Here is a 57,671-nt window from a genome sequence, read left to right on the forward strand (position 1 = left end):
TGCTCGCGACGCGGGATGCTCCCGCGCGCCGTAGTTCGTCGGGCGTCATCGCCAGCACGCGGCGCACGACCTGCGCGACACGCTCCAGCTGCCCGGGCTTGCGCTCCCGCGCGGTGAGCGCGGCCGCGAACGCCGCCACCGTCGGGTGCTGGAACAGCAGCCGCACCGGCGCCTCGACCTGCAGCGTCGAGCGCACGCGCGACACGATCTGCGTGGCCACCAGCGAGTAGCCGCCGAGCGCGAAGAAGTCGTCCTCGGCCCCCACGCGCTCCACGCCCAACACCTCGCCCCACAGCGCCGCCACGACGGCCTCCGTCGCGGTGCGCGGCTCCACGTACGCGCGCGCGCCGCCGACTCCGTGCTCGTGCGCGGCCGCCGCCGGCGCCGGCAGCGCGGCGCGCAGCGCGTCCACCGTGGCGCCGGGCGCGGACACCATCGCCAGCAGCGCGTGCCGCAGCCCCTCCGCCATCTCGCGCGCCGACGCGTCGTCGAAGTAGCGCGCGTCGTACGTCACCCGCAGGTCGAGCGCGTCGCTCCCCGCCACGATCACCGACAGCGGGTACGCCGTGCGCGTCGGCACGTGCACGAGCTCCGTGCGCACCGCGTCGCCGAGCCACGAGCGCGTCAGCTCCTCCGCGTCGTCGTGCTGGAACACGAGCAGCGTCTCGAACAGGCGCGCGCGCCACGGCACGCCGCTCCACTCCTGCACGCGCTCCAGCGGCGTGTGCGCGAAGCTCTGCATCTCGGCGAGCCCCTCGTGCACCGTGGCGAGCCACGCGCCTAACGATTCGCCCGGCGCGACGCGTGCCCGCAGCGGCAGGTTGTTGATCGTCAGCCCCACGAGCCGCTCCACGTCCGGCACGCCCGCGTCGCGCCCGGCCACCGTCACGCCGAACGACACGTCGTCGTGGCCGCTGCGACGCGCGAGCCACAGCGCCCACGCCGCCGCCACGAGCGTGTTCGCCGCCACGCGGCTCGCGCGCGCCAGCGCGTGCACCTCACGCGTCTCCTCGGCCGTGAGCGTCGCGCTCACCTCGGCCGGCTCGGACGCGTCGACGTCGCCGCGCAACGGCAGCAGCGGCAGCCGCGGCGGCGGGGCGAACCCGTCGAAGTGCCGCGCCCAGAAGCGCCGTGCCTCGTCGAGCGGACGCTCCTGCTGCCACGCCACGAAGTCCGCGTAGCGCGCCGCGCGATCGAGCGCCGGCCGCTCGCCGCGCACGAGTGCCGGGTACGCGCGCGAGATCTCCAGCAGCACGAGCGGCCACGACCAGCGGTCGAGCAGCAGGTGATGGTTGCTCCACACCAGCTCGTACTCGTCGTCCGCGAGTCGCACGAGCATCAGCCGCATGAGCGGCGCCCGGTCCAGCGCGAATCCCGCCGCGCGATCGGCCTCCAGCAGCTCGTGCAGCCGTCGCGTCTGCTCCTGCTCCGTCAGGCCGCGCAGGTCGTGCTCGGCCCACGGCAGCTCGGCGCGGCGCCGGACCACCTGCACCGGCTCCGACACGCCGTCCACCGCGAACGCGGTGCGGAAGATCGCGTGCCGCGCCGTGACGAGATCCCACGCCGCGTGCAGCGCCGTCGCGTCGAGCGGCCCGCGCAGCCGGTAGCGCCACTGCTCGAACCCCGGATCGCCGGCCGAGTGCGCGTAGCCGAGGAACAGCCGCTGCATCGGCACGAGCGGGTAGACGTCCTCCACGTCGCGCGCGCCGGCTGCGCCGTTCGTCAGGCGATCCACCGCCGCCTGGTCCAGCCGCGCGAGCGGGAAGTCCGACGGCGTGTAGCCGCCGACGCCGGGCGCCGTGCAGTGCGCGACGAGCGCGCGCAGCGCGGCGACGTACGCGTCGGCCATGCCGGCGATCGTCTCGCGGCGGTGCGTGCGCTCGCTGTAGCTCCAGCGGATCTCGAGCCGCCCGTCGATCACGAGCGCGTTGATCTCCAGCAGATGGCGGCGCACCGTGCGCGGCCCGTACCACGACCCCGTGCTCTCCGGCGCGTGCGCGAACAGCGTCGACCCGGCGACCACCTGGTCGAACTGCCCCATGTAGTTGAACACCACGTCCGGCGTCGTCTGCGCGCGCAGCGTCTCCGCGCCGTCGCCGAGGTAGCGCAGCACGCCGTAGCCCACGCCGCGGCCGGGCACCGCGCGCAGTCGCTCCTTCGTCTCGCGCAGCCGCGCGCCGAGGTCCGCCGCGCCCAACGGCAGCCGCACCGGGAAGATGGTCGTGAACCAGCCGAGCGTGCGCGACAGGTCCGCCCCGTCCACCAGCGCCTCGCGGCCGTGCCCCTCCAGGTTGACGACGATGTCGCCGCCGCTCGGCCCGACCCAGCCGCCGAACGACTCGGCGAGCGCGGCGAGCAGCGCATCGTTGATCTGCGTGTTGTACGCGGCGGGCACCGCCTGCAGCAGCGCGCGCGTCTCGTCCTCGCCGAGCCGCACCACCACCGTGTCGGTGTACGCCGCGAAGTCCTCGCCCGACGCGGCGAGATCGCGCGGCAGCCGCACCGACGCCGGCGAGCCGACCGCCTCCCAGTACGCCAGCTCGTTCCGAAGCGTGTCGCGCACCGACGCGTCGTTCAGCCGCGTCGCCCACGCGCCGAACGGCGTCGTGCGTGCCGGCAGCGCGATCGGCGACCCGGCCGCGCGCTGCGTGTACGCCGTCTCGAGATCCTCGCGCAGCACGCGCCACGACACGCCGTCGATCGCCAGGTGGTGCACCGCGACGAGCAGTCGCGCCGGTCGGTCCGCTCCGAGGCGGAACAGCGCCGCGCGCAGCAGCGGGCCGCGCGCGAGGTCGAGCGTCCCCTGCACGCGCACGCTCGCCTCGGTGATCGCCGCGTGCTGGGACGTCTCGGGCAGGTGCCCCAGCTCCACCACCTCGATGTGCGCCGCGGGCGCGTCCGCCGCGCACCGCGCGCGCCACCCGTTCGGCGTCCGCTCGAAGCGCAGGCGCAGGCTGTCGTGGTGCCGCGTCACCGCGTCCACCGCGTCGGCGAGGACGGCGTCATCGAGCTCCGCCGGCGCGGTGAACAGGAAGGCCTGGTTCCAGTGGTGGAGCTGCTCGCGCTGCCCCTCGAAGAACCAGTGCTGCACCGGCGTGAGCGGGACCTCGCCCACGATCTCGGCGTGCGCCACCGCGTTCGCCGTCGTCGTCTGCGCGACGTGCGCCAGCGACGCGACGGTCGGATGACGGAGCACCTGCGTCAGCGAGAGCTTGAGCCCTGCGAGCGCCGCGCGTGCGACGATCTGCACGCTCAGCAGCGAGTCGCCGCCGAGCTCGAAGAAGTTGTCGTCGACGCCGACGCGCTCCACGCGCAGCACCTGCGCCCAGATCTCCGCCAGCGTACGCTCGGCGTCGGTGCGCGGCGCGACGTAGCGGCCGGACAGCGCGGCGCGCCCCACGCCCTCCGCGTCGGGAAGCGCGCGCCGATCGACCTTGCCGTTGCTCGACAGCGGCAGCGCGGGCAGCCACGCGAACACCGCGGGCACCATGTACTCCGGCAGCGTCGCGAGCAGGTGCTCTCGCAGCGCGCCCGCGGACAGCGGCTCGCGGGCCGCGACGAGGAACGCCACGAGGCGCTGCTCGTTGCCGGCGCCGCGCGCGACGACCACCGCGTCGCGTACGCCCGCATGCGCGAGCAGCGTCGCCTCGATCTCGCCGAGCTCGATGCGGAAGCCGCGAATCTTGACCTGGAAGTCGAGCCGCCCGAGGTACTCCACCGTGCCGTCGGGCCGCCACCGCGCGAGGTCGCCGGTGCGATAGAGCCGGGACTCGGGACTCGGGACTCGGGACTCGGGCGCTTCTCCCCCCCGCGTCCCGCGTCCCGAGTCCCGCGTCCCGAACGGGTCCGGAACGAAGCGCTCGGCGGTGAGATCAGGCCGATTGTGATAGCCCATCCCCACCTGCACGCCGCCGAGGTACAGCTCCCCGGCGACGCCGATCGGCACCGGCCGCCGCTCGGCGTCGAGCACGTAGACGCGCGTGTTCGCGACGGGCCGGCCGATCGGCACGACCGCGGGCGGCTCGGGGCTCGGGGGGCACGGCCAGTACGTCACGTCCACCGCGCACTCCGTCGGCCCGTACAGGTTGTGCAGCCGGCTCCCCGGCAGCGCCCGATAGAACCCCGCCACCAGGTCCGGCCCCAGCGCCTCCCCGCTCGCCATCACGTCCCGCAGCGAGGCACACCCCGCCGCCGTCGGCTCCGCGAGGAACGCGCGCAGCATCGAGGGCACGAAGTGGCACACCGTCACCCCGTGCCGCTGGATCGTCGCCGCCAGGTACGCCGCGTCGCGATGCCCCCCGGGCCGCGCCAGCACGAGCTTCGCCCCGCTCATCAGCGGCCAGAAGAACTCCCACACGCTCACGTCGAAGCTGAACGGCGTCTTCTGCAGCACCACGTCGCCCGCGCCCAACGCGTACTCCGCCTGCATCCACCGCAGCCGGTTCACGATCCCGCGCTGCGCATTGAGCGCCCCCTTCGGCCGCCCCGTCGACCCCGACGTGTAGATCATGTACGCCACATCGTCCGCCGCCGGCCGCGGCAGCGGCACAACGTCATCCGCGTGATCCGCCACATCCGCGCGATCCGCGTCCTCCGCCGCGCCGTCGAGCAGCACGAGGGTCGCCTGGTGCGCCGGCAGCGTCCGCGCGAGGGCCGCCGTCGTCAGCAGCACCGGCGCCCCGGAGTCGGCGAGCATGTACGCCACGCGCTCCGCCGGATACTCCGGATCGACGGGCACGTACGCCCCCCCCGCCTTCCCCACCGCCACGAGCGCGACCACCAGCTCGACCGAGCGCTCCGCGCACACCGCGACGAGCGCCCCCGCACCCACGCCTAACGCGCGAAGCCGCCGCGCCAGCGCCGCCGCGCGCGCATCGAGCTGCGCGTACGTCAGCGAGGCACGCTCGTCCACCACCGCGACCGCGTCCGGCGTCCGCGCCGCCTGCTCGGCCAGCAGCGACACCAGCGTCGCGTCCTCGCTGCCTAACGACCGCGCCGTGTCGTTCCACTCCTCGACCACCAGCCGCCGCTCCGATTCCGGCAGCGGCGAGAGGTCGCCGAGCAGCGCGCGCGGGTTCGCCGCCATCGCTTCGAGCAGCGTCGCGAGGTGATCGAGCAGCCGCGCCGCCGTCGCGTCGTCCACCACGTCGCGCGCGTTCTCGATCTCCAGTCGCAGCTCCGTGCCGCCGTACAGCAGCCCGGTGAGCGCGAAGTTCGTCCCGCCGAACAGCTCGAAGTCGCGCTCCGCCATCCCCCCGCCGAGCGTTCGCATCGTCGGGCCGAGCGGCAGGTTCTCGAACACTACCTGCGTGTCGAACAGCGGCGTGTCCGTGGGCACCTCGCTCCACCGGTGCACGAGTCGCAGCGGTGTGTGCTCCACCGCGAACATCGACCGCCACGTCTCGCGCAGCTCCGCGAGCCAGTCCACGAGCGACACGTCGGGACGCACGCGCGCCCGCACGGGGAGCGTGTTGATGAACAGCCCCACGATGTCGTCCGCGCCGTCGATCGTCCCCTTCCGGCACGCGCGCGTCGCGCCGAACACGACGTCCGGCTCGCCGGCGTGATACGCGAGCATGAGCGCCCACGCGCCCTGCACGACGGTGTTCATCGTCAGGCCGTGCTCGCGCGCCATCCGCTCCAGCGCCGCCGTCGGCGCCGCGTCGAGCATGCGCTGATGCAGCCCGCGGCCGCCCGCCTGCTCGTTAGGCGCGCGGAATCCCGCCGGGATCGGCGTCGGCCGCCGCAGTCCCGCCATCCGCTCGCGCCAGTACGGCTCCGCCGCGTCGAAGTCCTTCGCGCCGTACCACGCTACGAAGTCGCGGTACGCGCGCCGCTCCGGCAGCCGCGCTGCCGCCGGCGTCGCCGCCTCGTACACCGCGAACAGCTCGCGCAGCACGATCGCGAACGACCGGCCGTCCATGAGGATGTGGTGGAACGTCCACATCATCCGCCAGTCGTCGTCGGCCAGGCGCACGAGCACCACGCGCTGCAGCGGCGGCTCGCGCAGGTCGAACCCCACGCGGCGGTCCTCCGCCAGGTACGCGCGGATCCGCTCCGGCACCGCCGCCGCCGGCACGTCGCTCCAGTCCAGCTCCGTCACCGGCGGCGGCGCCTCGGCGTGCACCTCCTGCACCGGCTCCACGACCCCTTCCCAGCGGAACGCGGTGCGCAGCGCGTCGTGGCGCGCCGTCACCGTCGCCCACGCCGCGCGCATCCGCGCCGGGTCGATCGCCTCGGGCAGCGTCGCCACCATCTGCACCACGTCCACGCCCGTCCCGCGCGGCGTGCGCAGGTGATTCACGAGCATGGCCGCCTGCAGCGAGGCGAGCGGGTACGACGCGGTGGGGAGACTGCGCATGCGGCGGGAGGATGCGAGGGAGGAGCGGTGACGTGGGCCCGGAGACGCGCCGGCTACGCGCGCACCGGACGGGGGCGCGCCACCACGTGCCGCCCCGCGACGACGAGCTGGCGCAGGCTCCCGACGCGCAGGAACTCGCGGGGCGCCGAGCGAAACGCCACGCCGAGCGCGTCCAGCGCTTCCTTGGCGTAGCCGGCGATCGCCAGCTCCACCGCCGAGCCCCGCGCGAACGACGCCCGCCACCCGCGCTGTCGCTCCAGATGCTGGAGCAGCAGCTCCCGCTCCCGGAACGGCGCCGGCGCCGGCCGCGTCGCCGCGAGCCGCTGCTCGCGCCGGCCGTAGATCGCCAGATACCGCTCCGCCAGCACCGACGCGGAGAACGTGGCGCGCGTCACGTCGGAGACCGCCTGCGGATCGTGCGGCGCCTGCATCCACCCGTGGAGCAGGTCGGCCACCGTGTCGTCGCTCGCGTCGGCGGCGAACAGCCGCCCGGTCACGCCGTCCACGACCGCCTCGCGCAGTCCCATCACGTCGGGCGCGGCCACGCGCGCGCCGCACGCCGCCGCCTCGGGTGCCACGTTCCCGAACCCCTCGGAGCGCGACGTCATGAGCACCACGCCCCCCGACGTCGCCACCGCGCGATAGAAGTCCGGCATCTCGGCGTGCGGCACCGGGCCCCACCGCTCCACGGGAAGCTGCTCCACCGGCTGGCCGGCGAACGTCTCCCACGTGCGCGCGTGCGGGTCGGCGATCCACACGCGCGCGCCGCGCTCCACGAGCCGGCGCGCCACGCGCGTGAACCGCGGGAAGTCCTTCTCCGCGGACGTCGTGCGTCCCGCGAACGCCACGATCGGCGCACCGTTGCCGGCACCCGACGACGCATCCGCCGTCGCCGAGGCGTTAGGCGGGGTGAAGCGGTCGACGTCGATCGCGTTGCGCACGACCTCGATCTCGAGATCCGTGTACGGCTGGTTCACCTCCGCCATCCCCTGCGAGATGGCGGTGTACGCGAAGCAGGTCGTGCGGTCCCACACGTCGGCGAGCGCGCCGCGCGCCGTCACCACCACGCGCGCGCCGTAGCGCGTCGCGAGCCGCGCGACCACCGGGGCCGCGGGGTCCGTCGCCGTCATGTGCACGACGTCGAACTCGCCGCGCTCGAGCCGCCGCACGAGCTGCGACAGCGGCCCGAGCGTCGCGCGCCCGGTGTCGAGGAACTCCTGCAGCCGCGGCGACGACTGGCAGAACCAGTACTCGCACTGCACGCCCCGCCGCTCGAGCTCACGCCCGAGCAGCTGCATGGAGCTGGAGACACCACCGGTGTCGCACAGCATCCGGAAATGGAGGACGCGCATCGCGGCTACCGACCGGGGCTCACGCGGGCAGGTCGGCGGCCTTGATCATCTGCCCCATCGCCACGACGATCTGGCGCGGCCCCTCGAACGAGTCGCGCGCGTGCGTCGTGAGGATGTTGTCGAGCATCGCCATGTCGCCCTTCTGCCACTGGAAGCGCACCGCGATCCGCTCGAACGCCTGGCCGATCGCGTCCATCTCCTCGTCGGAGATCGCCGTGCCGTCGCCGTAGTACACGTTGCGCGGCAGGTCCTCCTCGTCGAACAGCGCGCGCAGCCCTTCGCGCGTCTCCTCGTCCACGCAGTAGATGTGGTGCAGCTGCACCTGGTTGAAGAAGACCTCCTCCTTCGTGTCCGGGTGCTTCACGACGCCCTTCGTGCGGTTGATGACGCGCAGGCCGCCGTCCGCCTTCCATTCGAAGTCGCTCCCCGCCTCGCGGAGCTGCTGCTCCACCTTCGCCTTGTCCGTCGTGTGGAAGAACTCCTCCCACGTCGGGTCGACGCCCTTCGAGAAGTTGCGCACGTACATCAGCCCCTTCGTGCGGAACTTGTCCACGATCTCCGCGGGCACCTCGTGCATCGCCTCGCGCGTGTCGAAGATCGGCGAGCAGCCGCCCTGCTTCGCCGGCGTCACGCAGAAGAAGCTGATCTTCTTGTTGAAGACCGGCAGGTGCGAGCTCTCGTTGTGGTACAGGATCATCTGGTCCGGCGGATACGGCGTCGACTCGTAGATCTTCTCGCCCGCCGCGTTGCGCGGCAGGTCGCCGTAGTCGCCGAACAGCTCCCCGTAGATCGACTTCGCCGCGCGCTCGAAGTCCGCCGGCGACGGCATGTGGAAGCCGCGGAACAGGATCGCGCCGTGCACGAGCAGCATCTGCTCGACCCACGCGCGGTGCTCCAGGTTCCAGTCCGCGAGCACGATCCCGTCGACCGTGGGCTCGAGCACGAGGGGCAGCTTCCGCGTCGCAGAGAGCTGGTAGGCGCGCACCCCGGCCGGGGCGGGGATGCTGCTCGTCGACGAGAGAGCGCTGCTTGCGTCGACCGGAACCGTCGTCATGGTGGTTGCTCCCTGAGTGGGCTGAAGCGGGGAAGACATCGAGAAACTGTGGCGTCGCCACCACATCCGGCATGTGCACCGGAGACGCGAGCGTGCGGGAGGAACGGCCTGCGTACGTGCGGTCGTCGGCGACGTCGTGACGCGCGCGTGAAGACGCGCGGCGCATGAAGGTCGCAACCCGGGTCGCGGGGCACCGGGCCGCCAGACGCGAGACTCAATCTGGCGCTCTTGCCTCAAACGGCATTACGACAGAACTTGACCCTCGCGAACGACGGGCACGGCGGCACGTTTCGCGGGTCAATAATTGGTCATCCGCGTGAGTGGGACAAGTCGCAATCCGGTCCCTCTCGAATGTGCTTCCCCCCCTTTTGGTGCAGCAGCGGACACACCGACGCCGGTGCCGTTGCGCTCCCCTCCCGCCCGGCGTCCAGTGCGCGACCACCGCGCGCACCGCCCCACGCACCGCCCCACGCGCTCACCGCTCCCGAAGCAGATGAACGTCCTGTTCGCCGTTCCGTGGGACAACATCGGCGGCGTGTCACACGTCGTGAACCGCGTCGCGCATCACGTGCGCGCGCAGGGCGGCGGCGTGTACTTCCTGCTTCCCGGATCGCACGACCGTCCCGAGTCGGGTGTTAGTCGTGAGGGCTTCCCCGCATTCTGGCTGCGCATGCGACTGCCGTGGGTCCCCGGCGCGTCGCTCCGCAACTGGCTCGCGTTCTTTCTCACGCTGCCCGTCACGCTGTTCTGGCTGACGCGGCTCATCCGTCGCCACTCGATCGACGTCGTCAACATCCACTATCCTGGCGGGCACTTCGTCTACTTCGCGATCCTGCGCCGCTTCGGCGTCGTCCGCCTCGTCACGTCCATCCACGGCGCGGACCTGCTCCCGAACGGGAGCCGCCGCCTGTCGCATCAGCGCGAGGTCCTGAACCTGCTCGCGACCTCGGACGTCATCGTCGCCCCGTCCGACTCGTACACGCACGCCGTCCACGAGGCGTGGCCGGAGCTCACCGGTCCCACGCGCACCATCCCGAACGGCGTCGACCCCGACGAGTTGGGCTACAACCCCGACGCGCCCGACGAGACCGCGCATCCGCCGATCGTCTTCTCGATCCTCCAGATGGTGCACTACAAGGGGGTCGACGTCCTGATCCGCGCGTTCGCCGGTCTCTCGGCGCGCTACCCGAAGGTCAAGCTCCGCCTCGCGAGCGACGGTCCGCAGCGCGCCGACTTCGAGGCGCTGGCCGAGTCGCTCGGCGTCGGCCATCGCGTCGAGTTCCTCGGCTTCCTCGCGCGCGAGGACGTCAGCCGCGAGCTGCGGCGCTGCAGCATCTTCGTGCTGCCGTCGCGCACGAACTCCGAGAGCTTCGGCATCGCCGCCGCCGAGGCCATGGCGGTCGATCGCGCGGTCGTCGCGTCGCGCGTCGGTGGGCTCCCCGAGCTCGTCGAGGACGGCGTGACCGGACTGCTCGTGCCCCCCGGCGACGTGGACGCGCTCGAGCAGGCGCTCCGTCGTCTGCTCGACGACGAGGAGTTCGGCCAGCGGCTCGGCCAGGCGGCCGGCAAGCGCGTGCGGCAGCAGTATCTGTGGGACCGGACCGGCGCGCTCTATCGCGATCTGTTCCAGGAGCTGCTCCCGGTGCCCGAGGCCTCCGAGCCCGACACGCGCGGCTTCGCCGTCCCCGAGCACGCGACGACGTATCGGCCGCCGGCCGCCGCCGATCGCGCGGAGCGGCCGGCCGACACCTACACTGCAGCTCCACTCACGAAGGCCGGTACGTCTCAGGAGGGTTGGTGACGGTAGTCGATGCACGCTCGGACGCCGACGTAGCCGCAGGGCCCGTGTTCGATTCCCAGCCTGGCGCGTCTCGAGCCCGCGCCGTGGCTCCCATCGAGGATGCGTCGGCCGCTCCGGCGCCGGAGCCCCGCGCGCCGACCGCCCTCGAGGACCTTCGGGTCATCGTGTCGGAGCTCGCCGAGAGCGGCGACCTGCTGAAGCAGCTCGTCCTCCGCGACATCCGCATCCGGTACAAGCAGGCGGTCCTCGGCTTCGCGTGGGCGGTGCTCATGCCCGCCGTGATCGTGCTCGCGGGGCTCGCCATCCGGTACGCCATCGCGAACGCGGGCGGTCTGAAGCTCGGCATGCACCACATCGCCGGCATGGCGTTGAAGTCGGTGCCGTGGGCGTTCTTCGCCGGGTGCATCAGCATGTCCACGCCGTGCCTCACGGCGAACGGGTCGCTCGTCACGAAGGTCTACTTCCCGCGCGAGGTGCTGCCGCTGTCGGCCGTCCTCGCGCAGACGTTCGACTCGGCGATCGGCCTGGTGCTCATCACCGCCGTGATCCCGGTGTTCCACCTCGGCGTCTCGGCGCAGCTGCTCTGGGTGCCGCTGCTGCTCCTCTGTCTGTGGATGCTCGCCGCGGCGTCGGCGCTCGTGCTGAGCTGCGCGAACCTGTTCTTCCGCGACGTGAAGTACGTCGTGCAGGTGTTCCTGACGTTCGGCATCTTCGTCACGCCGGTCTTCATGGACGCGGCGATGTACGGTCCGAAGGGATCCAGGATCGTGATGCTGAACCCCGTGGCGCCGGTGCTCGAGGGGCTGCGGCTCGTCGTCGTCGAGCACCACGACCTGCTGCAGCCGTACGTCACCCCGCGCGGCGGGTTCGTGGTGTGGCACCCGTGGTATCTGGCGTACGCGCTCGGCGTGGCCACCGTCGGCCTGGTGCTGGGCGCCCTCGTCTTTCATCGGGCCGAGCGGCGCTTCGCCGAAATCATCTGAACACCCGGCGGCAGCGTCGTCATGCGCAGTGAACCACGGATCGTCTTCGACCGCGTCTGGAAGAAGTTCCACCGCGGCGAGATTCACGACAGCCTTCGCGACCTCATCCCGGCCGTCACGCGCCGGATGCTCGGCCGCGGCACCCCCCGGGACGCGCTCGACAAGGACGACTTCTGGGCGGTGCGCGACGTCTCGTTCGAGGTCAAGCCGGGCCAGACGCTCGGCATCATCGGCGGGAACGGGTCGGGGAAGTCGACCTCGCTGCGGCTGCTGACCAAAATCCTGACGCCGTCGCTCGGGGTCGCGCAGGTGCACGGCCGCGTCGGCGCGCTCATCGAGGTCTCGGCCGGCTTCCACGGCGACCTCACGGGGCGGGAGAACGTGTTCCTCCAGGGCGCCATCATGGGGATGCGCACCCGCGACGTGGCGCGGAAGTTCGACGACATCGTCGCGTTCTCGGGGATCGAGGAGTTCATCGACACCCCGGTGAAGCGCTACTCCAGCGGGATGAACGCGCGGCTCGGCTTCTCCGTCGCGGCGCACCTCGAGCCGGAGGTGCTCATCATCGACGAGGTGCTCGCCGTCGGCGACCGCACGTTCCAGCAGCGGGCGTTCGGCCGCATCTCGGAGCTGGCGACGAGCGGGCTGCCGGTGGTGCTCGTGACGCACCAGCTGGAGCGGGTGCTGGAGCTGTGCACCGACGCGATCGTGCTGAGCCAGGGGCGGGTCGCGTTCCGCGGCCAGCCGTCGGACGCGGTGACGGCGTACATCCAGCACAACCTCCACCACGGGGGCGGAGCGCCCGCGGAACAGGACGGCGCGTTCATCGTGACGCACGATCGGGTGCAGCTGGTCGACGACCGCCCCGTGCGCTCCGGCGAGACGTTCACTGTGCAGGTGGACGGGCGATTGTCGTCGCGCGCCCCGGATGCGCTCGAGCCGCTCCAGTTCTTCGTGCGAGACCTCGCCACGGGGCGCGGGGTGTTCGCCTCCGGCGGCCGGCGACAGGGGCTCGTGATCCAGGAGGCGGGGCCGTTCCGGGTGGAGGTGACCCTGCAGGCCAACATCCCCCCGGGGCGCTACCTGCTCGAGTTCGGGGCGTTCGACTTCGCGACGAACGAGATCGCCGCGCAGCGCACCGTGGTGATGTTCACCGTGGTCGACGACGGCCAGTGGCGGGGCACGGCCCAGATGAACCCGGTGCTGCGGTTCCTAACGGCGGACTGACGGTCGAGCGTCCGGCGAGCGCCATGAGCCGCGAGGGTCCACGACCTTCGCGGCTCTCGCTTTACCGAGTAATGCGGGTGAAGCGTCCGATGCGCCCCTTCGGCGTCCGCAAGCCATTGCCTGCCAAGCGGTTGCCGGCTGGCGGGCGCGTCCGGTGGGGGCGGCGGGCGGCGCGCATCGTGAGCGACGCATGCGTGTTCAGGGGCAGAACACGCACACGGCGTTCAGCGACTGAACACGCGGTTGTTCAGCCACTGAACACGCACTCGCGCCATTCGGTGCCCGTTGGAGAACCGGATCCCCGCCGCTAAGTTCCACCCCCGCCGGATCGCGCGCCCGGTGATTGGCCTCCCTTCCCTCCCGCTGACACCCTCGGCGCGCCGCTTTCCATGCTGCTCCGATGAGCGACCTTCGCATCCTCGCGATCGCCGCGGGCCGAGGTGGGACGGGGAAGTCGACCCTCACCTTCGGCATCGCCCACACCCTCCACGAGCTGAAGGGCATGAGCGACGTCGCCATGCTCGACCTCGACCCGCAGGCCGGGCTCACTACTCGCGCCGGCAAGACCCCGGTCGCCGACCCGATCCACGAGCCGCCGGTCGACGTCTTCGGCATCTCCCTCTACCGCGCCGGCCGGGGGCTCGCCCACGCCACCGACGCCGAGCTGGCCGCGCACATCGACCGCGCCGTGCTGGAGGGCAGCCCCGACCGCGTCGTGATCGCGGACCTGCCCCCCGCCCTTCACGATCGGGTGCACCGCCTCGTCTTCGACCGCGACGACAGCTTCGTGCTGGGCGCGATCCGCTGCGAGCCGGACTCGTTCCACTCCATGAACGAGCTCGTGGCCCAGGTCGGACGCGCTGGGCGCCCGTACGTGCTCGTGCCGACGTTCCACGCGAAGAAGAACGCTCAGAACGCCACCCTCCTCGCGCTCCAGTCGCAGCACCACGGGCACGTGACCGAGACGGTGATCCCGCAGGACAACAAGGCGGTCGACTGCGTCCTCACCCGCCAGCCCGTCACGCGCTTCGCGCGCAAGTCCAAGATCGCCCTCGCCATCAGCGCACTGCTGGACGAGGTGCTCGCCACCGAGACCGTCTAGCCCCGTCGAGCGATGGGCTTCAAGCCGAAGAAGGGCGACGCGCCGCCGACCGGCCGTGTCCGGCCCAGCAGCAACTTCGAGCGGACCATGGCGCTGGCCAGCCAGATCGCCGCCGAGTCCGTCCCCGACGAGCACACCGTGTCCGCGAACGAGCAGGCGCCGGCGGTCGTGTCGCGCGGGGTGCTCGAGAGCGAACGGGACTCGGGACTGGGGACTCGGGACTCGGGGGGGACGAGTCCCGAGTCCGCCCCGAGTCCCGAGTCCCGAGTCCCGAGTCCCGACTCGCCAGTCCCGGATCCCGAGTCCGCAGTCCCGACGAGCGCGTCGCCGCGTCTCGCCTCCATGCCGATCGCCGAAGTGCGGCCGTCGCCGTTCCAGCCGAAGGGACGGCCGTCGCAGGGTGCCGTGAACGCGGTCGCGCGCGCCATCGAGCGGACGGGGAGCATCGACGCGCTCGTCGGGGCCGAGGGACACACGACGTTCCAGGCCCTGTCCGCCGAGGCGAAGCGGCTGGCCGAGCTCGCGTACAGCGTGTCGCGCGACGGCGTGCGCGACCCGATCGAGGTGCGAGTCGCCGAGGACGGCGCGGTGGAGGCGCTGTCCGGACACCGGCGCATGGCCGCCGCGCTGCTCGTCGGGCACACCGAGATCCCCGTGCTGCAGCGGGGACCGATGTCGGCCGTTCAGGCGGCCGCGACGGTGCTGAGCGGCAACCTCCACCGCGAGGACTTCACGCCGTGGCAGGAGGCCGTGCTCGTCACCGAGGTCGTCGCCCAGCGCCGCGCCGATGGGCTGCCGGCCGACGTTCGCACGATCGGCGCGATCATGGGCTACAGCCACGGGCGGGTGAGCACGCTGCAGACGATCCGCAGGGTGCTCTCCGACGAGTTCCTCACGCGGCTCGGCGACCGCGTGACAGTCGAGGAGGCGCTGGCCCGGTTCGGGAACTACTCGCGCCTGGAGGAGGTCGCTCGGCTCCCCGACGACACGCGCCGCGAGGTGATACTGCGCCGACTGCTCGGTATGGTCGAGCCGTCCTCGGCGGCGGCAGCGGAGCCCGAGACCCCGGCGGCATTCGAGCACCGGCCGAAGCGCCGCGGCGGCTTCACGATCGAGGTGCACCGGGCGATCGAGGAGCTGGCGCCGAGCGACGCCATGGCGCTGCGGGAGCTGCTGGCGACGCAGGTGGCGCGGCTCGACGCGAGGCTCGGGAGCGCCGGCCGCGGGTGAGCGACCGGCCCGCTCAGTCGAACGAGAGGTGCGGCACCCCGTCGGGGCCGAGCTCGACGTGGGGCGCGAGTCCGGCGCCCAGGGTGACGGTGACGCCGTTGAGCGTCATGCGGAGCGCCACCCGCCGATCGCCAGCCGGGGCGGGGGAGGGGGAGGGGGGAGGCGAGGAAACGGGCGGACCCACGATGGTCGGACCCGCGGTCGCAGGCAGCTCCGGCACCGGAATCGCGACAGTACCGAAGCAGTACTCGCTCGGCATGCCAGCAGTCTCGCGCACGGTGAGCACGTCGGCGTCGGTCAGCCGGCGCAGGGCGGATCGGACCTGCTTCGCGGCGTAGCCGGTGCGCTCCACGAGCTCGCGCAGCGTCACCGGCGCCGGCTGGTCGGGCGGAACGACGAGCTCGGCGAGCGCGCGCGCCACCAGTAGCGGCGCCGGCTCCCAGCGAACGGCGCGGCCGAGCGCACCCCACGCGATCTCCAGCCCCGCGCGATGGGGCACGAACGCCCGCTCCAGCAGGGTGATCGTCGCGCGGTCGGCATCGCACGCGAGCAGGGCGGCGCGCTCGAGGAGCGACAGAGCGGCGTCCTGCCGGCGCCGCTCCGGGTCTCCCTTCAGCCCCGGCAGCTCGGCACGCGGGATCGACACGGTCCACGGCCGCGCGACGCCGATGGCGCCCCGGTCGTGCAGCGCTGCCTGCAGCGCCACGAGCCACGCCCGGGTCCAGCGCACCAGCTCCGCGGGGTCGAGCGGAAGATCGGCGATCTGCACGTCGCCGGCGATGGCGGCGAGCCGCTCGGCGGCCCCGAGGTCGTCGACGAGGACCGGCTCGTGTCGGAGGGCACGCAGCAGCGTGCTGGGAGGGGCACCGCCGTTCATGGGCGGGACCTCCACCGTTCACATCCCCGCGACGGGGAGACGCTCGCGCGTCGAGGCGCGCCGGGACCTCCAACGTTCACGAGGAGAACCTATCTCGCACGGGTCGGGCCGCAAGCACGGGAGCCCCTTCCGGGTTCGAGCGGTGCGCAGCAGCGCGGCAGCACGGTGACAGCATCGTCCTAAAGCATTGCGGCTCCCGAACATCGGACTTTTGACGGGATCGGGGGAGGGGTTCCAGCACCCCTCGCCTCGATTCGGGGAACCCGTTCCATGATCGACCGGGAGGGGTGTGAACGTTGGAGCCCCCTCGCGACTTCGAGAACGTTGGATGTCCCCGCCATGGTCGACGGAACCCGTTACTCGCGCGGCGTCTCGTGCGCAAGCGTGAACGTCGGAGGCCCCCGCGGTCCCGGGACACGATACCTAAGTGTATTCCAGGCAACCCGTTAGGCTTCGCCTCACGGCCTTGGCGGCACGCTCCCTTGGTTGGGTGATGGGTTTGGTCGACTGCGTCGAAGACATCACCATCCAACCTGTTCGCTGAACGGTCGCGGAACCGGCCGTGGTCGAGCCCGCGACGCCCGGCGCCCCCTCGCGGGACCCCTCCCGCGACCCGCTTGCTCACCCCTGTAGCGGCGCCTACGTTCGGACCCCATGACCTCCGCGCCGGCCCTGCCGCTTCGAGCCGATTCGCGGCTGCTGCTCTCCCACGCCGGGGCGCCGTCGCTGCCGAGCCCCGTGGCGCTGCAGCTCCTCGACATCCCGTTCGTGCTGCCGCTGAAGCAGCTCCCCGAGCGGGTCGATGGGCAGCTTCCACGGTGGGCGTACGAGGTCACGTACAGTCTCGTCGGCGCCGACCGCACGCGCTACGAGGTGCGCGTGACCGGCGACCCGACGCTCGGCCTTCCGTTCGGGCAGGATGCCGACGTGCTGCTCGCGCTGTTCAAGATCCTGGAGCAGGAGCCCGGGCAGCACGACCTCGCGGCGGGGGTGTTCCGCAACCCGAGCTATCAGATGATCTGCCGCGCGCTCGGCAAGACGCCGACCGGGCGGCGGGTGCGCGAGATCCGCGACGCGCTCATGCGCCTGTCCGGGGTGCGGATCTACAGCCGAGTGCTGGTGGACAAGCTCGTGCGGGCGGCGAAGGTGCTGGCGGCCGACGGCACCGCGCCCGAGGTGCCGACCGCTGGTACGGTACGCCGCGACGTGACGCACGAGATGCGGTGGCTGCTCGAGTACCGCGCGCAGGAGCGGTTCGAGCGGGGCATCCGGCGGGTGCGGGCGACGATCGACGGACCGGGGAGCGTGGCCGTCGAGGACGAGCTGCGCGGCGACGCGATCGAGGAGCTCGGGCAGAGCCAGATGTGGATCCGCCACCTCGCGCTGAACCCGTTCTGGGTGGCGCAGGCGGTGAGCGGATGGGCCGGCTGGATCGACGTGGAGCGTCACGCCCGCCTGAAGAGCCCGACGGCTCGGCGACTCTATCAAATCTGTGCAGCGACAGCAGCGCGCCAGGTGGCCGCGCCGTGGCTGTTCGCGGAGGACGCACTGAGCGCGGCGTGTCTGCTCACGACCAGCGCCACGAAGAAGCCGACGAAAGTACGCCAGCAGCTCGAGAGCGCGGCCGACGAGCTACGCGAGGCCGGGGTGCTCGCCGGGGCGGAGTGGCTCGGCACGAAGCGGGGGCCGAAGACGTTCGAGGTGCACCCGGCGCCGCTGCTCCAGTTCGCCGACCTGCTGCGAGGCATCGGGCTGACCGACCCGCCGGACTTCCGCGTGCAGTACGCGGTGCTGCGACACTTTGGCGTCACCCCGGCGAAGGCGCGGGCACTGCTCGGCGAGTATCCGGGGCAGGTGGGGGAGGTGCTGCTGCGCGCCTGCCACCTCGAAGCCACCGACCCGAAGGCGATCGAGAAGTCCTGGGCCGGGTGGATCGTGCACCACGTGCAGGCGGGGACGTCGTTCCGCGGCGAGGTGGAGTTCCAGCGGTGGCGCTCGACGGCGCTCGCCGCGATCGACCCGACGGGGCGCCCGGCGCAGGTGGGCGGGCCGACGACGCGCCGACTGACCGGCGAGACCGCCCAGACGCGGCCGCAGCCCGCGGCGCTCCTCCCCGAGCCGCCGATGCCGCGGATCCCCGCGCCGTACGCGCTGCCGGAGGCCGACCCGGACGCGGCGCGGTGGTGGGAGTCCGCGCTCGCCGTCGTGCTGCCGGCCGTCGGGCCGCTGGACCGCTACGGGTTGGAGGTGGCCGTCCCGGTGGCGTGGACGGAGCCGGTGGATCCGACCGCCGACGCGGAGCTGGCGGTGTGGGTGCACCCCGACGACGTGGTCACGGCGAACACCGTGGCCCGCACCGTGACGCGGCTAGAGGCCGCGTTGTCGACCGCGGCGGGGCGGGCGGTGCGCCTGAGTGTGGAGCGACACTCGCGGCGGGCCGCGGTCGACTGACGGCGCTTCCCGGGGCCTACCTCAGGTACTGCTGCACGAAGCCGAGGACGTCCTTCCGGTCGAGGCGGAAGACACCGCCCGTGCCCCCGCAGGAGCCGTTCAGGCCGAACGACGTCACGCCGGCGACGACGTTGGAGGTGCCGAGGAAGTTCGGGCCGCCGGAGTCGCCGAAGCAGGTGCCGCCGGTGGACGCGTTGTTCGACAGCAGCAGCGAGCCGATGCCGGTGAATGCGGTGTTGATCTGCACGAGGTACGGGTTGGCGCTCATGCGGATCAGCTCCGCCGTCTCCTGCGCGGCGTTGATGCGCTGCACGCCGTAGCCCACGGCGGTGAAGCCGGTGCTGCTGCCCGGCTTCAACGCGTCGAGCTGGTCGACGCTCGGGAGCCTGCCGTACGCGGAGGCGGGGAGGTTCACCGCGGTGCGCAGCTCGATGACGCCGACGTCGTGGAGGTAGAACTGCGCCTCGGTGAACTGCGGGTGCGAGTGCCAGGCCCGCGCCTCGACGGTGTTCGGCCCGGCGAACGGATAGTTGTTGTTCCCGTTCTCGACGTCGGACTCGGTGAACACCCGCATGCCGCTGAACTCCCCCGGCTCGCCGGTGCAGTGCCCGGCCGTGAGCACCACTTTGGGGGCGATGAGCGTGCCCGAGCAGCGGTACGCGGGGCTGCCGGCGATGTCCATCACGATGAGCACGACGGCGGGGTGCGCGCTGCCGTCGAGGGAGCCGTACGTGATGCGCGACGGCCCGCGCGGGGCGAGCGGGGACGACGTCGGATCGGTCGCGCAGGCGGCGAGGGCGAAGCACGCGGCAGCGACGGCGGGCGACAGGACACGCAGCTTCATGGGGACTCCTGTTGGGGGTCCGCCACGTTACGGCCCGGGAACGCGGAATGGCTAGGGCAGGAGGGCAGGAGGGCAGGAGGGCAGGAGAGTCGTCAGCTCTCCTGCCCTCTTGCCCTCCTGCCCTCCTGCCCTCGCTTCTCAGTAGTCGGGGTTCTGCACCAGCGCGCCCGACGCCGCGGCGGTGATGTCGCGGAGCGGGATGGGGAAGAGCGCGTAGCCCGGCTTGGCGAGCGACTTCACGGTGCCCGCGAGGCCCTGGCGGACCAGATCGGGCCACCGGTCCCCCTCGAGCGCGAGCTCGATGCGCCGCTCCTTCGTGATGGCCGCGAGGACGTCGGCCTGCGTCTTCACGTCGGTGCCGAGCACATGCGGCCTCAGGCCGGCGCGCACGCGCACCTTGTCGTACTCGGCCACGGCCGCGGCGAGGTTGTTCTGCCGCGCGAGCACCTCCGCCTTGATGAGCACCAGCTCCGCGAGCCGGATGACGTGCGGATGCTCGGTGCCTGCGGTGGTCGGGTACTTCACGCCCTGCAGGCGCGTCGTGCTGTTCGGTCGGTTGATGACCGTCGACGCCTTGCGCAGGTCGCCAGCCTCGTACGCCGAGTTGAGGTTGGCCGACGGCTCCGCCTCGTGGCGGCCGGCGAACAGCCAGTAGTACCCGAGGCTGTTCGACTGCGACGCGATGAACGACACGCGGAAGATGTCCTCCGACGTGTTGTCGCCCGTCGCGGTGAACAGGCTGGCGTACGGCACGGTCAGCGTGTCGCGGCCGGCGAGCACCGTGTTGGCCGCGTCGAGCGCCCCCTGCAGGTCGGTGGCGTTAGGCGCCGACGGCGTGCCGGCGAACGCCCGATAGAACAGCACGCGCGAGCGCAGCGCGGTGACCGCGGTGCGCGTGGCCCGGCGCGTGTTCGTGTTGCTCGCCGGGATGAGCTGCGCCGCCTTGTCGAGGTCGGAGAGGATGAGCGCGTACACCTGCGCGACCGGCGTGCGGGTGTACTGCTCGGCCTCGCTCGCGCTCGCGACGGGCGTCGTGGGCGTGGGGACGGCGCCCCAGAACTTCACGAGCACGCTGTAGCTCAGCGCGCGAAGAAAGTACGCCTCGCCCTGGAGCTGGCTCTTCGTGGCGTCGGGGATCGAGGCGATCTTGGGGACCGTCGCCAGCACGACGTTGTCGCGGTCGATCTGGCGGTACAGCCCCGTCCACATGTTGGTGACCTCGGTGTTGTCGGCAGCGATCTGGTTGCTGACGATGTTGCCGAGGAACTGGTAGGTGCCGGCCCAGCGGCCGTTGTCCGACGGGAGATCGCCGAGCAGCGGGATGTCGAGGCCGTACATGCCGCTGCTCTCCAGCGCGCCGTACGCGCCGTTCAGCGCGGCCTGCGCGGTGGCGAGGTCGGTGACCGCGTTCTCGGCGGAGACGCGGTCGAAGGGCTCAGTGTGCAGCGTCTTGTCGCAGGCGGCCGTCGCGAGCACGGCGGCGGCGAGCGCGACGCCCCGGATGTATGCGAGTCGCATGATGCGTTGGGCTCTCGTGTGGGAAGTCAACGTGAAGCGGGCGCTCACCATCCGGCCGACAGGCCGAGGCTGAACGTGCGGGCCAGCGGGTAGGCGTAGTAGTCGACGCCCGTGATGACGTTCGCCGCGGCGCCGCTGCTGCTCACGTCGGGGTTGTAGCCCGAGTACTTCGTCCACGTCTTCAGATTGCGACCCGACACGTACAGTCGCGCGTTGTCGAGCCCCGTCGACGTCACGAGCCGCGTCGGGAGCTTCCAGCCGAGCGTGATCTCGCCGAGGCGGACGAACGAGCCGTCCTCGATCATGCGGCTCGACATGAGGCGCGCGCCGGAGGTGCCGTCGTAGCTGAAGCGCGGCTCGTCGGTGATGTCGCCCGGCTTCTGCCAGCGCGTCAGCGTGAGGGTGCTCTTGTTGTCGTAGCTGTAGCCACCGTCGTCGGTGAAGATGCGCATCATGTTGAAGACCTTGTTGCCCTGGCTGAACTGCAGGAAGCCGCGCAGGTCGAGGGTCTTCCACGTGAGCACGTTCGTGAAGCCGCCGTAGTACTTCGGCTGCGGCGAGCCGACGAACATGAGGTCCGCCGACGTGGGGCTCTTCGTCTCGCCGCCCGACGCCTTCGCGAACACGACGTTGCCGTCCTGCGGATCGATGCGCAGGACCTTGTACATGTAGAACTCGCCGAGCGGGTGACCGACCGCGGCCGCCGACGTGACGCGGCTGCTGACGGTGAACGTGACCGGCTGCCCGCCGTAGAGCTCCGTGACGGTGTTCCGGTTCCAGGTCACGTTGAGGTCCGACGTCCAGCCGAGGCCTAACGATCCGCGCGCGCCGTCGAGGTTCACGGTGTGGAGGCCGAGGTCGACGCCGCGGTTGCGGATGCTGCCGATGTTGTCCCAGATGGACGAGTAGCCGCTCGTCACGGGAATCGGCCGTTGCACGAGCAGGTCGCTCGTGTTGCGCTCGTACCAGTCGGCGATGACGGAGATGCGGCCGTCGAAGAAGCCGAAGTCGGCCCCGATGTCGGTCTCCTTCGTCGTCTCCCACTTCAGGTTCGCGTTGCCGAGCTGCGTGCCGGCGACGCCGGGGGCACCCGCGTACGGCGCGCCGGCCGCGAGGTTGAGCGACGCGTAGTCGCCGATCCCCTGGTTGCCGGTGACGCCGAACGAGCCGCGCAGCTTCAGCGTGCCGATGCGCGCGAGGCCGGAGAGCGCCGGCTCGTCGGTCACCACCCAGCCGACGGACGCGGCGGGGAAGATGCCGTAGCGGTTGTCCTTGCCGAAGCGCGACGAGCCGTCCGCGCGCAGGCTGGCGCCCACGAGGTAGCGGTTGGCGAGCGTCCAGTTCGCGCGCGTGAAGAACGAGACGAGGTTGTTGTCGCTGCGGCTGCCGTCCCACGACGTGACGTTCGTCGCGTTGCGCACATAAGTCGTGAAGCCGGTGGGGAAGCCCTCGCCGCGCAGGTAGCTCAGGTAGCGGCGGTTGTACTCGAGGCTCGAGCCGCCGGTGATGGAGAGGTTGTTGTTCGCCGCGCGCAGCGGCTCGGCGGTGAAGAAGCCCTCCATCACGTACTTGTCGATCGCGGTATGGCCGTCGCGGCCGATGCCGTTGAGGCTCTTCGCCGACGTCGCGTCGACCTTCGGCGAGCCCCACTGCAGCTCGTCGATGTTGAAGACGTCGGCGCCGACGCGCCCGGTGAGCGAGAAGCCGTCGGCGACGCTGTACTTCGCCTCGGCGTGGCCGAGCGCGCGGAGCGTCTGGTAGTTGTTCTGGTTGTACCGGGCGATCGCGACCGGGTTGGAGTACTTGAGCCCCTCCGTCGTGCCGCCGAATCCGAAGCTGTTGCCGAGGATCGGCCGCATCGGCTGCATGCCGATGGCGTTGGTCACCACGCCGTCGAGGCTCAGGTCACCCGGGATACGGTCGTCGTCCTCGCGCGTGAGGCCGAGCGACGTGGTGAGGAGCAGCCGGTCGCCGGCGTGCAGATCGAGGTTCACGCGGCCCGCCTGCCGGCGGTAGCCGGAGCCGATGACGATGCCGCGCTGGTCGAAGTTCGAGCCGGACAGGAAGTAGCGGAACCGATCGGAGCCGCCGCTCATGGCGAGCTGCGCGTCGCTGACGGCGGCGCGGCGGAACACCGCGTCCTGCCAGTCGAAGCTCTGCGCGTCGTCCTTGCCGGGCACGAAGTCGTAGTCCGACACCGCGTAGCCGTCGTTCTTCGCGCTCTCGTTCATCAGCTCGACGTACTGCTGCGCGTTCAGCAGGCCGATCTTCTTCTCCACCCGCTGCGTGCCGCCGTACGCGTTCAGCGAGAAGCGCATGCGCCCCGCGGTGCCGCGCTTCGTGGTGATGAGGATGACGCCGTTGGATCCGCGCGAGCCGTAGATGGCCGCGGCCGCGGCGTCCTTCAGCACGTCGATGGACGCGATCTCGTCGGGGTTGAGCGCCGAGATCGCGGTCTGGTCCTGGCCGCTCTGCGAGATCTGCTCGAACGCGCCCTGCGTGATCGGGATGCCGTCGACGACGTAGAGCGGCTGGTTGCCCGCGTTCAGCGACGCGGGGCCGCGCACACGCACCGACACGCCGCTCCCCGGCTCGCCGGAGTTCTGCACGACCTGCACGCCGGCGATCTTGCCCTGCAGCGCGTTGTCGAGCGCGGCGACGGGCGCGTTGCGGATCGCCGTGGAGTCGACGGACGCGATGGCGCTCGTCACCGTGGCGCGGCTCGACGTGCCGTAGCCGACGGACACCACCGTGGAGAGCACGGTGGCGACGGGCGTGATGGTCACGTTCACGGTGGTGACGCCGTTCGCGTCGACCGCGACGCGACGCTCGGCGGACGCGTAGCCGATGCGCTGCACGCGGAGCAGCGCATCGCCGGCGGGGACGCCGCGCACGACGTAGATGCCGGCGTCGTTCGTGACGGCGCCCCGCGCGCCGCTGCCGACGGTCACCTGCGCCCCGATGACGGGTCGCTGCGTGGCCGAGTCGGTGACGGTCCCACGGACGATCCCGGTGGCCTGTGCGGCGGCCTGCCGCGCGAGTCCGGAGCCGAGCAGCACAACGAGCGCGACGTGCCAGGGAGTGTTGCGCCTCATGCGGATCCTCGGAGGAGGGTGGGGGTGGGGGAGGGTGCCTAACGCGTGGCGGGAGGGAGCGTCGCCTTGCCGGTGCGCGGGTCGAACGTGCTGCCGGCGGGGAGCACGTGGAGCCGGATGCCGCTGGCGCCGAGGCGCGCCGGCGATGCGGCGGGCGTGACGGCGGCGTCGCGGGCGTCGAACACGATCGCCGCGCTCGCGCCCTCGATGGTCCATCGCCCGTCGGGGTCGACGCGCAGCGCGGTGCCCTCGTCGATGCCGACGCCTAACAGCGTTGGGCGCTCGAGCACGACGCTGAGCAGGCGGTTGTTGCGCTGGCGGCGGAGGAAGTGCTGGTCGACGACGGCGCCGTGCAGGAAGCCGAGGCCGGGCACGATCTCGATGCTGCGGCGCGCGACGCGCTGCCAGCCGGTGCCCGACGTGTCGACGGTGCCGTCGGCGCGGAACTGGTTGCCGGTGAGCATGGAGTCGCTCATGATCGCCGCGCCGGCGGAGGTGCCGCCGACGACGGCGCCGGCCTGGTAGCGCGCGTGGATCGCGTGCAGGAGCTTCGATCCGGCGAGCGCCCGCGCGAGGCGCGCCTGGTCGCCGCCGGGAAACCAGATGCCGGTGGCGTTCGCGACGAGACGCACGATGGAGTCGGCGTCGGCCTGGTCGCGGGTGACGTTCACGACGAACGCGTCCGCGCCGAGGGAGTCGAGCTGCAGCTCCTTCTCCGGCCCGGTGGACGGATCGCCGCTCGCCATCGGGAGGATGGCGATGCGGGCCTTCCCGGGGCCGCCGGCGAGGGCGACGAAGTGGTCGACGAGGGCCTTGGGCTGCGTGCCGCCGCCGACGATGAACAGGGTGCCGCGGGGGGACTGCGCGCCCGCGGCACCGGCGGTGGCGAGCAGCAATGCGAGCGCGGGGCGGAGACGAGCGAGGCGCATCACGTCTGACTGGAGGGGAAGGGTGGGCGATCTGGGGATACGCCCGGCAGGGAGATGCTGTTGGGACCCGAACTGCGCGAGGGGGGTCACCGCGTTCGGGACGAGTGGCGCGCCGAGGCGTGCGGCATAGACTCGGGGACGTCTCGTTCCCGCCGACCACCGACCGGAGCCTCCGATGGACGACCGCCGTCTCGCGCGCCGCGTGCGCGTGCTCGAGCTGTACTCCGCCGTCAGCACGTGCGTGCTGCTGGTGCTCGCGCTCACCGCGTTCCGCCGGCAGCCGGGGCGCGCGCGGTTCACGGAGATGGACGTGGAGCGGATCAACGTCGTGGAGCCGGACGGGAAGCTGCGCATGGTGATCGCGAACCGTCCGCGCTCGATCGGGCCGATCTACAAGGGAAAGGAGTTCGGCTACAAGGGCGGCAACCGGCCCGGGATCATCTTCTTCAACGACGAGGGCTCGGAGAACGGAGGGCTCGGCTTCTCGGGCGCGCGCGGCACGGACGGGACGTATCGGGCGTCGAGCCAGCTCGCGTTCGACCAGTACGACTCGGACCAGATCCTCTATCTCTCCTACACGGACCAGAACGGGGTGCGGCGCACCGGCCTAACGGTGGCCGACCGCGCGGAGGCGAACATCTTCGACCTCGTGCAGGCGCGCGACTCGCTGCAGAAGCTTCCCGCGAGCCCGGCGCGCGACTCGGCGCTGCAGGCGCTGGTGGCGCCGCGGAACGGCGTGCCGCTCATGGCGCAGCGCGTGTTCCTCGGGCGCGACCCGGCGAAGAGCGCGGTGGTGAACCTCTCCGACCCGCAGGGGAAGCCGCGGCTCCGGCTCGTGGTCGACTCGACGGGGCGGGCGCGCGTGGAGTTCCTCGGCGCCGACGGGCGGGTGACGTACAGCCTCCCCGACTCGGCGCGGCGTTAGGCGTGGCGTTCACGGCTCCACGTACGAGTGTTCATGGGACTGAAGAAGGACTGTCCTTCTTCAGTCCTGCGAGAACACGTACGTGGAGCCGTGAACGGCGGACATCAGGCGCCTAACGTCACGCACCGCACGGTGAGATCCTCGATGCGATCGACGTCGACGGTCACGCCGAGGCCGGCGCGCTCGAGGGGGACGCGGACGCGGCCCTCGGCGTCCATGGTCCACTCGGGGTCGACGACGTCGCGGGCCCAGTAGCGCGCGCTCGGGCTGAGGTCTCCGGGCTTCGTGAAGTTCGGCAGCGACGCGAGCGCCACGTTGTGCGCGCGACCGACGCCGCTCTCCAGCATGCCGCCGCACCACACCGGCACACCGTGCGCGGCGCAAAAGTCGTGGATGGCGAGCGACGGCCCGAAGCCGCCGACGCGTCCCGGCTTGATGTTCACGATGCGGCCGGCGCCGAGCGCCACCATGTCGCGCGCGCGGTCGAGCGAGGTGATGGACTCGTCGAGGCAGACGGGCGTCGTGAGGCGCTTCTGCAGCGAGGCGTGCTGGAGGAGGTCGTCCCACGCGAGCGGCTGCTCGATCATCATGAGGCCGAACGCGTCGAGCTGCTGCAGCACGTCGGCCTGGGCGAGCGTGTACGCGTTGTTCGCGTCGGCCATGAGCGGCGCGTCGGGAAGTGCCTCGCGCACCGCGCGCACGTACGCGACGTCGCGCCCCGGCTCGATCTTCAGCTTCACCTTGCGGTAGCCCTCGGCCACCGCGGCCGCGGCGCGCTGGACGAGCGCGTCGGGGCTCGCCTGGATGCCGAGCGAGATGCCGGTCTCGATGCAGTCGCGGGTGCCGCCGAGCAGGCGGGCGAGCGGCACGCCCTCCTTCTCCGCGGCGAGCGCCCAGCAGCCCATCTCCACCGCGGCCTTCGGCATGAGGTGGCCGCGGAAGTCGCGCTCGAGCGTCGGGAAGACGTCGCGCGGATGGGCGAACGTCGCACCGAGCACGCGCGGCGCGATCCACTCGGCGATCGCGAGCCAGCTCGTGTCGATGGTGTCGGGGCTGTAGATCGGTGTGTCGAACGCGACGCACTCGCTCCACGTGCGCGCGCCGTCGGCGTCGTGGAGCTCGAGCAGCAGGATGCGGCGGTCGGCGACGACGCCGGAGGAGATGCGGAACGGCTCCTTCAGTGGGAGACGGATCTCTCTCAGCGTGATTCGGATGCAGAGCATGGGATGTGCGCGGTGGATGCTCACGCGGAGCCGCGGAGAGCGCGGAGAACGACCACACGAGCCGGTGTCCTCCGCGTTCTCCGCGCCTCCGCGTGCGATCAGTCGTGCGCCGCGAGAACGTAGTGCGGCAGCGTAGTCGCGTCGCCGCGCGCGAACGTGGCGACCTCGTAGCCGCGGCCGAGGTAGGCGAGGAGGGCCTCGCGGGTGACGTCGCGCCAGACGGCGCGAAGGTCGTAGGGCAGCGCCTCGAGGTCGCGCGGGACGGCGACGTGGACGACCGGCGCGTCGGGGAGCGGCGCGAGCATGGGGACGCCGCGGTCGTCGGTGGGGTTCACGAGGATCCCGGGGCGGTCGGGGACCCGCGCGTCGCCGTCGAGCGCGAGGAGGTCCCACTTCGCGACGAAGCGGTCGGTGGCGAGGCGGCCGTGGAGCGGGCTGCCGGTATCGTCGCCGTACATGTTCGGCACGTACTCCGACGCGCGGGCGCCGAGGCGCGCGAGGTTGAGGTGCGCGTTGCGGGCGACGAGCGGGTCGAACGTCCAGTACATGGTCCGGGCGCCGACGCCGAGGACGAGCTCGCGCTGGTAGCGCTTGAGGCGCTCGCCGAGGTGGCCGCCGCGCGCCTCGGGACGGACGGCGAGGAGGTCGGACCAGTGGACGAGCGCGCCGTTCTCGACGCCGGTGATGCCGAAGACGAAGCCGAGCATACGGCCGTCCGGCCGGTCGTCGGTGGGCTCGGCGAACGCGGCGGCGCAGACGCCGCCGAGCTTCTGGGAGACGAGGAGGATGGCGGCGGGCACGAGCTCGCGGAACCCGACGCCCCAGGTCTCCTCCTGGATCGCGATGCACTCGTGGTACTCGGCCAGCGAGGCGACGCGGCGGATGGTGACCCCGTCGACGCCCGTGGCGGGCGAAGCGGACGGGGGGGCCAGGTCAGTCGTCTGAGGGATCATGCGATCGTCCGGTGGAGGACGGGTCGTGGGGCCGGTCCCATGCCGCGTTACGCCGTGCGACGCGCTCTTGCCGGTCGCGGCGCCCCAACATAGCTTGGGCCCACCTTGGTATACAATAGCGTGTACCAAAGCGTGTACTTCCCTCCTCCGGACCAGCGGCGCTGGAGCCACGCATGCCACCCACGGCTGCCCGACGCCTCGCCCCCGCCACGCCCCCGATCCTCGGCGGCTGGCTCCTCCTCGTGACGCTCGCCCTCGGCGCGCCCGACCTGCGCGCCCAGCCGACGAGCGGCCCCACCGGCGTCGTGGCCGGCACCGTCACCGACGGCGTCGCCCACACCCCACTCACCGGCGTCGCCGTCGCGCTCGACGGCACCCGGTTCGGCGCCGCCACCGGCGCCGACGGCCGCTACCGGATCACCGGCGTGCCCGCGGGGACCTACACCGCCATCGCCCGGCGCATCGGCTACAACCCCACGCGGCTGTCGGTCACCGTGACCGCGGGGCGCGAGGCGACCGCCGACTTCGGCCTGCAGGCGAGCGCCATCGCCCTCGATCAGGTCGTCATCTCCGGCACCGCCGGCGAGACCCAGCGCCGCGAAGTGGGCAACGCGGTGGCGACGATCGACGCCGCGACGGCGCTGCAGCAGTCGGCGGCGCCGAACGTGGCGAGCCTGCTGAACGCGCGCGCCCCGGGCGTCGCCGTCAGGCAGCGCACCGGCCGGCTCGGCGCCGGGCCGACGATCGAGGTGCGCGGGCGCTCGTCGCTGTCGCTCGAGAACAGCCCGCTCATCTACGTCGACGGCGTGCGGGTGAACAACCAGACGAGCTCCGGCCCGCAGGCGGTCGCCGGGCGACTCGGCGGGCAGGGCTCGCAGGTGGGCGGCCGACTGAACGACATCAACCCCGACGACATCGAGTCGATCGAGGTGATCAAGGGCCCGGCCGCGGCGACCATCTACGGCACCGAGGCGGCGAACGGCGTCATCCAGATCATCACGAAGAAGGGCGCCGCCGGCGCCGCGCCGCAGATCTCGGCGCAGGTGGAGGAAGGCTCGCTCGAGTTCGCGAACGCCGTCGACCGCGTGCAGACGAACTACTTCAAGGATCCGACGAGCGGTCAGATCGTCACGTGGAACGGCCTGCAGCAGGAGGCCGACAGCGGCCGGCCGATCTACAAGACGGGCCAGACGCGGAAGTTCACCGGCTCGCTCAGCGGCGGCCGCGACGCGCTGCGCTACTACCTCGGCTCGACGTACGAGAACGACCTCGGCATCGAGCCGAACAACTCGCTGCGCCAGTTCTCGCTGCACACGAACCTGAACTCGTCGGTGCGGCCGAGCACCGAGCTGGCGATGAGCGTGAACTACGTCGCCGGCGACACGCACCTCGGCGCCGACTACGGCGCGTCGCCGCTGTTGGGCGCGCAGGTCGGGCACCGGCTGCTGTTCGCGGGCACGCGCGGCTTCTTCGCCGTGCCGCCGGAAGTGCCGCAGCAGCTCTACGACAACTCGACGCGGGTGGACCGTTTCACCGGCAGCGCGACGATCACGAACCGGCCGGCGTCGTGGTTCACGCAGCGCGCGATCGTGGGGCTCGACTACGCGGGGAGCGACGAGCGCGCGCTGGAGCGGTTCGCGCCGCCCGAGATCGCGCGCTACCTGACGGCGGCCGCCGCCGGCGGCGCGATCGGCCAGACGCTGCGCCACAACTCGGTGTTCACGGGCGACTACAACGGCTCGGCGCGCGTGAGCCTCACGAGCGCGCTCTCGTCGAAGTCGTCGGTGGGCGGGCAGTTCTACAAGACGGCGCTGAACTCGAGCTTCCTCGGCGGCACGGCGTTCCCGGCGCCGGGCGTGGACATCGTCTCCGGCACGACGGCGCCGGTCGCGTCGTCGCAGAGCGAGACGATCAACACGACGATCGGCGCGTACGCCGAGCAGCAGTTCGGGTGGCACGACCGACTGTTCCTCTCCGGCGCGCTGCGCGTGGACAACAACAGCGCGTTCGGCGAGGACTTCAAGTGGGTCACCTACCCGAAGGTGAGCGCGAGCTGGGTGGTGAACGAGGAGCCGTTCTGGGAGCGCTGGCGGAACGCGGTGAACACGCTGCGGCTGCGCGCCGCGTACGGCGAGTCGGGACGGCAGCCGGCGGCGTTCTCCGCGCTGCGCACGTTCGCGGCGACGACGGGGCCGGGCGGGTCGAGCGCGGTGACGCCGAACTCGTTAGGCAACCCGGACCTCAAGCCGGAGCGCGGCAAGGAGGTCGAGCTCGGGTTCGAGGCCGGACTCTACAACCGCCTGACGCTCGACTTCACGTACTACAACAAGAAGACGTACGACGAGATCGTGCAGCAGCCGGTGGCCCCGTCGAGCGGCTTCCCGGGGACGCAGTACCGCAACCTGGGCCAGGTCGACAACAAGGGCGTCGAGCTGAGCGCGAACCTGCGCGCGGTGGCGCGGCGCACGGTGTCGTGGGACATCAACGCGAACGTCGCGACGAACAAGGACGTCATCCGCGACCTCGGCGGGCTGCCGACGATCATCGCGTCGTACGGCGCGGCGAACGTGGTGGGCTATCCGATCGGCGGCATCTTCGTGCGCCACGTGATCTCCGCCGAGCGCAACGCGACGACGGGGCAGGCGACGAACATCCTGTGCGAGGGGCCTAACGGCACCGGCGTGGCCTGCGCGACGGCGCCGTTCGTCTTCTGGGGCACGCCGACGCCGAAGGTGACGGGGGCGGTGAGCTCCACGGTGACGCTCTGGCAGCGACTGTCGCTGTACGGGCTGGCCGACTTCCGGCGCGGCAACAAGCTCCAGAACTCGGTGGAGCTGCTGCGGTGCACGGGCGCCGTGGGCGGCGCGCTCTGCCGCGCGAACTACTACCCGCAGGAGTACGACCCGCTCTACCTCGCGGAGACGAACATCAACGCGGTCGCCCTCGGCACGGTCGACCAGTACATCCAGGACGCCGGCTTCACGAAGCTGCGCGAGATCTCGGCGACGTACACGTTCCCCGAGCGGATCACGCGCGCGCGCACGTCGCTGACGATCGCGGGGCGCAACCTGTACACGTGGACGAAGTACCGGGGCATCGACCCCGAGTCGAACATCAACAACGCGGCGACGACGACGGCGACGCTCGACCAGGCCGTGACGCCGCCGCTCCGCAGCTTCGTCGCCACCGTGCGCGTCACGTGGTAACCAGGTGAGCCCCATGAGAACCCACCACATCGAGCGGGCGCTCGCGCTCCTGGCCACGTTAGGCGTCGTGGCGTGCAAGGACGTGACGGCGCTGAAGCAGACGAATCCCGGGCAGGTCTCGGCGGCGACGCTGTACGTGCCGCAGAACGCACAGCTGCTGGTGAACGGCGCGATCGCCGACTTCGAGTGCGCGTACACGCGCTACGTCGTCGGGAGCGGGCTGCTCGTCGACGAGCTGTCGAACGCGATCGGCTCGACGGCGAACTTCGACTACGACGCACGCCGGCTGACGACGAACGCGTCGTACGGCACGGGCGCCTGCGGCAACAACCAGCAGCCACCGATCTACACGACGCTGTCGACGGCGCGCGGCTCGGCGGACACGGTGCTGGCGCGGCTGAAGGAGTGGACGGACGCGCAGATGCCGCCCGGGGTGAACCGCACGAAGCTCATCGGCCAGGCGGCGGCGTACGCGGGGTACAGCCTGGTGCTGCTCGGCGAGGGGATGTGCACGGCGGCGATCAACCTCGGGCCGGAGCTGACGCCGGACCAGGTGTTCGCGGAAGCGAAGGCGCGCTTCGACGAGGCGGTGACGGCGGCGACGGCGGCGAACGACCAGGCGACGCTGAACCTCGCGCTGCTCGGCCGCGCGCGCACGCTGCTCGACATGAAGCAGCCGGCGACGGCGGCGGCGGACGCGGCGAAGATCCCGGCGTCGTTCATCGCGACGACGGGCACGGACAACGTGAACGTGCGCCGACAGAACTTCTCGTTCCTCGCCGTGAACCAGAACAACTGGGCGACGGTGGATCCGAGCTTCCGCGGCCTCACGCTGCCTAACGGGGCCGCGGATCCGCGCGTGGCGGTGACGAACACGACCAAGGCCGGCACGGCGCAGGGCTCGGTGATCTGGACGCCGGACAAGTACCCGACGCTGACGACGGTGATGCCGATCGCGCGGTGGGCGGAGGCGCAGCTCATCATCGCCGAGGCGCGCGCGGCGGCGGGCGACATTCCGGGGGCGGTGGCGGCGATCAACGCGGTGCGCGCCACGCGCACGGGCGTGCCGGCGTACGACGCGACCGGACAGACGGCGGCGCAGGTCCAGGCGCAGATCGTGGAGGAGCGCCGCCGCGAGCTGTTCCTCGAGGGGCACCGCCTCGGCGACATCCGCCGGCTGGGGCTCGCGCTCTCGCCCGCCGCGGGCACGGCGTACGCGGGCGGCGGCGGTACGTACGGCACGCTGACGTGCTTCCCGCTGCCGGACGTGGAGCGCGTGAACAACCCGAACATCGCGGGCAAGACGGGCTGAGACGCGCCGTGCACGACTCCACGTACGATTTCCTGTAGGACCGACGCAGGACTGAGGAAGGACAACCGCAAGGACCAACACATTGCTGGTGTTTCCTTCTTCAGTCCTTCGTCAGTCCTCCTTCAGTCCCACGACAACCACGTACGTGGAGCTCTGCAGAGGAGAGACGATGCGAGCAATGACATCGCGAGCCGCAGCGACGCTTCTCACCCTCGCGGCCCTCGCGCCTAACGCCTACGCCCAGCCGAAGGCCGCGCCGACGATCGACGCGTTCCTGAGCGCGGGGTTCCCGTCGGAGCTGGTCGCGGCGCGGAAGGCGGATCGGATCGCGTGGCTGGCGTGGGAGAAGGGGAAGCGGAACGTGTACGCCGCATCGGCGCCGGGGTTCGCGCCGCGGCGGCTCACGCGGTTCCTCGACGACGACGGCATCGAGCTGTCCGACCTGCAGATCGCCGACGACGGCGCGACGGTGGTGTTCGTGCGCGGGAGCGATCCGAACCGCGTGGGCTGGATCGCGAACCCGACGGGCGATCCGCGCGGGCAGGAGCGGGCGATCTGGGCGGCGCGCACCGACGGCACCGGCGCCTGGCGCATCTCGGCAGGCACGACGCCGGCCGTGTCGCCCGACGGCCGGTGGGTGGCGTTCGCGCGCGACAGCGCGCTGTTCGTGGTGCGCGTGGCGCCGGGCGCGACGAGCGCGGTGGACCGCGGCGAGCGGCCGCTCGTGCGCGCGTGGGGGCGCAACCTCTCGCCGCGCTGGTCGCCCGACGGATCCAAGCTCGCGTTCGTGAGCGACCGCACCGACCACGCGTTCGTCGGCATCTACGACGCGACGCGGCACACGGTGACGTACATGGCGCCGAGCGTGGACCGCGACGCGAGCCCGACGTGGTCGCCCGACGGCAAGCGCGTCGCGTTCATTCGGCGGCCGGGGCTCGCGTTCGGGCAGCAGGCGCACGACGCGACGGGCTCGTTGGGCGAGCCGCCCGGTCCGGCGTGGGCCATCTCGCAGCGCGCGCGCATCGGCGCCGACACCGCGGGCGCGACGGCGAAGTGGGCGCGCACGCCGGGGCTCGCGCGCGCCGCGTTCGCCGGCGGCTACACGCTGTCGTTCTGGGTGGCCGACGCGACGACGGGCGACGGACACGAGGTGTGGCACAACGCCCCGAACGACCGCGCGTTCCCGAGCGTGGCGTCGATCCAGTGGGCGGGCGACCACCTCGTGTTCGCGGCCGAGCCGGAGGAGTGGACGCGGGTGTACGCGGTGAGCGCCGCGGGCGGCAGCGACCGCCCGGTGGAGCTGACGCCCGGCACCGGCGCCGTCGAATCGTTAGGCCTGTCGCCCGACGGGCGCACGCTGTACTACGCGACGAACGCGGGCGACATCGACCGGCGGCACGTGTGGAAGGTGCCGACCGCCGGCGGCGAGGCGGTGCAGCTCACGCGCGGCGAGGAGATCGAGATGTACCCGGCGCCGCTCGGCTCCGCGCGGCAGGTCGCGATGCTGACGTCGAGCGCGACGCGGCCCTTCTCGGTCGCCCTGATGCCGGCTTCGGGCGGCGCGCCGCGCGTGATCTATCCGACGTTAGGCAGGGAGTTCCCGACCGAGGCGCACGTGACGCCGCAGGCCGTGCTCGTGAAGTCGGACGACGGGCTCGAGATCCACGACCAGCTCTTCCTGCCGAAGGACCTGAAGCCCGGCGAGCGGCGGCCCGCGATCGTGTTCGTGCACGGCGGCCCGGTGCGGCAGATGCTGCTCGGCTACCACTACATGGACTTCTACCACATGGCCTACGCCGTCAACGAATGGCTGGCGAGCCAGGGGTACGTCGTCCTGTCGGTGAACTACCGGAGCGGCATCGGCTACGGCAAGGCGTTCCGCCAGGCGCCCAACGTGGGCGGGCGCGGCAACGCCGAGTACAAGGACGTGCTCGCGGCGGGGAAGTACCTGCAGTCGCGCCCGGACGTGGACCCGACGCGCGTGGGGATCTGGGGGCTGTCGTACGGCGGCGTGCTCACGGCGCAGGCGCTGGCGCGCAACTCCGACCTGTTCGCCGCCGGCGTGGACATGGCGGGCGTGCACCTGTGGGGCAGCACGCTCGACTCGACCGACCTGTCGTACAAGTCGTCGGCGATCGCGGCGATCGACGGGTGGAAGTCGCCGGTGCTGCTGTGGCACGGCGACGACGACCGCAACGTGCAGTTCTCGCAGACGACGGGGCTCGTGCAGCTGCTGCGCGCGCACAACGTGCCGTTCGAGCTGATCGTGAACCCGGACGACACGCACGAGACGCTGCTGTACTCGCGGTGGCTGACGACGTACGCGCGGATGCAGGACTTCCTGCGGCGGAACCTGTGGGACCGGAAGACGGCGACGACGTCGTCGACGGGGACGCGGTGAGCGTCGTCTCGCGTCGCGTGGCGCCTCGCTACGCACGCATCCGCGGAGTGGACGCGGATCGCGCGGATCACGCGGATACGCTGCGGCCGATCGGTTCGAGCGATCCGCGTGATCCGCGCGATCCGCGTGATCCGCGTCCAACGACACGGAGACCCGCCCGACCGAGGGATCGTCGGTGGGCGCGACTCGCGCCGCTCGCGACGCTCGCGACGCTCGCGACGACCGCCATGCTCGCCGCGTCGTCGGCCGCCGCGCAGACGCGGCCCGCGCATCTCCTGACGCCCGCGCAGCGGGCGGCGCTCGACGCGGACATCGAGCGCGCGATGCAGCAGTACGCGGACGTGCCGGGGCTGGCGGTGGCGGTGGTGCAGGGCGACTCGGTGGTGTACGCGAAGGGGTTCGGCGTGCGCGAGCGGGGCAAGCCGGAGCGCGTCACCGAGCGCACGCTGTTCGCGATCGGGTCGAACACGAAGTCGATGACGTCGGCGCTCGTCGGCACGCTGGTGGACGCGGGAAAGATGCGGTGGGACGATCCGGTGTGGACGTATCTGCCGGGCTTCCGCGTCGCCGACCCGTACGTGAGCCGCGAGGCGACGATCCGCGATCTGCTGTCGCACCGCGTGGACGTCGAGAACAACATCAGCGCGTGGTATCGCTCGCCGCTCACGCGCGCGCAGCTCGTGGAGCGGCTGCGGTTCCTGAAGCAGGACGCGAGCTTCCGGAGCCGCTTCCTGTACAACAACCTGATGGTGATGACCGCCGGCGAGGCGGCCGCCGCGGCCGGGGGCAAGCCGTGGAACGCGCTGATCCGCGAGCGGCTGTTCGCGCCGTTAGGCATGACGGCGACGCTCACGAGCAGCCGCGAGCTGACCGCCGACGCCGACGTCGCGGCGCCGCACGTCCCGTTCGGCGGCACGCTGGTGCCGGTGCCGCACGTGGACGCGGACAACATCGGGCCCGCGGGCTCGGTGTACTCGAACGCGGTCGACATGGCGCAGTACCTCCGCTTCCAGATCGGCCGCGGCGCGATCGGCGGCAAGCGGGTGCTCTCCGAGGCGTCGATCGCACAGATCCGGACGCTGACGACGCCGATCGGCGCGTGGCAGGCGACGGTGCCGGACAGCGACGTCACGGTCGCGGGCTACGGGCTGGGGTGGCTCGTGGAGTCGTTCCGCGGCCACCGCGCCATCCGCCACAACGGCTCGATCGACGGCTACCTGGCGGAGATGCAGGTGCTGCCCGACGACCGGGTGGGCGTGGTGGTGCTGTCGAACCAGATGACGCTGCCGCTCCCCGAGGCGCTCGCGAACCACATCCTCGACGTCGCGCTCGGCCTCGCGCCGCGCGACTGGATCGGCCAGGCGCTCGCGCGCGATCGCGCGCAGGAAGTGCAGATCGCCGCGCGGCAGCAGACGGCGGAGTCGCAGCGCCTGCCGAACGCGGCGCCGTCGCTGCCGCTCGATCGGTACGCGGGCACGTATGCCGACTCGCTGCGCGGGGAGATCCGCGTGGCGTTCGAGGAGGGGAAGCTCGTGCTGCGCTATCACGCGGGGCTCGCGGCCGACCTCGAGCCGTGGCAACACGACACGTTCCGCGCCGCGTGGCGCACGCCCAACGTCTACTCGCTGAGCCCCATGCTCGTCACGTTCGCCGTCGACGCGGCGGGACGCGCGACCGCCGTCAGCAATGCGCTGCTCGGCACGTTCCAGGCGGCGCCGCGTGCGCGGACCGCCGCCACCGGAGGCGACCGATGAATCTGCTCACGGTGCTCCGCGTGAGACGTCTCTTGCCGCTTCTGCTCGTCGCCTCCCGACTCGCCGCGCAGGCGCCCACCGCGCAGGACAGCGTCCGCATGGCGTCGTACGAGCCGCGCGAGGTGATGATCCCGATGCGCGACGGCGTGAGGCTGCACACGCTGATCTTCACGCCGAAGAGCCAGACGGGCGACCTGCCGATCATCCTGAACCGCACGCCGTACGGGATCGCCGGGGCGCGCGCGAGCTTCGGCGGATCGATCGCCGAGCTGGCCGACGAGGGGTACGTGTTCGTCTTCCAGGACATCCGCGGCCGGTTCACGAGCGAGGGGCAGTTCGTGATGCTCCGTCCGCCGATGCACCGGAAGGACCCGAAGGCGATCGACGAGAGCACCGACACGTACGACACGATCGACTGGCTGCTGAAGAACGTGCCGCGCAACAACGGGCGCGTCGGCATGCTCGGCGTGTCGTATCCGGGATGGCTCACGGTGATGGCGATGCTCGACCCGCATCCCGCGCTCAAGGCGGTGAGCCCGCAGGCGTCGCCGGCGTCGATGTTCCTCGGCGACGACTTCCACCACAACGGCGCGTTCCGGCTCGCATACGGCTTCGAGTACGCGGCGATGATGGAGGGCGGGAAGGAGCTGACGCCGTTCCAGTTCGACAAGGCCGACGCGTACTCGTGGTATCTCGGCCTCGGCTCGCTCGCGACGGTGAACGACAGCGTGTTCAAGCGCAGCCGGCCGACGTGGAACGACTTCGCCGCGCACCCGAACTTCGACGCGTTCTGGCAGCGCGAGGCGCTGATGCAGTACCTCGACCGCGTGACGGTGCCGACGCTGAACGTCGCCGGGTGGTGGGACCAGGAGGACTTCTACGGGCCGATCAAGATCTACGAGACGCTGGAGCCGCACGACACCAAGCACCTCAACTACCTCGTGGTGGGCCCGTGGAACCACGGCGGCTGGCGCGGCCGCAGCGGACAGACGTTAGGCCCGCTCGACTTCGGCAGTCCGACGGCGAAGTACTACCGGGAGAAGATCGAGGCGCCGTGGTTCGCGTACTGGCTCAAGGACAAGGGCACGCTGGACCTGGCCGAGGCGACGACGTTCGAGGCGGGGGCGAACGCGTGGCGGCGCCACGACGCGTGGCCGCCGAAGACGAACGTGACGTCGCGGCGGCTCTACTTCCAGGCGAACGGCAAGCTCGGATTCGAGCCGCCGCGCGACACGGGGCGCGTGTTCGACGCGTACGTGTCGGACCCGAACAAGCCGGTGCCGTACCGCGCGCGTCCGATCAAGCCGACGTTCGGCGCCGGCTCGACGTGGTCGACGTGGCTCGTCGACGACCAGCGGTTCGTGCAGGACCGCCCCGACGTCGCGGCCTGGGAGAGCGCGCCGCTCCCCGAGGATCTCGTGCTGTCGGGCGACGTGGTCGCGAAGCTGTTCGCGGCGACGACGGGCACCGACGCCGACTGGGTGGTGAAGCTGATCGACGTCTACCCGGAGGACGACGCGAAGCTCGGCGGCTACCAGCTCATGGTGGCGAACGACGTGTTCCGCGGGCGCTTCCGGAGCAGCTTCGAGCACCCGCAGGCGATCGCGCCGGACGTGCCGCAGGAGTACACGATCGACCTGCACACGCAGAGCTACCGGTTCCTGAAGGGGCACCGGCTCCGCGTGCAGGTGCAGAGCACGTGGTTCCCGCTCATCGACCGGAACCCGCAGACGTTCGTGCCGAACATCTTCGCCGCCAAGGACGCGGACTTCCGGGCCGCGACGCAGCGCGTGTTCCGCTCGAAGGGCGCCGCGTCGTACGTGCAGCTCACCGTGCAGAATCCACCACTGGTGCCATGAGCCTGCGCTTTCCGAAATTGAACCGCAGAGGACGCAGAGGGCCGCAGAGGAGAACCACTGCAATTGGTTTCCTCTGCGTCCTCTGCGTCCTCTGCGGTTCGAATGTCTTGCACGCCCAGCCGCTCTCGCAGGACCCGACGCAGGTGCGCCGGCCGGAGACGGCGGCCGCGACGGCGCCGGTCGTGCCTAACGGCGGGACGCGCGGGGTGCGCGATCGCGGGGAGCTGGAGGCGTTCCTCGACGGGGTGATGCAGGCGAACCTGCGCGACAAGCACGTCGCCGGCGCGACGGTGGCGGTGGTGAAGGACGGCGCGCTGTTCTTCGCGAAAGGCTACGGCTGGTCCGACGTCGCGCATCGCACGCCGGTGAGCGCGGACCGGTCGCTGTTCCGCATCGGGTCGGTGAGCAAGCTGTTCACGTGGACCGCGGTCATGCAGCTCGTCGAGCAGGGGAAGCTCGACCTCGACGCGGACGTGAACCGCTATCTCGACTTCAAGATCCCGGCGACGTACCCGCAGCCGATCACGCTGCGTCACATCATGACGCACACGCCGGGGTTCGAGGAGAACGGGCGCGACCTGATCTCCGAGGACTCGGTGCACATCATGCCGATGCGCGAGTGGCTCACGACGCGCATGCCGGCCCGCGTGCGGCCGCCGGGGACGTACTCGTCGTACTCCAACTACGCCACCGCGCTCGCCGGCTACATCGTGCAGCGCGTCTCCGGCCTGTCGTTCGACGACTACGTCGAGCAGCGGATCCTCGTGCCGCTCGGCATGACGCAGACGTCGACCCGCCAGCCGCTGCCGGCGCGGCTCAAGGCGGACGTGTCGCGCGGCTACACGTGGGGCGGCGGCGCGTACAGGGCGCATCCGTTCGAGATCATCGGCGGCGCGGCGCCCGCGGGGGCGGTGAGCTCGAGCGCGACGGACATGGCGAAGTTCATGCTCGCGCACCTCGAGGGCGGCGCGCCCGGCGGCCCGCGCATCCTCGCCGAGTCGACGATGGCGCGCATGCATGCGCGCGCGTTCACGCACGACCCGCGGCTGAACGGCTTCGCGCTCGGCTTCTACGAGAAGTCGAGCCACGGCCTGCGCATCATCGGCCACGGCGGCGACACGCGGTGGTTCCACAGCGACCTCGCGCTCGTGCCGTCGGAGCGGCTCGGGGTGTTCGTGTCGTACAACACGAGCACCGGTGGGGAGCTCAGCTTCGGGCCGTTCATGAACGAGTTCCTCGACCACTACTATCCGACGCCGGCGCCGCCCGTCACGCCGGCGAGCGACGCGGCGGCGCAGGCGCGGCGCGTGGTCGGCGAGTACACGTTCAACCGGCGCGCGTACACGACGTTCCAGAAGGCCATGGGGCTCGCCGGCGACGTCACCGTCGCGCCGGCGGACAGCGGCCGGCTGCTGCTGCACTCCGCGCTCGGCGACACGCGGCTGGTGCCCGTGGGGCCGCTGCTCTACCGCGACGAGCTGGGCGGCGACCTGGTGTCGTTCAAGGCGCCGGGCGCCGGCGGTCGCGCGACGTACGGCTTCCTCGGCTTCGCGCCGATGATGGTGCTCGAGCGCGTACCGTGGTACGCGTCGGTGAAGCTGCACTGGGTGGTGCTCGGACTCGGCGTGTTCGTGTTCGTGTGCACGGTGCTCGCGGCGGTGGCGCGCGCGTTCCGCCGCCGCTTCGGCACGCCACGCGTGGAGGACGCGCTGCCGGGACGGTGGCTCGTCGTGACGCCGGCGCTGCTGTACGTCGTGTTCATCGTCACGCTGGTCGCGGTGCTCGGCTCGTCGGGCGGGCTGCTCGAGGGGCCGCTCACGGGGCTCAGGGTGGCGCTCGCGCTGCCGGTCGTCGCGCTGCTGCTCACGTTGGGCGGCGCCGCCGCGGCGGTCACCCACTGGCGTCGCGGCGTCGGCACGCGCGCCGCGCGGCTCCGCTACGGCGCGACCGTGGCGCTCGCGCTCCTCTTCGCGTGGTCGCTGAACACGTGGAACCTGCTCGGGTGGCGGATCTGAGGGTGGGGACAGGATGCCTGGCTCTTCTTTCTTCTTTCGACAGGATGAACAGGACGGACAGGATGAACACCAACAACAACTGCTCTTTCGTTGGTGTTCATCCTGTCCGTCCTGTTCATCCTGTCCGAGACAACACAGCAACCGGGGCTCTTCGATGATTCGCGTGCGTCATCTCGTCACGTTCGGCGTCACGGCGGCCGCGCTCGTGGCGCATCCCGTCGGGGCGCAGTCGCGGGAGCCGTTCGCGGGGCTCGACGCGTACGTCGAGAACGCGATGCGGCAGTGGAAGGTGCCCGGGCTCGGGCTCGCCATCGTGCGCAACGACTCGGTGATCTACGCCAAGGGCTACGGCGTGAAGGACGTCAACCGACCGGACCGCGTCGACGAGCGCACGCTGTTCGCCATCGGCTCGGCGTCGAAGGCGTTCACGGCGGCGTCGGTCGCGATGCTCGTCGACGAGAAGAAGGTCTCGCTCGACGCGCCGGCGGCGACGTACCTGCCGGGCTTCGCGCTCGCCGACCCGTTCGCGTCGCGCGAGATCACCGTCCGCGACCTGCTCGCGCACCGGAGCGGGCTCGCGCGCGGGGAGCTGGCGTGGTACGGCTCCGGCTTCGACCGCGACGAGATCGTGCGGCGCGTGCGGTTCCTGCAGCCGAGTTGGAGCTTCCGCTCGCAGTTCGGCTACCAGAACATCATGTACATCGCCGCCGGGCAGATCGTGGCGCACGTGGCGAACACGTCGTGGGACGACTTCGTGAAGGCGCGCATCTTCACGCCGTTAGGCATGACGGGGAGCAACACGACCGTCCGCGCGGTGCCGGGCGTCGCCGACCGCGCCTCGCCGCACTACACCGCGGGCGACACCATGAAGGCGATCGCCGCGTGGCGCGACATCGACAACGCCGGCCCCGCCGGGTCGATCAACTCGACCGCCGTCGACATGGCGCAGTGGGTGCGCTTCCAGCTCGGCGACGGCACGTTCGGCGGCAAGCGGCTGCTCAGCGCCCGCATGATCGACGAGATGCACTCGCCGCAGACGATCATCCGCCTCGACTCCGCGGCGCGGGCGCTCAATCCCGACACGCACCTGCAGGCGTACGGCATGGGGTGGTTCGTCCAGGACTACCGCGACCGCCTCGTCGTGCAGCACGGCGGCAACGTCGACGGCTTCACGTCGCTCGTCGCGATGCTGCCGGAGGAGCATTTCGGGCTCGTGTTCCTCACGAACATGAACGGCACCGGGCTGCCGACCGCGCTGATGAACAAGATCTTCGACCTGCAGCTCAAGGCCCCGGCGCGCGACTGGAGCGGCGACATGCGCGCGCGCGTCGAGCAGCAGCAGGCCCGCGCGCGGACGGCGCAGCAGCGCGCGGAGGCGCAGCGCGTGCCGAACACGAAGCCGTCGCTCCCGCTCTCGGCGTACGCGGGCACGTACAGCGACAGCCTGTACGGCGACATGACGATCCGCGAGGAGAACGGGAAGCTGAACCTCACGTTCGGCCCGATCTGGAAGGGAGAGCTGGAGCACTGGCACTTCGACACGTTCCACACGAAGTTCGACACGCCGGTGCTGGGGACGATACCGATCACGTTCCATCTGAACGCGGCGGCGAAGGTCGACGAGCTGGCGACGGATCTCGCGGGGCCGGTGACGTTCAAGAAGCGGCCGGACGCGGCGACCAGCGGCACGGCGGCCGGGCGCTCGGCGGCCGTCGACTACTCGGCGCCGCCTAACGCGCCGTACACGGCGGAGAACGTGACCGTGCCGACGCCGATGGGGCACACGCTCGCCGGCACGCTCACGCTGCCGAACGGGGCGAGCAAGGCGCACCCGGTGGCGGCCGTCGTGACGATCACCGGCTCGGGGCCGGAGGAGCGCGACGAGGCGATCCCCGGCGTGAACGGCTACCGCCCGTTCCGGCAGATCGCCGACTCGTTGGGCCGGCGCGGGATCGCGGTGCTGCGCATGGACGACCGCGGCACCGGCCTGTCGACCGGCAACCACGCGACGGCGACGAGCGCCGACTTCGCGGAGGACATCCGCGCCGGGCTCGCGTACCTGCGCACGCGTCCGGAGATCGACGCGTCGCGGCTCGCGCTGCTCGGCCACAGCGAGGGCGGGCTGATCGCGCCGCTCGTCGCGACGAAGGAGCCGGCGCTGAAGGCGCTCGTGCTCATGGCCGGCCCGGGGAAGGGCGGGCGCGAGATCCTGACGTTCCAGCTCACGAACCTGGCGACGCACGACACGTCGCTCACCGGCGCGAAGCGCGACGCGGCGCTCGCCGCGATCCCGGCGCGCATCGACTCGCTCGCGCGGTCGAACCCGTGGATGGGCTACTTCCTGTCGTACGACCCGCTCGCCACGGCGCGTCGCATCAAGATCCCGGTGCTCATCCTGAACGGCAGCACCGACCAGCAGGTGACGCCGGAGCAGGTGCCGGCGCTCGCCGCCGCGTTCCGCGCGGCGGGGAACCGCGACGTGACGGTGAAGGTGTTCCCGGACATGAACCACCTCTTCATCCACGACCCGAGCGGCTATCCGTTAGGCTACTCGAAGCTGCCGAACCCGCGCGTGGAGCCCGAGGTGCTCGGCGCGGTCGCCGACTGGCTGAGCCAACGGCTCAAGTGACGCAGCCGTCGAGCACGTCGAGCACGTCGAGCACGGGCGACGTCGCCGCGCGCGGCGAGAGCATCTCGCGCGCGTACGACCAGCTCCGCGAGCTGATCGTGTGGGGGCGCCTCGCGCCCGGCACACGCGTGGTGGAGAGCGAGATCGCCGAGCGGCTCGGCGTGAGCCGCACGCCGGCGCGGAGCGCGCTGCACCGGCTGCAGCAGGAGGGCTACGTCACCGGCGGCGACCGCCGGCTCGTCGTCGCGCCGCTCACGCAGAACGACGGGCGCGAGCTGTTCCACATCGTGGGGCTGCTGGAGTCGATGGCCGCGCGCGAAGCGGCCGACCGTCCGCCCGAGGAGCGCGCGACGCTCGCGGCGCGGATGCGCGCGCTGAACGCCGCGCTCGACGCGGAAGCGCGCCTGCCGCGCCCCGATCCGATGCGCATCTTCGACCTCGACACCGCGCTGCACCGCGCCTACGTCGAGGCGGGCGCCGGCCCGCGGCTCGTCGGGCTGCACGACGCCATCAAGCCGCAGGCGGAGCGCTACATCCGCCTCTACATCAGCGCGCTCGTCGACGAGATCGCGACGTCGGTGGTGGAGCACGAGCAGATCGTGCGCGCCATCGAGTCGGGCGACGGCGAGGGCGCGCGTGCGGCGACGGACACGAACTGGCGCAACGCGGCCGCGCGGCTCTCCTCGGTGATCGGGGCGCACGGAGAGCGCGGCAGCTGGTAGGCGCGAACACCATCGTCTGACGCGGAGCCGCGGAGGACGCGGAGACCACCAACGAGTTTGGCCGTTTCTCCGCGGCCTCCGCGGCCTCCGTGTGAGATCCGGACAGGCCCACCTCACATCCGTCATGAAGATCCTCGTCACCCTCGCTCTTCTCGCCGCGGTCCCCGTCGCCGCGCAGGCGCCGCAGTCGGACGGCGCGCCTAACGGCGGAACCGCGCGCGGGACGCGGCTGCTCCGTCAGCCGACGGTGAGCGCGACGCAGGTCGCGTTCGTGTACGCGGGCGACGTGTGGGTCGCGCCGCGCGACGGCGGCGATGCGCGGCGGCTCACGAGCTTCCCCGGCGCCGAGTCGACGCCGCGCTTCTCGCCCGACGGCAAGCTCGTCGCGTTCACCGGCGACTACGGCGGCAACCAGGACGTGTGGGTCGTGCCGGCGGAGGGCGGGGAGCCGAAGCGGCTGACGTGGCACCCCGGCGCCGACGTCGTGCGCGGGTGGACGCCCGACGGCAAGCGCGTCGTGTTCACGTCCGGACGCGCGAGCGCGCCGACGCCGGTGCCGCGCTTCTGGACGGTGAGCGTCGACGGCGGGCTCGAGACGCCGCTCCCGCTGCCGCGCGCGTACAAGGGCGGCTACGCGGCCGACGGCAAGCGCATCGCGTACCAGGCGATCTCGCCCACCGACGTCGAGTGGCGCAACTACCGCGGCGGCCAGGCGCAGCCGATCCGCGTCGTGGACCTCGGCGACCTCTCGGTCACGAAGCTCCCGTGGAACGGGAGCATGGACACCGATCCCGTGTGGTCGGGGGACAAGATCTACTTCCTCTCCGACCGCGACTACGCGGTGAACGTGTACGCGTACACGCCGGCCACGCAGCAGGTCGCGCAGCTCACGCACTTCACCGACTTCGACGCGAAGCAGCTCGACGCGGGCGGCGGCGCGCTCGTGTTCGAGCAGGGCGGCTACGTGCATCTGTTCGACCCCGCCGCAGGGCGCGATCGACAGCTCGTCATCAACGTGCGCGGCGACCTGCCGTGGGCACGGCCGCAGTGGAAGGACGTCGCCCGCCAGATCCAGTCGGCGTCGCTGTCGCCGACGGGCGCGCGGGCGCTGTTCGAGGCGCGCGGCGAGATCTTCACCGTGCCGGTGGAGAAGGGCGACTGGCGCAACCTCACGCGCTCCTCCGGCGCCGCCGACCGCAAGCCGGCGTGGTCGCCGGACGGGCAGAAGATCGCGTGGTTCTCCGACGCGAGCGGCGAGTACCAGCTCATGATCGGCTCGCAGGACGGCCTCACGCCGCCGAAGGCGATCACGCTCGAGAAGCCGACCTACTACTTCACGCCGACCTGGTCGCCCGACTCGAAGTACCTCGCGTTCACCGACGAGGGACTGAACCTCTGGTACGTCGACGTCGCGACGGGCACGCAGCGCAAGGTGGACACCGATCCGTACATGGTGCCGGCGCGCACGATCGATCCGGTGTGGTCGCCCGACTCGAAGTGGCTCGCGTACACCAAGCGGCTGCCGAACCAGTTCCACACCGTGATGGTGTACTCGCTCGCCGACGGGCAGACGCGCCAGCTCACCGACGGGCTCTCCGACGCGATCTCGCCGGCGTGGGACGCGAGCGGGCGATACCTGTACTTCCTCGCGAGCACCAACTTCGCGCTGAACACCGGGTGGCTCGAGATGAGCTCCCTGGAGCGCCCCGTGACGCGCGCGATCTACTTCGCGGTGCTGCGCGCCGACGATCCGTCGCCGCTGCTGCCCGAGAGCGACGAGGAGGCCGCGGCCGCTCCGCGCGTCTCACCGCCGGCGCCGGTGCCGCAGCCGCCTAACAGTCCAGACTCCGCGCGGCGTGCTCGGGGCGGCACCGGGGCGCCGGTGAGCGCGCAGGCCGCGCGCGGCGACTCCACGCGGCCCAGCGCCGCGGCGGCGCCGACGGTCCGCATCGACTGGCCGAACATCGGCCAGCGCATCCTGTCGCTCGACGTGCCGGCGCGCGACTACCAGTCGCTTGCCGCGGGCGCGGCGGGCGTCGTGTTCTACACCGAGGCGGTGCCGAACCAGCCGGGGCTCACGCTCCACCGGTACGACGTGAAGAAGCGCGCGAGCGCGCCGTTCCTCGCCGGCATCACGTCGTTCGCGCTGTCGGCGAACGGCAAGAAGCTGCTCTACGGCGCGAGTGGGGGGGCGCCTAACGCCGCTTCCCGCTGGGGCGTGCTCGACGCCGACAAGCCGGGGAAGGTGGGCGACGGCGCGCTGCGCACCGACCTGCGCGCGATGATCGACCCGCGTCAGGAGTGGCGGGAGATCTTCAAGGAGGCGTGGCGCCTCGAGCGCGACTTCTTCTACGTGCCGAACCTGCACGGCGCGAAGTGGGACGAGGTGTACGCGATGTACTCGCCGTGGGTGGAGTCGGTCGGCCACCGCTCCGACCTGACGTACCTGCTCGACATCCTCGGCGGCGAGCTGTCGGTGGGGCACTCGTTCGTCACGGAGGGCGACGTGCCGCCGGTCGAGCCGGTGCCGATCGGGCTGTTGGGCGCCGACCTCGTGGAGAGCGAGGGGCGCTACCGGCTCGCGCGCGTGTTCACCGGCGAGAACTGGAACCCCGAGCTGCGCGCGCCGCTGTCGGCCCCCGGCATCCGCGTGGCGACGGGCGACTACGTGCTCGCGGTGAACGGCGTCGAGCTGCGCGCGCCGACGAACCCGTACAGCCTGTTCGAGGGGACGGCGAACCGGCAGACCGTGCTCACCGTCAACAGCCGCCCGACGCGCGACGGCGCGCACGACGTCGTCGTGATCCCCGTCGCGAGCGAGACCGCGCTCCGCTCGCGCGCGTGGGTGGAGGACAACCGCCGGCAGGTGGACAAGCTGTCGAACGGTCGGCTCGCGTACGTCTACCTGCCGAACACGGGCGGCGCGGGCTACACGTACTTCAACCGCTACTACTTCGCGCAGCAGCAGAAGCAGGGCGCGGTGATCGACGAGCGGTTCAACGGCGGCGGCCAGGCGGCGGACTACATCGTCGACCTCGCGCGGCGCGAGCTGTACGGCTACTTCAACAACCCGGTCGGCGAGCGGCGGGTGGTGACGACGCCGCAGGCGGGGATCTGGGGCCCGAAGGTGCTGCTCATCAACGAGGCCGCGGGCTCCGGCGGCGACCTGCTGCCGTTCATGTGGCACGAGGCGAAGGTCGGCCCGATGATCGGCACGAAGACGTGGGGCGGTCTCGTCGGCATCTGGGACACGCAGCCGCTCGTCGACGGCGGCAGCATCACGAACCCGCGCGGTGGCTTCATCAACACGCAGGGCGAGTGGGACGTCGAGAACAAGGGGGTGCCGCCGGACATCGAGGTGGAGATCACCCCGCAGGACTTCGCCGCGGGCCGCGACCCGCAGCTCGAGCGCGGCGTGCAGGAGGCGCTCAAGCTGCTCGAAGCCAACCCCGTGAAGCTCGTCACCAAGGAGCCGCCCGCGCCCGTGCGCGTGAAGCGGCCGGGAGGTCGTTGAGATGCTGCGCTATTCGTTTGAACCGCAGAGGACGCAGAGGAACGCAGAGGAAACCCACAACGGTTGGTTTGCTCTCCTCTGCGTCCTCTGCGTCCTCTGCGGTTCGAATTCGTTAGGCGCCCAGCCCCGCCCCGTCGACCGCGCCGCGCTCGCGCGGTTCGACGCGTACGTGGCGAAGGCGGTGAAGGACTGGAACGCGCCGGGGCTCGCGATCGCGATCGTGAAGGACGACAGCGTGGTGTTCGCGAAGGGCTACGGCGTGCGAGAGCTGGGCAAGGCCGACCCCGTGGACGCCGGGACGCGCTTCGCCATCGGCTCCACCACGAAGGCGATGACCGTGGCGGCGCTGGGCATGCTCGTCGACGAGGGGAAGCTCAAGTGGGACGACCCGGTCACGAAGTACCTCCCCGACTTCCGTCTCTCCGACCCGTGGGTCACGCCGCAGATCACCGTGCGCGACCTGCTCACGCACCGCACGGGGCTCGGGAACGCCGACCTGCTGTGGGCGGGCGCCGACTACTCGACGGCGGAGATCATCCGACGCGTGCGCTACCTGCCGCTCGCGTACTCGCCGCGGTCGCAGTTCATCTACCAGAACATCATGTACGCGGCCGCCGGCCAGGTCGTCGAGGCGGTGTCCGGGATGCCGTGGGAGCAGTTCCTCCGCACGCGCATCTTCGCGCCGCTGGGCATGAGCGCCACGGTGCCGCTGCTCGCCGACCTCGCCGGCCAGCCGAACGTCGCGTCGCCGCACGCCGAGATCGACGACACCATGCGCGTGATCACGAACCGCACGGTGGATCCGGTGAAGGCCGCCGGCTCGGTGTGGTCGAGCGTGAGCGACATGGCGAAGTGGATGAAGTTCATCCTCGACAGCGGCCGCGTGGGAGGCAACCAGTTGCTGAAGACGGCGACGGTGAAGGAGATCCTCACGCCGCAGGTGGTCGCCGACCACGAGTACCCGACGTTCGACGCGGTGCACGCGCACTTCTTCGACTACGGGCTCGGCTGGTTCCTGCAGGACTACGCCGGGCAGGCGATCGCGATGCACACGGGGAGCATCGACGGCATGTGCGCGATCATCGGCCTCATCCCCGACAAGCGGATCGGCGTCTACGTGCTCGAGAACGCCGATCACATCGAGCTGCGGCACGCGCTGATGTACCAGGTGTTCGACATGTACCTGGGCAACACCGGCCATGACTGGAGCGCGGAGCTGAAGAAGCTCTACGACGGCCTCACGGCGCAGGCGCGGACGGCGCAGCAGCGCGCCGAGGCCCAGCACGTCACCGGCACGCACCCGAGCCTCGCGCTCGACCGCTATACCGGCACGTACCACAGCGACGCGTACGGCGACGTGCGCGTGACGCTGAACGGCGAGACGCTGCACGCGACGTTCGGCCGCGCCTACGACGGCGACCTCACCCACTGGCAGTACGACACGTTCCGGGCCAACTGGAAGAACCGACAGAGCGGCCGGGGAACGCTGGTCTTCGTCCCCGACGGGACGGGCGGCGTGCAGGCGCTGCGCGCGTTCGGAGCCACGTTCACGAAGATCAAGCAGAACTAGCGCATGGGCGCCTGCTCACGACTCCGCGTACGAGTTTCTGTACGACTGAAGAAGGACTGAAGAGGGACTGAAGAAGGACCAAACACAACGTCTTTGTTGTCCTTCTTCAGTCCTCCTTCAGTCCTCCTTCAGTCCTAACAAACCACGTACGTGGGAGCGGGCACGGCGCACCACGACTCTCACCCGGAGACACGATGGAGAACGTCGACCGGCGGACGGCAATCAAGGGAGCGCTCGGAGCCGCGGCCGCGGCGTTCGCCGCGCCGATGATCAATCGGGGCCGCTACCGGCTGTTCGCCGAGCCGGCACCGGAGTACTCGGCGCGCGCGGTCGCGCTCATGCAGCGGTCGCTGGTGATGGACATGCTGAGCGTGTTCACGCTCAACTTCCCGCTCGGCGACCAGTGGCAGGCGAGGCCGGAGACGTTCGGGCCCGACGTCATCGCGAAGTTCAAGAGCTCGGGGATCAACGTCTTCCATCCCGCGGTCGGCATCGGCGGCCCCGACGCGTTCGACCAGGGGATGCAGTTCTTCGCGGGCTGGAACAGCTTCCTCGCCGGGCGCGACGACGTCCTGATGCGCATCGACAGCCCGGGCGACTTCGCGCGCGTGAAGAGCTCCGGCAAGATCGCCGTCATCCTCGGACTGCAGAACGCCGAGCACTTCCGGCGGCCGAGCGACGTCGATCTGTTCTACGGCTACGGCCAGCGCATCGCGCAGCTCACGTACAACTCGCGCAACCGCATCGGCAACGGATCCACCGAGCGCCGCGACGAGGGGCTGAGCGACTTCGGCCTCGCCATCGTCGACCGGATGAACAAGGTCTGCATGGCCGTCGACGTCTCGCACTGCGGCGACCGCACGACGCTCGATGCGTTCGAGGTGTCGAAGAAGCCGGTGCTGATCACGCACTCCAACGTGCGCGCGCTCGCCAACGGCCATCCGCGCGACAAGAGCGACGAGGCGATCCGCGCCGTGGGGAAGGCGGGGAGCGTCATGGGGATCACCGGCGTGCGCATGTTCGTGAAGGACCGCGAGCCGACGACGATCGAGGACGCGCTCGACCACTTCGACTACGTCGCGAAGATGATCGGGCCCGAGCACCTCGGCGTCGGCAGCGACATCGACCTCGACGGGTACGACGACATGCCGCCGGAGCTGAACAAGCAGCTGCGCGCGAGCTACAAGGGGAGCTACGGCTTCCGCGAGCGGATCGACATCGAGGGGCTCGACCACCCGAAGCGGATGTTCGACCTCACCGAGGGGCTCATCCGGCGCAAGTACACCGACGCGCAGATCGAGGGGATCCTCGGCGGCAACTTCCGGCGCGTGCTCTCCGAGATCTGGAGCGTCTGATGGCTCATCGAATCGAACCACAGAGGACGCAGAGGACGCAGAGGACACCGACGACGACCGGTGTCGTTCTTCTCTGCGTCCTCCGCGTCCTCTGCGGTTCAAGTTCGTTAGGCGCCCAGCCGGTCGACACCGCCTTCCGCCAGCTCCTCACCAGCGGCAAGCCCGCGCCCGCGCCGCCGGCGTGGCGCGCGCTGATCGGCGAGTACGGCGCGACCGACAGCGACACGCTGTTCGTGCTCGAGCGCGACGGCCGGCTCACGACGCTGCGGCACGGCACCTACGCGGCGCTCACGGAGGTCGCCCCCGACACGTTCCTCCTCGCCGACGGGCGGCTGACGGTGGAGCGCGCGGGCGGCAAGGTGGCCGCGGTGTCGGTCGGCGGCGCGCGGCTGCCGAAGCGCGCGCTCGGCACCGAGGACGGCTCGCAGTTCACCATCACGCCGCTGCGGCCGGTGGCCGAGCTGCGCAGGGAGGCGCTCGCCGCCACGCCGCCGCACGAGCAGGGCCCGTTCCGGCCGAGCGATCTCGTCGCCGTGACGACGTTCGACACGACCGTGCACCTGGACGTGCGCTACGCGACGCGCAACAACTTCATGCGCACGCCGTTCTACTCCAGCGCGCGCGCGTTCCTGCAGCGCCCCGCGGCCGAGGCGTTGGGGCGGGCGAGCGCGATGCTGCGGCCGTTCGGCTACGGGCTGCTCGTGCACGACGCGTATCGACCGTGGTACGTGACGAAGATGTTCTGGGAGGGGACGCCCGTGCCGCAGCGCGTGTTCGTCGCCGATCCGGCGCAGGGCTCGCGGCACAACCGCGGCGAGGCGGTGGACCTCACGCTCTACGATCTGCGCACGGGGAAGCCGGCGGAGATGACCGGCGGCTACGACGAGATGACCGCGCGCAGCTACCCCGTCTATCCCGGCGGCACCTCGCTCCAGCGGTGGCAGCGCGACCTGCTGCGCGTCGCGATGGAATCGGTCGGGTTCACGGTGTACGACGCGGAGTGGTGGCACTTCGACTTCAAGGACTGGCGGAGCTACCCGATCGGCACGCAGACGTTCGAGCAGCTCGACACTCGGGACTCGGGACTCGGGACTCGTCGGGGGGCAGTTCCCGAGTCCCGAGTCCCGCGTCCCGAGTCCCGACCCCTCCAGCCATGACGACTTCACACCGTACACTGGAACGCACGTTAGGCACGTGGGACCTCGTGCTCATCGTCGTCGGCACGGTGATCGGGTCGGGCATCTTCATCGTCCCGGCCACGGTGCTGCGGCAGACGGGCGGGCTCCTCGGACCCGCGCTGCTGGTGTGGCTCGTGGCCGGCGTGCTGTCGCTGCTCGGCGCGCTCACGTACGGGGAGCTCGGCGCGTCGCGGCCCGACGCGGGAGGACTCTACGTCTACATCCGCGATGCGTTCGGGCCGCTGCCGGCGTTCCTCTACGGGTGGACGAAGTTCTTCGTCATCAGCGCCGGCTCGGCGGCGACGCTCGCGGTGGCGTTCACCTCGTACCTCCAGCAGTTCGTCGCGCTGTCGCCGCTCGCCGCGAAGGCGATCGCGATCGCGATGCTCGCCGTGATCGCGGCGGTGAACGTGCGCGGCACGCGGCAGGGCGCGCGCGTGCAGAACCTGAGCACGGGGCTCAAGGTGGCGGCGATCCTCGTCATGAGCGTGGCGCTGCTGTCGCGCGGGGTGGGGTTCGCGTCGGCGCCCGCGGCGTGGCCCGATGCATGGTCGGGCGGGCTGCTGTCGGGGATCGGGCTCGCGATGATCGGCGTGCTGTGGGCGTACGAGGGGTGGCAGTACGTCACGTTCTCGGCCGGCGAGGCGCGCGACGCGCAGCGCACGCTGCCGCGCGCGCTCCTCGTCGGCACCGCGGTGCTCATCGCGATCTACCTGCTCGCGAACGTCGGCTACGTCGCCGCGCTCGGCGTCGACGGCGCGCAGCGCACCGACCGCGTGGCCGCGACCGCGGTGGCGGCGCTCTACGGCGGCGCGGCGGGCAAGCTCATCGCGGCGGTGATCCTCGTGTCGATGTTCAGCGCGACGAACGGGCTCACGCTCACCGCGCCACGGCTGTTCTACGCGATGGCGCGCGACGGGGTGTTCTTCCGCAAGCTCGGCGAGGTGCACCCGCGCTTCGGCACGCCGGCCGTGTCCATCCTCGCGGGCACCGCGTGGGCGATGGTGCTCGCGGCATCGGGGACGTTCGAGCAACTGCTGACCTACGTCGTGTTCGCCGGGTGGATCTTCTACGGCCTCGGCGCCGCCGCGGTGTTCGCGCTGCGGAAGAAGGAGCCCGACGCGCCGCGGCCGTTCCGCGTGCCGGGCTACCCGGTGACGCCCGCGCTGTTCGTGCTCGCCGCCGCGGCGATCGTCGTGAACGCGATGATCTCGGCGCCGGGCCGCGCGGCGGTCGGGCTGCTCGGCGTGGCGACCGGCGTGCCGGCGTATTTCCTGTGGCGGCGACGGGCCGTCGTGATCGACACGACTCCACGTACGAGTCTTCCATAGGACTGAAGAAGGACTGAAGAAGGACTGAAGAAGGACTGAAAAAGGGCCAACAACACTTTATTGGTGTCTCCTTCTTCAGTCCTCCTTCAGTCCTTCTTCAGTCCAACGAGCACTCGTACGTGGAGCCGTGCATCACCTCTTGGAGACCAGATGACACGTGGAATCCTCGCCGTCGCCCTCGTCGCGACGTTAGGCGCACGCCTGCCCGCGCAGGAGTACGACGTCGTCATCCGCAACGGCCGCGTGCTCGACGGCGCGGGGAACCCGTGGATCCTCGCCGACGTCGCGATCAAGGACGGCCGGTTCGCGCGGATCGGCAAGATCGACGCGAAGGGGCGCACGGAGATCGACGCGCGCGGCAAGTACGTGTCGCCCGGCTGGATCGACATGATGGACCAGTCGGGGAGCGTGCTGCCGCGCAACGGGCTGGCCGAGAACAAGCTGCGACAGGGCGTCACCACCGCGATCGGCGGCGAGGGCGGCACCCCCGTGCCGGCATCGCAGATCGCCGACTACTTCAAGCGGCTCGAGACGCAGGGCATCAGCATCAACTTCGGCACGTACTTCAGCGAGACGCAGACGCGCGTCCCGGTGCTCGGCATGTCGGCGCGCGCGCCGAACGCGGCGGAGCTGGACCGCATGCGCGCCATCATGGACACCGCGATGCGGGCCGGCGCGATGGGGATGACGACGGCGCTCATCTATCCGCCGAGCTCCTACGCGACGACCGACGAGCTGGTGGAGGTCGCGAGGGCCGCCGCGAAGTACGGCGGCGTGTACGCGAGCCACATCCGCGGCGAGGGGAAGGAGGTCGTGCAGTCGGTGCGCGAGCTGATCGAGATCTCGGAGCGCGCCGGGCTGCCCGGCGAGGTGTTCCACCTCAAGGTCGCGCACAAGCCCGGCTGGGGTGTGCTGATGGACTCCGTGCGGCAGCTCGTCGACGCGGCGCGCGCGCGTGGCGTCGACGTCGCGGCCGACATGTACGTCTACACCGCCGGCGGCACGGGGCTCGAGGCGACGATCCCGAGCTGGGCGTTCGAGGGCGGCGACGACTCGCTGAAGGCGCGCCTCGCGAACCCGGCCACCCGCGCGCGCCTCAAGCGCGAGCTGGGCACCGGCTCGCCGGGGTGGTGGAACATCGTCGAGGCGGCCGGCGGCTGGGACGGCGTCGTGCTCGTGAACGCGCGCAACCCCGACAACGCGAAGTACGAGAACCAGACCATCGCGCAGATCGCACGCGAGACGGGGAAGGACCCCGCCGACGCGGCGTGGGATCTCGTCGCGCAGGGGCGCGGCCGCGTCATGGCAATCTATCACATGATGGGCGAGGCCGACATCGAGACGGCGCTCCGCTTCCCGTGGACGAGCATCGGGAGCGACGCCGGCGCCGTGCTGCAGTTAGGCACTCCCGACGCCACGGGCCTGCCGCACCCGCGCTCGTTCGGCAACGCGACGCGGGTGATCGCGCGCTACGTGAAGGAGCGTCACGTGCTCACGCTCGAGGACGCGGTGCGCAAGATGACCTCGTGGCCCGCCACGCGCATGCGCCTCGCCGACCGCGGCGTCATCCGCCAGGGCGCGTGGGCCGACGTGACGATCTTCGACCTGGACCAACTGCAGGACCGCGCGACGTACGAGAAGCCGATGGAGTTTCCCACGGGCATCGAGTGGGTGCTCGTGAACGGCGTCGTCGTGATCGACCACGGGCGACATACCGGCGCGAAGCCCGGGAAGGTGCTGCGGGGGCCGGGCGCGGTGAATTAGAGGCATTGAACCGCAGAGGACGCAGAGGACGCAGAGGACGGCAACGGCTTTTGACCACAGAGGACACAGAGGACACGGAGGAGACCAACAAGAAGGAGTTCTCCTCTGTGTCCTCCGTGTCCTCTGTGGTTCAACACAAAGAGGCAGTCCTCCGCGGCCCTCTGCGGTTCCGTGTCTTCACGGCCCCCGCAGCCGGATCGTCCCCTTGAACGTGCGCACCGACACGTGGCCGCCGCCGCCGCCGAGGTCCACGCGCAGGGTGCGGCCGCGCCCCGGCTGCGCCGCTGGCCGCACGCGCGTGTAGCCGTTCACGATGTCGCCGGTGACCGTCGACAGCTCGAACACGCCGGCCGCGCCGCGCGGCAGGAGGCAGTCGACGCTGCCGCTGTGGTTCGAGAACTCGAGGATCGCGCCCGACGGCGGCGTGCCGACGTAGTGGATGTCGCCGGTGACCGACGCGAAGCGGCCGCGCAGCGTCGCCTGGCTCGCGACGTCGAGCGTGCCGCCGATCGTCGACACGTCGGCGTCCTGCGGCGCGCCGCGCAGCAGCAGGTGGCCGTCGCCGGTGCGCGCGTGCACCCACGGCGCCGACACGTCGAGGCTCACGTTGCCGCTCATCGACTCCGCGTCGATCGACGTCGAGGTGCCCACGAGGTGGATGGTGCCGCTCACGCTGTAGAACCATCCCGACACGTCGGCGCCGCTGACGTCGGCGCTCGCCGTTTTCACCGCGATCTGCGAGCGACGCGGCAGGTAGATCACGAGATCGCTCGGCCGCGCATCGCCGCCGTCGGCGCGCTCGTCGATCCCCAGCTTCCCGCCGCGCGCCGTGACGTCGTGGTACATCCGCTCGCCCCGCCCCAGTCGGCCGCGCACCACGATGGAGTCGCGGTCCCACCCGACGATGCGCAGCGTGCCCACCGGATTGTAGATCTTGAAGCCGGCCGTCGGCTCCACGGCGCGCGCCCACAGCACCGGTCCCACCGGCTGCGCGCCGGCGCCGGCGGCGAGCAGCGCCGCCGCGGTGCCTAACAGTACGGCCGAGAGCTCACGAGGCATTCGCCACCCGCTTGAGGAGGTCGCGCTTCTGTCGGTACGACGCGGCGAGGAGCTGGCGCAGCGCGGCGTTGTTCGGGTCGTGGCGCAGCGCGTCCTGCAGCTCGGCGATCGCGGCGTCGATCACGCGCACGTCGTGGTCCATGCGCGCGGCGACGTCGGGGCGCAGCATCGCGCGCCGGAGCGCCATCTCGTCGAGCAGCGCCTGCACCTGCTGCTCGTACGCACGCGACGAGTCGGCCTCGGCGGACACGAACGCCGCATCGCCGCTCGATCCCGCGGGCGCGCTGCCGTCGATCGGCGCGGGCCGGTTCGCGCGCAGCACCATCACGAGCCCGGCGGCGGCCGCGAGCCCCGCGGCGCCGAGCCCCGACACCCATTGCCAGCGGATCGCGCGACGTGGTGGCGGAGCCGCGGGCACCAGCGCGACGACCTTGTCGCGCTCGATGCGCGCGCGGATGTCGGGCCACAGCTCGTCGAGCGGCGCGGCCAGCGGCTCGCTCGCGCGGGCGAGCGTGACGACGCGTCGCAGGCGCGCGACGTCGGCGTCGCACTCGCCGCACGCCGCGAGGTGCTCCGCCACGCGGCGCCGACGCGGCTCGGGCAGCGAGCCGTCCGCGGCGCCCTGCCGCTCGGCTTCGGTGAGATGCTGGCCGGTGTCGAACGCCGTCATGGGTCGAGTCGCTTCATCAGGTGACGTCGGGCGCGCCAGAGCTGCGCCCGTGCGGTGCCGGCGGCGATGCCGGTCATCTGCGCGATCTCCTCGTGCGAGTATCCCTCCAGGTCGTGCAGCACGAACACGGCGCGCGCCCCGGCGGCGAGTCCCACGAGCGCCGCGTCGAGGTCGAGCCGCGCGTCGATCGCGTCGGTGTCGGAGCGGGTCGCCGGCGTGGTGTCCGCGTCGTCGTCGGTGAAGCGCAGCACGTCGCGTCTCGCCGCGCGCAGCGTCTCGACGACGAGGTTGGCGGCGAGCCGGTGCAGCCACGTCCCGAACGCGCTGTCGCCGCGGAACGAGGCGAGCCGCTCCCACGCGCGCACGAACACGTCCTGCACCAGATCGCGCGCCGCGCGCTCGTCGCCGAGCATGCGGCGCACGAGAGAGAAGACCGCCGGTCCGTGCGCGCGGTAGAGCGACGCGAACGCCTCCACGTCGCCCTGCTGCGCGCGGCGGACGACGTCGTGCGCCGCCGCGAGACGCGCCGCGCCGTTGGTCACCGCCGCGCGGCCACGGTGGCGAGCGTCGAATCGATCTCGCGCGCCTCCACCGCGCGCGCGAGCGGCAGGCCGGATTGCATCCGCGTCGGCACGTACACGCCGGACACCGCGCCGGCGCGGTCGAGCGACACGATCGCCGTCGCGGTGCGGAGCAGCGTCACGCGCACCACCCACGCGCCGGCGGCCGGCCACTGCCGGCGCACGGCATACAGGTTGGGCTGCGACGTGGGCTCGATGCGGAGCGCGACGCTCTGGCGCTTGCCGTCGACGAGTCCCTCCGCGCTGGCCGTCAGGTCCTCGAGGCTCGTCGTGTTGCCGTGCAGCCACGTGCGGACGAGGAACGCCGCGTCGCGCGTGGCGGGGTCGTACGGGTTCGCCGGGGACTCGATCGAGATCCAGGGCGGCGACTTGACGTCGGCGGAGCGCGCGGCGCCGATCGAGGTGCCGGCGAGCGTGAGGAGCAGGGCTGGGGCGATCGTCCGGTAGAGCATCGGAGCCTCCGTGAGGTGGTCGTACCGGTTGGACGACCCGACTCGGCGGAGTGCTTACGGCGCGATCGCCCGCCGGAGCCTCAGGTGATCTTCCACGAGTCGATCGCGGCGCCGATGGCGTCGCCGTACGAGCGCGGCCGCTGCTGCGCGTACAGATCCCACGAGCCGCCGTGGCGGACGCCGATGCAGTAGTTGTAGAAGCCCGCCTTGAGGTAGTTGTTCGGATCGACGCCCTTCGGGTTCTGCGCCCCGAAGATGCCGGTGATGGCGGGGGCCAGTGTGAGCCTCGCGTTCGCGCGCAGATCGGTGCACATCGCCTCCGCGTTGGCCGCTCCCGGCTGGACGTGGGCGGCGATCAGGCTGGCGCCGTTCCG

Annotated in this window: 36 protein-coding genes (2 of these 36 running past the window's edge); 21 read left to right on the forward strand and 15 right to left on the reverse strand. The window is 71.5% G+C overall.

Annotated features, from left to right (window positions below; translation table 11 throughout):
- The 3 genes in view from J421_RS30385 to J421_RS30395 are tightly spaced (at most 53 nt apart) and all read right to left on the reverse strand, a layout consistent with a single transcriptional unit that may run on beyond the window.
- Positions 1–6,361: the 5' portion of a non-ribosomal peptide synthetase gene (locus J421_RS30385; protein WP_025414897.1), read on the reverse strand. It extends 5 nt beyond the left edge of the window; the window shows 6,361 of its 6,366 coding nt (coding positions 1–6,361); the start codon lies at positions 6,359–6,361; its stop codon lies beyond the left edge, outside the window.
- Between the two features lie 53 nt (positions 6,362–6,414).
- Complete coding sequence (locus J421_RS30390) at positions 6,415–7,713, reverse strand: glycosyltransferase family 4 protein (protein ID WP_148306642.1); 1,299 nt, start codon at positions 7,711–7,713, stop codon at positions 6,415–6,417.
- Positions 7,714–7,732: 19 nt separating this feature from the next.
- Positions 7,733–8,767 (reverse strand): TauD/TfdA family dioxygenase, encoded by a 1,035-nt coding sequence (locus J421_RS30395; protein WP_158508996.1) that lies wholly within the window; start codon positions 8,765–8,767, stop codon positions 7,733–7,735.
- Positions 8,768–9,197: 430 nt separating this feature from the next.
- Here J421_RS30395 and J421_RS30400 point away from each other — a divergent pair, with 430 nt between their 5' ends.
- The 5 genes from J421_RS30400 to J421_RS30420 all read left to right on the forward strand — a co-directional run bounded on the left by J421_RS30400 (position 9,198) and on the right by J421_RS30420 (position 15,110).
- The gene (locus J421_RS30400; protein ID WP_025414900.1) at positions 9,198–10,568 is read left to right on the forward strand and encodes a glycosyltransferase family 4 protein; all 1,371 of its coding nucleotides are present in this window, start codon (positions 9,198–9,200) and stop codon (positions 10,566–10,568) included.
- A gap of 83 nt (positions 10,569–10,651) precedes the next feature.
- On the forward strand, positions 10,652–11,551 hold the full coding sequence (locus tag J421_RS30405; protein ID WP_025414901.1) for an ABC transporter permease: 900 nt from the start codon (positions 10,652–10,654) through the stop codon (positions 11,549–11,551).
- Between the two features lie 21 nt (positions 11,552–11,572).
- Positions 11,573–12,778, forward strand: coding sequence for an ABC transporter ATP-binding protein (locus tag J421_RS30410; protein ID WP_025414902.1), 1,206 nt, complete (start codon positions 11,573–11,575; stop codon positions 12,776–12,778).
- A gap of 400 nt (positions 12,779–13,178) precedes the next feature.
- A complete protein-coding gene (locus tag J421_RS30415) occupies positions 13,179–13,880 on the forward strand; it encodes a ParA family protein (protein ID WP_025414903.1) in 702 nt (233 codons plus the stop codon).
- A 12-nt stretch (positions 13,881–13,892) separates the two neighbouring features.
- Positions 13,893–15,110: a ParB/RepB/Spo0J family partition protein gene (locus J421_RS30420; RefSeq protein ID WP_104023521.1), complete on the forward strand. Its 1,218-nt coding sequence runs from the start codon at positions 13,893–13,895 to the stop codon at positions 15,108–15,110.
- 13 nt (positions 15,111–15,123) lie between these two features.
- Here J421_RS30420 and J421_RS30425 read toward each other — a convergent pair whose 3' ends face one another.
- Positions 15,124–15,987 carry a hypothetical protein gene (locus J421_RS30425; protein ID WP_148306643.1) on the reverse strand — a complete coding sequence of 288 codons (864 nt, stop codon included), beginning with the start codon at positions 15,985–15,987 and terminating at the stop codon, positions 15,124–15,126.
- Between the two features lie 654 nt (positions 15,988–16,641).
- Between J421_RS30425 and J421_RS30430 the strand changes: the two genes are divergently transcribed.
- Entirely contained in the window at positions 16,642–18,438 is a 1,797-nt protein-coding gene (locus J421_RS30430; protein ID WP_025414907.1) for a hypothetical protein, read from the forward strand.
- 16 nt (positions 18,439–18,454) lie between these two features.
- On the opposite strand, the gene J421_RS30435 is transcribed toward J421_RS30430, so the two are convergent.
- The 4 genes from J421_RS30435 to J421_RS30450 all read right to left on the reverse strand — a co-directional run bounded on the left by J421_RS30435 (position 18,455) and on the right by J421_RS30450 (position 24,824).
- Positions 18,455–19,282 (reverse strand): S1 family peptidase, encoded by an 828-nt coding sequence (locus J421_RS30435; RefSeq protein WP_025414908.1) that lies wholly within the window; start codon positions 19,280–19,282, stop codon positions 18,455–18,457.
- Positions 19,283–19,420: 138 nt separating this feature from the next.
- Positions 19,421–20,800 carry a RagB/SusD family nutrient uptake outer membrane protein gene (locus J421_RS30440; RefSeq protein WP_025414909.1) on the reverse strand — a complete coding sequence of 460 codons (1,380 nt, stop codon included), beginning with the start codon at positions 20,798–20,800 and terminating at the stop codon, positions 19,421–19,423.
- Between the two features lie 44 nt (positions 20,801–20,844).
- On the reverse strand, positions 20,845–23,895 hold the full coding sequence (locus J421_RS30445; protein ID WP_104023523.1) for a SusC/RagA family TonB-linked outer membrane protein: 3,051 nt from the start codon (positions 23,893–23,895) through the stop codon (positions 20,845–20,847).
- A 38-nt stretch (positions 23,896–23,933) separates the two neighbouring features.
- On the reverse strand, positions 23,934–24,824 hold the full coding sequence (locus J421_RS30450) for a cyanophycinase (RefSeq protein ID WP_158508997.1): 891 nt from the start codon (positions 24,822–24,824) through the stop codon (positions 23,934–23,936).
- 175 nt (positions 24,825–24,999) lie between these two features.
- Here J421_RS30450 and J421_RS30455 point away from each other — a divergent pair, with 175 nt between their 5' ends.
- Positions 25,000–25,749, forward strand: coding sequence for a hypothetical protein (locus J421_RS30455; protein ID WP_025414912.1), 750 nt, complete (start codon positions 25,000–25,002; stop codon positions 25,747–25,749).
- A 104-nt stretch (positions 25,750–25,853) separates the two neighbouring features.
- On the opposite strand, the gene menC is transcribed toward J421_RS30455, so the two are convergent.
- Together menC and J421_RS30465 are read right to left on the reverse strand one after the other, a co-directional pair.
- On the reverse strand, positions 25,854–26,972 hold the full coding sequence (gene menC, locus J421_RS30460) for an o-succinylbenzoate synthase (protein WP_025414913.1): 1,119 nt from the start codon (positions 26,970–26,972) through the stop codon (positions 25,854–25,856).
- A gap of 98 nt (positions 26,973–27,070) precedes the next feature.
- On the reverse strand, positions 27,071–27,925 hold the full coding sequence (locus tag J421_RS30465) for a hypothetical protein (protein ID WP_025414914.1): 855 nt from the start codon (positions 27,923–27,925) through the stop codon (positions 27,071–27,073).
- A 173-nt stretch (positions 27,926–28,098) separates the two neighbouring features.
- On the opposite strand from J421_RS30465, the gene J421_RS30470 reads away from it, so the two are divergent.
- The 14 genes from J421_RS30470 to J421_RS30540 all read left to right on the forward strand — a co-directional run bounded on the left by J421_RS30470 (position 28,099) and on the right by J421_RS30540 (position 54,535).
- A complete protein-coding gene (locus J421_RS30470) occupies positions 28,099–31,131 on the forward strand; it encodes a SusC/RagA family TonB-linked outer membrane protein (RefSeq protein WP_104023526.1) in 3,033 nt (1,010 codons plus the stop codon).
- Positions 31,132–31,144: 13 nt separating this feature from the next.
- Positions 31,145–32,443 carry a RagB/SusD family nutrient uptake outer membrane protein gene (locus J421_RS30475; RefSeq protein WP_025414916.1) on the forward strand — a complete coding sequence of 433 codons (1,299 nt, stop codon included), beginning with the start codon at positions 31,145–31,147 and terminating at the stop codon, positions 32,441–32,443.
- 178 nt (positions 32,444–32,621) lie between these two features.
- Positions 32,622–34,844 (forward strand): S9 family peptidase, encoded by a 2,223-nt coding sequence (locus J421_RS30480; RefSeq protein WP_104023527.1) that lies wholly within the window; start codon positions 32,622–32,624, stop codon positions 34,842–34,844.
- A 227-nt stretch (positions 34,845–35,071) separates the two neighbouring features.
- Positions 35,072–36,598, forward strand: coding sequence for a serine hydrolase (locus J421_RS33305; protein WP_158508998.1), 1,527 nt, complete (start codon positions 35,072–35,074; stop codon positions 36,596–36,598).
- A complete protein-coding gene (locus J421_RS30495; RefSeq protein ID WP_025414919.1) occupies positions 36,595–38,457 on the forward strand; it encodes a CocE/NonD family hydrolase in 1,863 nt (620 codons plus the stop codon). The genes J421_RS33305 and J421_RS30495 overlap by 4 nt, the downstream gene beginning before the upstream one ends.
- Before the next feature lie 107 nt (positions 38,458–38,564).
- A complete protein-coding gene (locus tag J421_RS30500; RefSeq protein WP_025414920.1) occupies positions 38,565–40,472 on the forward strand; it encodes a serine hydrolase domain-containing protein in 1,908 nt (635 codons plus the stop codon).
- A gap of 163 nt (positions 40,473–40,635) precedes the next feature.
- Complete coding sequence (locus tag J421_RS30505; RefSeq protein ID WP_158508999.1) at positions 40,636–43,101, forward strand: alpha/beta fold hydrolase; 2,466 nt, start codon at positions 40,636–40,638, stop codon at positions 43,099–43,101.
- Positions 43,098–43,823, forward strand: a complete 726-nt coding sequence (locus J421_RS30510; RefSeq protein WP_025414922.1) for a GntR family transcriptional regulator — start codon at positions 43,098–43,100, stop codon at positions 43,821–43,823. The genes J421_RS30505 and J421_RS30510 overlap by 4 nt, the downstream gene beginning before the upstream one ends.
- A gap of 124 nt (positions 43,824–43,947) precedes the next feature.
- Positions 43,948–47,337 carry a S41 family peptidase gene (locus J421_RS30515; protein WP_025414923.1) on the forward strand — a complete coding sequence of 1,130 codons (3,390 nt, stop codon included), beginning with the start codon at positions 43,948–43,950 and terminating at the stop codon, positions 47,335–47,337.
- 169 nt (positions 47,338–47,506) lie between these two features.
- The gene (locus J421_RS30520) at positions 47,507–48,907 is read left to right on the forward strand and encodes a serine hydrolase (protein ID WP_158509000.1); all 1,401 of its coding nucleotides are present in this window, start codon (positions 47,507–47,509) and stop codon (positions 48,905–48,907) included.
- Between the two features lie 194 nt (positions 48,908–49,101).
- The gene (locus J421_RS30525) at positions 49,102–50,262 is read left to right on the forward strand and encodes a dipeptidase (RefSeq protein WP_025414925.1); all 1,161 of its coding nucleotides are present in this window, start codon (positions 49,102–49,104) and stop codon (positions 50,260–50,262) included.
- Positions 50,262–51,419: a M15 family metallopeptidase gene (locus J421_RS30530; RefSeq protein WP_025414926.1), complete on the forward strand. Its 1,158-nt coding sequence runs from the start codon at positions 50,262–50,264 to the stop codon at positions 51,417–51,419. The genes J421_RS30525 and J421_RS30530 overlap by 1 nt, the downstream gene beginning before the upstream one ends.
- Positions 51,416–52,771: an APC family permease gene (locus J421_RS30535; RefSeq protein ID WP_025414927.1), complete on the forward strand. Its 1,356-nt coding sequence runs from the start codon at positions 51,416–51,418 to the stop codon at positions 52,769–52,771. The genes J421_RS30530 and J421_RS30535 overlap by 4 nt, the downstream gene beginning before the upstream one ends.
- A gap of 150 nt (positions 52,772–52,921) precedes the next feature.
- Entirely contained in the window at positions 52,922–54,535 is a 1,614-nt protein-coding gene (locus tag J421_RS30540; RefSeq protein WP_025414928.1) for an N-acyl-D-amino-acid deacylase family protein, read from the forward strand.
- 177 nt (positions 54,536–54,712) lie between these two features.
- On the opposite strand, the gene J421_RS30545 is transcribed toward J421_RS30540, so the two are convergent.
- The 5 genes from J421_RS30545 to J421_RS32450 all read right to left on the reverse strand — a co-directional run.
- On the reverse strand, positions 54,713–55,594 hold the full coding sequence (locus tag J421_RS30545) for a DUF4097 family beta strand repeat-containing protein (protein WP_025414929.1): 882 nt from the start codon (positions 55,592–55,594) through the stop codon (positions 54,713–54,715).
- Complete coding sequence (locus J421_RS30550; protein ID WP_025414930.1) at positions 55,584–56,264, reverse strand: zf-HC2 domain-containing protein; 681 nt, start codon at positions 56,262–56,264, stop codon at positions 55,584–55,586. The genes J421_RS30545 and J421_RS30550 overlap by 11 nt, the downstream gene beginning before the upstream one ends.
- On the reverse strand, positions 56,261–56,806 hold the full coding sequence (locus tag J421_RS32445) for an RNA polymerase sigma factor (protein WP_025414931.1): 546 nt from the start codon (positions 56,804–56,806) through the stop codon (positions 56,261–56,263). Before J421_RS32445 ends, J421_RS30550 begins: the two co-directional genes overlap by 4 nt.
- A complete protein-coding gene (locus J421_RS33310) occupies positions 56,803–57,297 on the reverse strand; it encodes a hypothetical protein (RefSeq protein ID WP_025414932.1) in 495 nt (164 codons plus the stop codon). Before J421_RS33310 ends, J421_RS32445 begins: the two co-directional genes overlap by 4 nt.
- A gap of 80 nt (positions 57,298–57,377) precedes the next feature.
- Positions 57,378–57,671 carry the 3' end of a hypothetical protein gene (locus J421_RS32450; RefSeq protein WP_025414933.1) on the reverse strand. The gene runs 699 nt beyond the window's last position, so the window shows 294 of its 993 coding nt (coding positions 700–993); its start codon lies beyond the right edge, outside the window; its stop codon occupies positions 57,378–57,380.

This window comes from Gemmatirosa kalamazoonensis (assembly GCF_000522985.1).
GTDB lineage: Bacteria > Gemmatimonadota > Gemmatimonadetes > Gemmatimonadales > Gemmatimonadaceae > Gemmatirosa > Gemmatirosa kalamazoonensis.

Excerpts from the sequence above, each read along its gene's own strand:
- J421_RS30390 (WP_148306642.1), bottom strand. The coding sequence starts at position 7,713 with ATGCGCGTCCTCCATTTCCGGATGCTGTGCGACACCGGTGGTGTCTCC.
- J421_RS30395 (WP_158508996.1), bottom strand. The coding sequence starts at position 8,767 with ATGACGACGGTTCCGGTCGACGCAAGCAGCGCTCTCTCGTCGACGAGC.
- J421_RS30410 (WP_025414902.1), top strand. The coding sequence starts at position 11,573 with ATGCGCAGTGAACCACGGATCGTCTTCGACCGCGTCTGGAAGAAGTTC.
- J421_RS30415 (WP_025414903.1), top strand. The coding sequence starts at position 13,179 with ATGAGCGACCTTCGCATCCTCGCGATCGCCGCGGGCCGAGGTGGGACG.
- J421_RS30420 (WP_104023521.1), top strand. The coding sequence starts at position 13,893 with ATGGGCTTCAAGCCGAAGAAGGGCGACGCGCCGCCGACCGGCCGTGTC.
- J421_RS30425 (WP_148306643.1), bottom strand. The coding sequence starts at position 15,987 with ATGAACGGCGGTGCCCCTCCCAGCACGCTGCTGCGTGCCCTCCGACAC.
- J421_RS30430 (WP_025414907.1), top strand. The coding sequence starts at position 16,642 with ATGACCTCCGCGCCGGCCCTGCCGCTTCGAGCCGATTCGCGGCTGCTG.
- J421_RS30435 (WP_025414908.1), bottom strand. The coding sequence starts at position 19,282 with ATGAAGCTGCGTGTCCTGTCGCCCGCCGTCGCTGCCGCGTGCTTCGCC.
- J421_RS30440 (WP_025414909.1), bottom strand. The coding sequence starts at position 20,800 with ATGCGACTCGCATACATCCGGGGCGTCGCGCTCGCCGCCGCCGTGCTC.
- J421_RS30445 (WP_104023523.1), bottom strand. The coding sequence starts at position 23,895 with ATGAGGCGCAACACTCCCTGGCACGTCGCGCTCGTTGTGCTGCTCGGC.
- J421_RS30450 (WP_158508997.1), bottom strand. The coding sequence starts at position 24,824 with ATGCGCCTCGCTCGTCTCCGCCCCGCGCTCGCATTGCTGCTCGCCACC.
- J421_RS30455 (WP_025414912.1), top strand. The coding sequence starts at position 25,000 with ATGGACGACCGCCGTCTCGCGCGCCGCGTGCGCGTGCTCGAGCTGTAC.
- menC (WP_025414913.1), bottom strand. The coding sequence starts at position 26,972 with ATGCTCTGCATCCGAATCACGCTGAGAGAGATCCGTCTCCCACTGAAG.
- J421_RS30465 (WP_025414914.1), bottom strand. The coding sequence starts at position 27,925 with ATGATCCCTCAGACGACTGACCTGGCCCCCCCGTCCGCTTCGCCCGCC.
- J421_RS30470 (WP_104023526.1), top strand. The coding sequence starts at position 28,099 with ATGCCACCCACGGCTGCCCGACGCCTCGCCCCCGCCACGCCCCCGATC.
- J421_RS30475 (WP_025414916.1), top strand. The coding sequence starts at position 31,145 with ATGAGAACCCACCACATCGAGCGGGCGCTCGCGCTCCTGGCCACGTTA.
- J421_RS30480 (WP_104023527.1), top strand. The coding sequence starts at position 32,622 with ATGACATCGCGAGCCGCAGCGACGCTTCTCACCCTCGCGGCCCTCGCG.
- J421_RS33305 (WP_158508998.1), top strand. The coding sequence starts at position 35,072 with ATGCTCGCCGCGTCGTCGGCCGCCGCGCAGACGCGGCCCGCGCATCTC.
- J421_RS30495 (WP_025414919.1), top strand. The coding sequence starts at position 36,595 with ATGAATCTGCTCACGGTGCTCCGCGTGAGACGTCTCTTGCCGCTTCTG.
- J421_RS30515 (WP_025414923.1), top strand. The coding sequence starts at position 43,948 with ATGAAGATCCTCGTCACCCTCGCTCTTCTCGCCGCGGTCCCCGTCGCC.
- J421_RS30525 (WP_025414925.1), top strand. The coding sequence starts at position 49,102 with ATGGAGAACGTCGACCGGCGGACGGCAATCAAGGGAGCGCTCGGAGCC.
- J421_RS30530 (WP_025414926.1), top strand. The coding sequence starts at position 50,262 with ATGGCTCATCGAATCGAACCACAGAGGACGCAGAGGACGCAGAGGACA.
- J421_RS30535 (WP_025414927.1), top strand. The coding sequence starts at position 51,416 with ATGACGACTTCACACCGTACACTGGAACGCACGTTAGGCACGTGGGAC.
- J421_RS30540 (WP_025414928.1), top strand. The coding sequence starts at position 52,922 with ATGACACGTGGAATCCTCGCCGTCGCCCTCGTCGCGACGTTAGGCGCA.
- J421_RS30545 (WP_025414929.1), bottom strand. The coding sequence starts at position 55,594 with ATGCCTCGTGAGCTCTCGGCCGTACTGTTAGGCACCGCGGCGGCGCTG.
- J421_RS30550 (WP_025414930.1), bottom strand. The coding sequence starts at position 56,264 with ATGACGGCGTTCGACACCGGCCAGCATCTCACCGAAGCCGAGCGGCAG.
- J421_RS33310 (WP_025414932.1), bottom strand. The coding sequence starts at position 57,297 with ATGCTCTACCGGACGATCGCCCCAGCCCTGCTCCTCACGCTCGCCGGC.